Here is a 44,029-nt window from a genome sequence, read left to right as displayed (position 1 = left end):
ACGTAGCAGATAGTAGCAGTGAGCAAGGTAGGAATCATCAAGACGCCGAACCAGCCTACATAGAGGCGGTTGTCGGTGCTGGTGACCCAGTTGCAGAATTGCGACCAGATATTGGCGCTTTCGCGCTGTTGTAAGGTTGCTGTCATGTGTTTATGATTGCTGTATTTGGTTGTCAATGTTCGGATGATGTCTCTATTATTAACGGTACTGTTAAGGTTTGTAAAGGGGTGTAACGACAGTTTACCTGATGACGCTCATCAGGAAAGCTGATGAGGGTGATGCGTGGGCGAAAAAAGCCGTGAAGCGTAGCTATCCCGAGTGTGAACCGCCCGCATGAATTGATGTTTTGAGGATAAACTCACATCTTCCACCCGTCGCCACAGTCCCTCTCTGGCCGGGCTTCTAACCGCGCCACAACATTTGATTTGTTGTGGAACAAGCACGCGAGGACGTTGCGGAAACTAATACAAAATGCGTAATTAACCCAGTAGGGGTAATCCCCGCAGTTGCCCTCCCGGATCGGGATGCGGCGCGGTGTCGCAGCTTTGAAAATTGCCAAAAGAATATAAATGCGGGCAGGGAATGCCTGTCTGAAGGCGATCGAGCGCGTTTTAAACAGCTTGTCACGCAAGTCATATATCATAAAAATACTGTCGCAGTTGGGGGCGTCAGGCCGCTTCAATAAGGGCAGCGTTCGATCGACGACAATTGAGATCGTGCGATCGCAACGCCAGCGCGCACAGAGCCTTAGTTGCTACTTATAAAACCATCGCAGCCAATCCTGTCGAAAGTTTATTGAATAGAAGATAAAATTGAAGACAGAATTATCAGAACAAACAACTATCAATACTTAATAAGCTTACCAAAAGAGAGTCAAACCTATGCCAGAAAATCATGTAGTATTAGATCCCGAAGATTACGAGTCCCTCAAAAGCCAGGTAGAAACCCTCAAAGCGCGCGTTGCCGAACTAGAGTCTGCCGCTAAACCAGAAGCCGCTAGAATTGCGAAACAAAAGGCGCTGTTTGCTGTAGTGACCAAAATTCGGGAGTCCCTAGACTTAGACATTATTTTTAAATCAACCGCCCGGGAAGTGCGCCAACTGCTGAATGCCGATCGAGTGGGAATGTTTCAATTTTACCAGGATTCAGGATTTGACGACGGCGAATTTGTGTCTGAAGACGTGTTGCCTGAGTTTGACTCAGCAAAAGCTGTCAAGGTACACGACCACTGCTTTGGAGAACAACACGCAGTACACTATCAGAAAGGAAGAATTCAGGTTGTTTCTGATATTTACAATGCTGGATTGAGCGATTGTCACATTGCTATTCTTGCCCAGTTTCAGGTGAAAGCAAACCTAGTTGTACCTTTAATTAAAGGACATCAACTTTGGGGATTGCTGTGCATTCACCAATGTCACGCCCCACGCCAGTGGCAAGAAGATGAAATTGAGTTTGTCACTCAAATTGCGGTGCATTTGGGAGTAGCAATACAGCAAGCAAAACTTTTACAAAAAGCCCAGAAGCGGTCAACAGCACTCCAGACTACTCTGGAGGCTCAATTGCGAAAACGCACTGAAGAGCTGGTGAAGGAAGCAGACCGAGAACGAGCAGTAACTCGGATGATTGACAAGATCCGCCAAACCTTAGATATGGAAACAATTTTCCAGACAGCAACGACAGAAGTGCGCAAACTTTTGAATGTCGATCGCATTGCTATTTATCAATTCCGGGAAGACTATTTCGGCGACTTTATCTTTGAATCTGAATCCGGCGAATGGCCGAAATTGGTAGGCAGCGGTTGGGAAGACCCCTACTTAAACGAACACCAAGGAGGTCGATTCCGGTGCGCCGAAACCTTTATAGCTGATGATATCTACAAGGCCGGTCAGAGCGATTGTCACATAGAAGCTTTAGAATATTTTGGCGTCAAATCCTGTGCGGTAGTTTCGATTTTTAAAGGAGAGAAACTCTGGGGATTGCTCAGTGCATTTCAACATACAGGTGCGCGGCACTGGGAAGAAACGGAAGTCAAGTTGCTAAATCAAATTGGTACTCATTTGGGAGTGGCTTTGCAGCAGTCCGAGTACCTAGAACAAATACAGTTTCAAGCTAAACAGCAGGCGAAAGCAGTAGAACAGGAACGCACATTAACCCGAGTAATTGAACGAATTCGCCAGACGCTAAATATTGACAAAATATTTAGCGCGACGACTCAAGAAGTGCGGCAACTCCTCAATTGCGATCGTGTAGGAGTTTACCGTTTTTTTCCTGACTGGAGCGGGGAATTTGTCTCGGAGTCGGTAGCAGAAGGTTGGATACCTTTAGTAACTGAAAAAGTTAAAACAGTCTGGCAAGATGATTATTTGCAAAAAACTCAGGGCGGCAGGTATCGCAATCAAGAAAATTTTGTAGTTAATGACATCTACAAAATTGGTCACTCTCCATGTCACGTAGAAATTTTAGAGCAAATTCAAGCCAAAGCATATTGTGTAGTGCCTGTTTTTGTGGGGGAAAATCTCTGGGGTTTGCTAGCAGCTTACCAGAACTCGGGCCCCCGTGAGTGGGAAGCGGGAGAAGTGAGGTTACTGGCTCAGATTGGCAGTCAATTGGGAGTAGCTATGAACCAAGCAGAATTGCTCGATCGCACTAAAAAGCAGTCCTGGGAATTGCGGACGACTTTGGCCGACTTAAATGCGATCGTTGACAATTTAGCTGACGGGTTATTAGTTACTGACATTGAAGGTAAAATTACCAGGTTTAACCCGGCCCTGGGGGCGATGTTTGAATTGAAAGATGTTGACCTCAAGGGGAAAAAAGTATCTGAAATATTTCCTAAAAAATTAGCAAAATTGGTGGAGGCGACAGAGCATCGAGAGGGAGAAATTGTGACGCTGGAAGTGGAACTGGGAAATTCTAGGATCGGTCAAGCTTTAGCGACAACTATTCTCAAAGAGGCGGTGAAAGACGAAGCCGATCGCTCTCTGGGTTCGGTGATTTTGATTAGAGATGTGACGGTGGAACGAGAAGTTGACCGGATGAAAACAGATTTTCTGGCTACGGTTTCTCACGAACTGCGAACGCCTTTAACTTCGGTTTTGGGTTTTGCTTCGCTGATTAAAGAAAAACTAGAAGAAGTAATTGTTCCAGGAGTGCCAGCGGCAGACCGCAAAATAAAAAAAGCCTTGAATAGAGTGGGAGACAATATCAACATTATTGTGTCAGAAGCTGAGCGGTTGACATCTTTAATTAATGATGTTTTGGATATTGCTAAGATGGAAGCGGGGCGAGTTGAATGGCAGTTGCGGCCCACAAATCCAGTGCAAATCTTAAAACAGGCGATCGCTGCTACGTCATCTTTATTACAAAAGAATAATTTGAATTTGATTAAAGATTTTAGCCCCGGACTGCCGCAGGTATTAGTAGACCGCGATCGCATGGTTCAAGTCGCGATTAATTTAATCTCGAATGCAGTCAAGTTCACAGAATCAGGTTCTGTAACCTGTCGTGCCCGAGTAGAAAATGACGAGTTGGTTATTAGCATTATCGATACTGGCATCGGTATTGCACGAGAAGACCAAAGCAAAGTTTTTGAAAGATTTAAACAAGTCGGAGATATCCTGACAGAAAAGCCGAAAGGAACTGGCTTGGGGCTGCCAATTTCCAAACAAATTATTGAACACCACGGCGGTAGAATTTGGCTAGAAAGTGAGTTGGGCAGGGGCAGCACTTTTTCGTTTAGTATACCGCTCGTAAAAAATATTGAACTGGTGGAAAAATGCGAAAATATTAATGATTTAATCGGTCAAGTGAAACAGCAAGTGCTCAGCAGAACTCCGCTCTCTATTAAAAAGGGCCAGCAGATTTTAGTTGTTGATGATGAGCCTAACATCCGGGAAATGCTGAGACAGTCCCTGGAAGAAGAAGGGTATAAAGTCGCGGAAGCAATTAACGGTATAGATGCTATTTCTCAGGCTAAAGCAGTCAAACCCGATCTGATTATTTTAGATGTAATGATGCCTCACATCGACGGTTTTGATGTGGCGGCGGTTCTCAAAAATGACCCGGAAACTCTGGGGATTCCGATTATCATCGTTTCCCTGATTCAAGACAGAGACAGGGGCTGGCGTTTGGGAGTAGATAGTTATTTTACCAAGCCTATAAATATAGCGGCACTGTTAAAGGAGATCGGCTTACTGCTGCGGCAAGAGATGTCTAATAAGACGGTGTTGGTGGTTGTTAGCAATGCTTCTACTCTCAAAACTTTGTCGGCTACGTTGGTTTTTCAGGGATATAATGTGATCGAGGCCTCTGATGTTACAGAATGCCTGGATCGAGTTAGGGCGATCGAGCTGGATTTAATTATTATTGACGAAGCGTTATCTCAAGACCAAGAATTAGTCAAAAAATTGCGCCTTACTAAGGGCTTGGAAAAAGTCTCCATAATTGTTTTGGGAGATATTGCAGAGGATAACGCGATGAACAAACAAATTAATGAGGAATTTCTATGAAAAAAGTTTTAATTGTGGATGATGAACCGAATATTCTGATTTTGATGGAGCAGGCTCTAGAAAAGTTGGAAGATGAGGATGATGTAGAGTTGCTGACTGCGAGAGATGGACTGGAGGCATTGAACATAATTAAGGAAGAAAAGCCAGATTTAGTCTTTCTCGATGTAATGATGCCAAAAATGAGTGGGCTAGAGGTGTGCAATACGGTGAAAAATGAACTAGGGATGGAGGATGTTTACATTATTATGTTGACAGCTAAGGGACAAGAATATGATAAGCAAAGCGGTATGGCGGTGGGGGCAAATCTTTATATGACTAAACCTTTTCGCCCGAAAGAAGTGCTAGTCAAAGCTAGGGAGATTTTGGGTTTGACGGCACAGATGTAGGGATAGGTACACAATTAATTGACAAGAATATTCTTTAGTTTTTGGTCGTTTGTGACTGGTTAAAAACTAATGACTAACGCTCGCTCACTCATGACTAATAGCAAAGTAAATGGTTCGCATCAATCTCAAAAAATTGATTTCTAAGAAAGATTTGCGGGCGGTAATTGAGGGCGCGCTCGGTGTTTTAGACGCTCCGATCGCAATTCGGAATGTTGAAGGAACTATCTTATTTGGCGAAGACTGTCAGACATCCTTAAATACCTATCCTATCATCCTAGCCGATGAAGTTATCGGTTACGTAACAGGAACTGAAAAAGCAGCATTTATTGCCGATATGCTGGGTTTTGCTGCCAGCGCCGACTTGGATACAAGAACTTTGGCTGTGGATACTTTAGATAAGTACGAAGAAGTTAATTTTTTGTACGATTTCTCTAGCAAAATAGCTACTTGTTTGGGAGTTTCTGAAGTCAGTCAATTGGTGGTAACTGAAGCTAAAAAATTGATTGAAGCTACCAATATTTCGGTCATGCTGATTAATGAAAAAATCGGCAAACTGGAGATTGTTTCGGCGCGGGGTAAGGAGTATAACAGCAAAACAAAAATCGGCCCAAATATAGGGATAGCAGGTCATATTCTTGTTTCGGGAAAAGCTGAAATAGTCAATGATGTCTTGTCCGATCCCAGATATGTTGCGGGAGACAATGAGATGCGTTCTCTGATTTGTGCGCCTCTAACAACGCAGAATGGTACGATCGGCGTAATCAATATTAGTCATAACGAACTTGTTAACTATACGGCACAGGATTTAAAATTATTTACGGCTTTGGCATCGCAAGCGGCGGCGGCGATCGAAAATGCGCTTTTACATGAAAGTAAATTGAAGGAAGAACGGATTAAAAATAATTTGGAAAGATACCTTTCCCCCCAGGTGGTGCAAGCAGTAATTGAAGCTAAAGGAGAGATTTCTCTCAATCCGACTAAGCGAAATATAACGGTTCTTTTTTCTGATATTAGAGATTTTACTACTAAGTGTGAAGAGCTTCCGGCTGAAAGAATAGTGATGTATTTAAACGAGTATTTCACGGAGATGGTAGAGGTGATTTTTAGTCATGAAGGTACTGTGAATAAGTTTGTGGGAGATATGATTGTGGCAATGTTTGGGGCGCCTTCGGAGGTGGCCGATCGCGAAAGGAAGGCGATCGAAACTGCGATCGATATGCAGCGCCGGATTAGAAGAATGTCGATTTCTTGGATTGCGGATAATTTTCTGACTGGTATTGGCATTAGTTCGGGGGAGGTAGTTGTTGGTAATATTGGTTCGCCGCAGCACATGGACTATACTGCAATAGGGGATGAGGTGAATATTGCATCTAGGTTGCAGTCAATGGCCCAGGGAGGGCAAATTTTGGTCAGCGATAGCGTTTACAGCGCTACTAAAGATATGTTTGAATTTAGGAAAATTGGCTCGGTGATAGTTAAAGGTAAGAAGAAAGCTGTCGAAACTTTTGAGGTGATTTATCAAAAGTGAAGGAAGTTCGGCAACGGATTATGTAACGGATGTAACGGATGTAAGAAGCCAGAAGCCAGAAGCCAGAAGCACCTTATTGCTTAGTTAGGAGTTATTAGTTATTGGTTATTGGTTATTGGTTATTGGTTATTAGTTATTAGTTATTGGTTATTGGTCAGATGGCAGAATGAAAAGTAAATAATATGGGGTTTGGCGGTCTTGCTTGTTTATTTGCTACACTAGAGATTGCGCTCTGTCAATAAACATTAGATTTATGCACAGGTTATTAACTGGGAAACTGCGGGTAGAATGTTTAACAATACCGATCGCCAATTTGCCCGCAAATCTATCCGGTACTAAAATTGTACAGCTTACCGACTTTCATTATGACGGAGAGCGGCTGTCGGAATGGTTGCTAGAAGAGGCGATTGTGGCAGCTAATGAAGCTGAACCAGACTTTATTTTTTTAACCGGAGATTTTATTAGCTACGATCCGGCGCCTATTCACGACTTAGTACAACGCTTGAAAAGCTTGCAAAGTCGGGTGGGAATTTACGCCGTTTTGGGCAATCATGACCACTATTTCCCGGGGGCAAAAACTGAGATTGCTAATGCTTTGAATAAGGCAGGTATTCGGGTTTTGTACAACGAAGCAGTCTATCCTTTGGGGTCTGAATTGGCTTTAGTTGGGCTGGCAGATTTTTGGTCGGGCGATTTTGCACCTGCGCCTGTAATGGCATCAATCAATCCGGCAATTCCTCGGATTGTATTGTCTCACAATCCTGATACTGCTGAAAAGCTACAAAAATGGCGGATTGATTTGCAGTTTTCTGGACACACTCACGGCGGTCAAATTGTGATTCCTGGTATCGGGCCTTTGTATGCTTGGGTCAGAAAAATTGGCTATTTGATTCCTCAATCAATCCGAAAGTGGATTCCTTATCTGTCGGCTTGCGATCGCGTGGTGATTCACTGGGAATGGGCTAGCGGTTTGCATCAGGTTGGGAATAATTGGCTGTATGTAAATCGCGGTTTGGGAACTTATGCGCCAGGGAGGCTATTTTGTCCGCCGGAGGTGACAGTAATTACTTTGGTTTGTCAAGAAGATTGGGCGGTTTCAACCGCTTCTACACAGACAAAACCCGGATGGTGCGCGGGTTGAAGACTGGAAGGTTAAAATTATGTTGTTTTGTTCAGTCCGCGTCGGCGGAAGAAAGTTTAGACGCGGTTTCAACCGCCGTCTTTATGGGCAATTCCTATTATTATTAATTGGCTTCTGCAAAGCGATAGCCTCTGCCGTAGACTGTGTGAATTAGGACGGATTCGCGCGGGGCTTCTATTTTGCGCCGCAGCAGGCGAATTTGAGCGGCTAATACGTTGCTGCTGGGTTTTTCGGCTTCAGTCCATAAATATTTGTGGATTTGTTCGTGTGTTAGTATTTGACCGGGATGGCGCATTAAGTATTCTAATAGTTGACATTCTTTTTCGGAGAGGTCAATTGTTCGATCGCCCCGATAAGCTATTTGATTGTCGTAGTCTAGCTGTAAATCTGCGACTTGCAGCCGCCCGACAGCCACATCGGCGTCAAAAGTAGGAGGCCGCCGCAGCAAGGCGCGGACTCTGGCTAGGAGCTCTCGCAGTTCAAATGGCTTGACTAGATAGTCGTCTGCGCCTGCGTCGAGTCCTTGTACGCGATCGTCTAGGGTATCTTTGGCGGTGAGAAATAGGACTGGTGTATTCCGTCCTTGCGATCGCAATTGTTGACAAATTGCCAATCCGGTTTGTCTCGGTAGCATCCAATCCAAAATTAGCAAATCGTAACTTCCCTGCATTGCTAAATTGCTGCCATTTTCTCCGTCAAATGCCACATCAACTGTATAACCTTCGCGGCTTAAAACTCGACTCAAAGGGTCTGTCAACTCAACTTCATCATCAACTAAAAGAATCCGCATCCTGATTTTAAATTTAAGATTTTAGATTTGACATTTTAGGTTAAGTAAACTAATTTTAGCTACACCTTAAAATGTGCAAAACTTTCCGATTCGCTGCAAGCTGCTGCTATCCATTCCTGGATGGCAGGCAGTGCTAAAATCGCATCAGCATAATCTTTTGCTTCGGAATCTAATTTGACTCCGTAGGTGACAAAACGCATGACAACGGGGGCGAACATAGCGTCAACTACTGTGAATTTTCCGAACAGCATATTGCCGCCTGTGCCGAATTTTTGGCGGCATTCGCGCCAGATGGCAAAGATGCGATCGATCTCTGCTTGTACACCGTCCGTCATTCCTTCTCCCGGATAGCGGTTGCGGCAGTCCATCGGCATATTTTCGCGCAAATTTTGGAACCCCGCGTGCATTTCGGCGCAGATGGAACGGGCGTAAGCCCTAGCCGCTACATCGGCCGGCCACAAATCCTTCGCAAAGCGATCGGCAACGTATTCGCAAATTGCTAAAGATTCCCAGACTTTCAAGTCGCCGTCGATTAAAACTGGCACTTTTCCCGAGGGAGAATACCGCCGAATTTCCTCATGAGTTGTCTGCGCGTCTAGGGGGATTCTGACTTCGGCAAATTCCAGTCCAGCTTGTTTCATCGCCAGCCAAGCACGCAGCGACCAAGAGGAATAATTTTTGTTGCCAATAACAAGTGTCAATTCGGTCATAGTTTAGCTGTCAGCTATTTGGCGATCGCCCGTTAAATTTTAAGTTTTAGAGTTGAATACACTGTTAGATGCGTGACACACCAGCCTCTGCAAGCATTTTACATTAACAGCCTCCCAGCGTTCCGCGTTTTTCTGCAAACGGCGATCGGGGGGCTGTATCGACGATCACACCTGATTTGGCATTGAATTTTTTTCCGTGGAGTTTGGCATCGTTAGCGGTAGGTACGACCACTGTATAGTGCATTTCCTCTGCCTCTACACCGCCGCCTGAGAGGATTTCATCTACTGTAATTTTCAGGGAATCCGGGTCTACACTGTGAAATTCTCCGTCAAATTCTTGACTGTCAAACTCTTGATTGTTTTCCATACTGACCGCCCTTGAAAAAAATGACTAAATATAATATATACCCAAACAAAGGATCGAGCAATACCCGAAATTTATTTTCCGCTGTGAACTCTATGTGTTATTCTGGGTTTGGTAAAAGCTGTTTCTGCTTGTGCCGCAATCGCCCCTTCCCAAATTGAGCAATTTACACTCTAAAAATTGACATGATTACTGTTGCACTTCCCAAAGGCGGACTGTTAGGAGATAGCATTCGACTGTTTAAATCGGTTGGATTAGACTTTAGTGCTTTTCTCGATTCCTCTAACCGCCAACTTCAAATTTATGACCCTACCGGAACTGCTAAAGCTTTGCTAGTCAGGACGCATGATGTCCCGGTTTATGTGGAATACGGTCAAGCTGATTTAGGGATTGCGGGTTATGATGTATTGCGGGAAAAAAAGCCGAAAGTTGCTAATTTAATTGATTTAAATTTTGGTAAGTGTCGGCTATCGGTGGCGGTGAAAGAATCTAGTCCTTATCGGCGAAGTGTGGATTTGCCTCCTCACGGTAGAGTTGCTTCTAAGTTCGTAAACTGTGCGAGAGAATATTTTCATAATTTGAATTTGCCTGTGGAAATTGTGCCACTTTACGGTTCTGTGGAGTTGGGGCCGATTACGGGTATGTCGGAGGCTATTGTGGATTTGATTTCGACTGGCAAAACTTTGCGGGAAAATGGTTTGGTGGAAATTGATGTTTTGTTTCAAAGTTCGGCTTATTTGATCGGTCATCCTTTGAGTTACCGTTTGAATGCGGGGGGAGTTAATGAGTTGATCGGGAAGTTGAGAGAACAAGTTTTGACGACTGTTTGATGTGGGTTTAAATTAGAATCTTCTTATAGGTTCGTAGTAAGGACTTTAGTCATTATTGGCGCTGAGAATGAGGACTGAAATCCTCACTACGAACCTCAGAAGGACTGAAATCCTCACTAGGAACCTCAGAAGGACTGAAATCCTCACTACGAACCTCAGAAGGACTGAAATCCTCACTACGAACCTCAGAAGGACTGAAGTCCTCACTACGAACGAATTACGTTTAGCTCCTTTTTGAGCTGATATTTGCAGGTATAAGACCTAGTTTTTCCTGACATCTATCTATATAAAAACTGACGACTGTATCAGCGGGGTTTTGTTGGATTAGTTGCTGAAAATATCCCAAGGCGGCGACAAATTTTTCGGATTGCCATCCTTGAATTCCTTTGTCAAATAAAGATTGGGTAAGCTGTTTTGCTTGAGAGTCGGGACTGGAGGCGGCCCAGATTTCGTAGATTTCAATGGCTTGCTGCTTGCCGCGCGGGGTTACTCGATCGATCCAGCGATAATAATAATTGTTGCTGGGCGAATGGCTGTCGGCTGCTGTCGCGCGAGAAGTAGAAATCATACTTTCCGGTGTTTCGGCTTCCAAGTTGCACTTTAATAATAGACTTTCTTTTGAGTTCAGACTTATGCTATTTAGAAATTCTCTCGCATGAACGATCGCACTTTCGCTAACAATAATTTGGCAGCCGTATATTTTGGTTAAATTTTCTAACCGAGAAGCTGTATTTACCACATCGCCGATGACTGTAGAGTCCATGCGGCGATCGGAACCTAATGTGCCGATCATGCCGATTCCTGTGTTAATTCCCGTACCGATATTGACGGGATATTGTAAATTGTATTTGTGGCGGCTGGTATTAAATTCCTGCAAACTTTCTTGCATTGCTACTGCTGCTTCGATCGCATTTATAGCGTGAGAATGCGGCTGGTCAAATACTGCCATGATAGCATCGCCTAGGTATTTGTCAATAAACCCGCCGTGGGACGTGATACATTCGTTCATTTTAGTAAAAAAAGCATTCAACCATTCAAAAGTCTCGCGGGCTTCTTGAGATTCCGCGATCGCAGTAAACCCGCGAATGTCGCAAAACAGAATAGTCAGCTCTTCTTCTGTGACATTGCCCAACTGAATCGATTCTATTCCTTTAGGCGCAATTCGTTCTAGAAGCTGCTCCGGCACAAAGAGCTGAAATTTTTCGGAAAGATACTCGTTGGCCTCCCAAGCTGCGGCGATTTGGCGCTTGCTTTGCTCTTTTACCTGCTTGTTGAATTGGGAGGATACAACTTGCGATCGCATTTGGCTCAACTGTAAAATATTTTCAACTTTTGCCAGCAACAAGCGACTGTTAAAAGGCTTTGTTAAATAATCATCTGCCATCATTTCTAACCCTTTGAGGCGAGATATGTCGTCATCGAGGGCAGTCAAAAAAATTATCGGTACTGTTTGCAATGTTTTATCGTTCCGCAGGATGTCGCACACATCAAAACCGTCCATCTCTGGCATCATGATATCCAGTAAAATTAAATCGGGTTGAGATGCGCGGGCGAGGGAGAGCGCTTCATCGCCCGATCGCGCTGATACTGTGGCGTATCCTTTGAGTTGCAATAACTCTTCTAATAAAATCAGATTAGCTGGCTCGTCATCAACCAACATGATGCAGGGCGACTTGTTTGACATGGAATATGATAGGTAAAGTTTGGTCACCGATCGGCAAGGACGAAGGATTGAGGGATTTAGCTAGGATTGACGCACGATCGCCTAGAAATCGGATTTTTGCCGAAAATACTGCATCCAGACTTTTAATCGGAGTAAAAAACCCGGTTTCTTTAGTCTAATAGCGTCCAGAACAGATTGTGTTGTATTCTTTAGCCTTTCCCCTCGTTCCTGAAAAGAGATGCCCCCGATCGCCAACATAGCTGAGTTAGCTTAGTAGAAGTTGATTTTACATTCAATTTAAAATTTCTCTAATATTGAGTTTAGCGTTTCGCATCATGAAATGTAATAAATTACACCTCTGTGGCAGTGAACCCAGGATTAGTGGCAGTTGGAAAAGTAGGACGCCCAGCAGTGTCAAATACAATAGTGCGATCGAAGACAGCCTCACGTGGGGCTGTTTTCTTTTTCCCTAATAGTCCTGACGCACGGGTGGCCAGAAACCGGGTTTGATGGACGAAAATCCTCTGCTATAGTCCGCAGTAAGGGTAAAAAACCCGGTTTCTTTGTCGGGAGTGCGTAAGTTCTGCCTAAAAAACCGATTCCTACGATCGGTTATCGGCCTTGAGGTGTCAAATCAGTGCGATCGGGCAAAGCAAACACAACTTTCAATCGGATATCGGGGACTCGCTGGCGACACAACTGAAGATGTCCGTCAGCATCCGATCGATTGCGGTATCGCCCGACAATCGCCCATTGCAAATTGGGCAGCAAACGGGCAACCGCCCAAGGCTTCAAGCACTCTTTATAGGTCATAATGGGTTTTGTCTCCATTGCATAAGGGAGCTAGAGCCAGCGCGGACACTTGGTAGGTAGAGGCGCTGGCTTTTGACTTGATATTCATTTTATAGCGCTAGCGCATATATGTCAACGCATATATATGAATGCGTAGGTGTGAAAGTTCTAGTTCTGACACTCAAATACTCATAAGCTAATGGGTATGTATCGAGTAAAAGTTAGAGTCAAAGAGCTTTGCGAAGAGCGGAACTGGAGCCTTAACGAACTAAGCAGACGTTCTGGTGTCACATACACTACCGTTCGCCGTTATGCTATGCAGCCAATGGCGAAGATAGAAATAGACCCAGTTAGCCGTATTAAGGAAACATTTGGCTGTTCTTGGGATGAGTTGTTGGAATTGCTTGGGGATGGTTCTTTTGAGGAGTGAGTGCGATCGCTTTGCATTTTTATAGGAGGGATGAGGGGTGCGATCGCCACAGATTAGACTATATTATGAATTGCTATTTCTCAACTCTAGTTCCAAAAATCCCACAGTTTAATAGTCTTGCTTGCACCTGTTACCAGTGTTTTTTGATCTAGGCTAAAAGCGAAAGGTCCGGACTTTTCCTCAGAAGGCCAACGTTTCTCTGCAACTAGCTTTCTAGTATTTAGATCCAAAAAATAAATTATAGATTTAGAAATGAAAGCAACAAGAGAGCCATCAGGGCTGAAAACAACAACCGAGCCAGAATAGCGACTAACTCCTTCTTCATAATTCCATTTCAATGGATACCTATTATTTTTTTCCCCTTGCTTGATATCCCACAATTCCCCTAATTCGTTTACAACAAGAGAACCATCATGACTAAATGCAACGAAGCGAATTGAATGCATTGGACCTTGTAGAACCTCTTGCTCTCCCGTCTTCATACTGGAGAGCAGAACTAACCGCTTACAGCTACTTGCAATCGTGTCATTATCAGGGCTAATTGCCACACTAAAGGTGTAATCCCAGTTTCCAGTAAATTTTTGCAGCAATTCTCCTGTTTTGATATCCCAAACCAAAACCTCTTCATCTACTGCTGTGACCAACTTTTTACTATCAGGCGTAATAGCAAAATCATGAATAGATAAAGATATAAATTTTTCTCTTTTAGTTGTTAAGTTCCAAATTGATATACCATTGAGATAACAACTGACTAACATTTCTCCATCTGGACTAAAAGCAAGGCTACTAACAATATGGTTGACTTTCGCCAGATTTTTACAACTCAAACCGTTGTTGATAATAGAGTCTATTTCACTAACTACAATTGTTTCAATATTGCCTTCAATAGAACTTTTACAAGCAAATGCTAGTTTATGACCCTCTGGGCTAATAGCCACACAAGATACTTCAAAATTTATTGGAATAGATTTTATGAGCTTCATTCCATTGTTTGTTTCGACTGTCATACTCTGGCAACAAACTAACACGTCCTCACCTGCAAGTGTCTTCTTAGTTTTATTAACAATAGTTTTTGGGTCGATAAGGATAACCAGAGCTTTTGGGAGGTTTACTCGTTCTAAAGTGACATTGATTGCAGTACCTTTGATAGATTTTCCTAAGCTTCTGAGCAGAGTGATTGACTCTTGAGTCAGGTGTCCCAATATCTTACCGTTAAGCCTCACTACTGCAATCATCAGTTTGTCTTTAGGTTGAGTATTCCTTCTAGGTTTTGGATCTGGAATAAAGTCAACAGTTAAAGTTGCCGTTTCTCCTGTGAAATCGACTTCGGCATAGTCATAGGGTTCCAATACTTCAATCCTGAGTAAATTATGACTACCATCAGGTTTCCTCTTGCCTCTTGCCAGCACTGCTTTTCCCAACTCAGGGAAAATTTGTGCGATCGCTTGAGTTCCGATAGGTAATTGCGATAAGTCTTGAGCATAGGGGCCTAGGATTTTCCCCTCCACAGCAATCCCCTCTTTTTTAATCTGTTTGTTATCACGATCGGGGTAAGTAACCCAAACTACTTCAATCGGAACCCTCTCTCCTTTCCACTGGCGTCCCAAGTGTTGGTTTGTGGGCTTGTCAATTCCAACAACCTTTTGTTTAAAATTTGTCATGGTTACTTGAAAAAATGTTAAAGTTTTCTTAATTTTATTCGGATTTAGATTTTGCAACATTACCAATATATATCGGGGTTGCTGATTATGGGTAGGATTTAAATTTTCTTAACGATCGCAAAATCTACCTCCATCAAACTTTTGATATTGAAGATTGTGGTTTCATCCCACGCAAGCTAACAGTTACTTTTACAACCTCTGTATAAATGCTGTTTAAGTGAGAAAAGAACGGATAGTCGCGATCGTCAAATTCAGATCGAGCGGCTTGCTCAAATAAGCGGAAGCGCCAGCTTCCAAACATCGATCGCGATCGCCAGGCATCGCCATCGCCGTCACCGCAATCATCGGTACCGACTCCCAGACAGGATTTGCTTTAACTCGGCGCATCAACTCAAAACCGTCAACATCGGGCAACTGAATGTCCATCAAAATCAAATCAGGCAGCAACTCCGGCGCAGTAGAGGCGGCAAGAATTCGATCGACCATCGCCTTCCCATCGGCGAGAATTTCTACCCCGTAGCCCTCCAATTCCATCACCTCCGAAATTAACATTTGGTTAAAAGGCTGGTCTTCCACCACCAAAATCCGCTTGCTGCCAATTGGTAATGCGATCGCAGAAGCAGCCACTAACTTGGCATCCAAGGCACAAGCAGCAAAGCTTCCCAACTCTTGACGCATCTCCGTCAAAGGCAGCCAAACGCGGAACAGACTGCCGCGATCGCAAACAGATTGAAAAGAAACAGTTCCCCCGTGCAATTCCGCCAGACGCTTAGTCAAAGCCAAACCCAAACCCGTGCCTTCGTGGCGCCTAGTCAGGGAAGAATCCACCTGTTGAAAAGGTCGAAATAGCAAGTGCCAGCGCTCTTGAGGAATGCCGATCCCAGAGTCTTTCACCTCAAGACAAAAATAAGGAGTGCTGGCATTTACAGGAGAACAATCAGGGCGATAATCGCCGTTCATTTCGCTGCCGTAGGCGAGACGCCCGCTGAGTTTAACTTGTCCTCGTTCCGGGGTAAATTTGATGGCATTGGAAAGTAAATTAATCACAATTTGTCGCACTCGGCGTTCGTCGAGCAAAACTTTAGTAATGCGGTAATCGAGTTCTAGACACAAACCGATCCGCTTTTTGTCCGCCCGCGGCTGAATCATTTTCAGACAGTCTGTCGCCAGTTCGTGAACGCGCACCGGCTGCAAATTTAGTTCTACTTTCCCCGCTTCAATTTTAGAAAGGTCGAGAATATCGTTGATTAGCTGCAACAAGTGCTGACCGCTTTTTTCAATTAGTTCTACATAGTTGATTTGTCGATCGCTCAACTGTCCGGCTGTTTGCCGCAGTAGCAAGTCAGAAAACCCGAGAATGCTGTTGAGAGGCGTTCGCAATTCGTGGGACATCGAGGCTAAAAACTCGGATTTTAACTGAGAAGAATACTCTAATTGTTGGTTAACTTGGCGCAGGTTTTCTTGTGTCTGAGCCCGCTCGATCGCCGCCCCCAGTGTCCGACAAGCAGCCTCCAACACTTCTTGGTGGAGGGATGCTTGCAGTTTTTTGACGTTGCGCGACTCCAGCGTCAGCACTCCGATGATTGTGCCATCGGTAGATGCGATCGGAAAAATGCCCAATTGTCCGATTCCCGGATGTCGAAATTCCGGCACAGCATTGGGATGTTGGGCATAATCATCGACAAACAAAGGTTTACCTGTTTCCACGACTTCCCACAGCAAACCGGTGCCGCAGGGAATGCCTTTATCGAGCAATTCTTGCATTTCTGCGGCGACGGGTTCCCCGTAACTAGCCACAAATTGAGTAGAAACTCGATTGGAAACCGTCGCTGCTTGCCGGTCTTTTCCCTTGCCGCTAATGACTTTCACGTCTCCGAAAGCAGCATTCGTCGCTTCTACCAGATAGCTGAGGGCAAACTGACCTATTTCTTGCAAACTGTGAGAGTTTTGCAGGCGTTCGGTTAAACCTAGAAGAAATGTCAGGCGCCTGACTTCTGCGTTCAAGCTAGCTTGTGATTTTTGGTGTACGGTAACGTCTCGAAAGGTAAACAGCCGCCCGCCGCTGTTGGTAATTGTGGCGCACACCTCCAAACAAACGGCGTTGGATTGCTCGAAATAAAATGATAAACTTTGATCCTGAGATGTTTGCAGTGCTTGCTGAAACTGTTGCCACTGCTGAAGGGATAAATAACCGCGATCGACAATTTCGGCAAACAGCAAGTCGCACTTGGGCTGTGTGTCGAGCCATTCTGGGGACAGTCCCCAAGTTTCCGCCAATTTTTTGTTAAACAAAACTAAGCTGTCAGACGAGTCGAACAGAGCGATCGCATTGTCTATTTGGTTGAGAATCAGTTCTTGATCTGCCCTCAACTGCTGCAAGTCTATCTCCATTTTTTCTGTGTCTGTAGCTCTTAGTTTTGTTGTCATAACTATCTAAGGATATGCCAAGAGTTATCTTATAACCCATTACTTAATTTGACATATTTTTGGGTTTTTTGGCAGTGAGGGCGATCGACCTGCTTTGTGATCTGAGACACTTCCTGCCTGAGGACGCGCTATAGGAGAGGCTTTTCGACTTGTATCGGCTACACTGCTCGATCGTGAGGCCATAAGCAGGGAAAGCATCATCACACAAGCAGATTTTTTTAATCAGAATGCTATCGAGTTTGATGGCATCCGATTTGAAATAATTATGCCATAAATAGTGTTCGTTCTGCCCGTATCAAAAGCTAAACCAGGTATAGCATTTGACAGTGGACAGTTGACAGTTGACAGCTCGCCCGAAGAGCGAAGCCGAAGGGTTGCATAACGGGAATCAAACCATTGATAATTGACGGCTATCGGCTCTATTCATGAAGTTATTTATGTCCTCACCGATGTGGCGGTTGCTATAACAATACATCTGTACACTTAGGTTTTCAGATTGCCAACAATACGTCAAACTATTTTTGATATTATAGCTAATTAACTGTAGGGTGCGTCAGGGTAAATTTTATCGAGTAGGTGGTGAAAACATTCAGTCCTGACGCAGCCTGGAATAACTATTTAGAAATCTCCCGGACGACTGGTTTGCCGTCTTGAATCTCGCCAACCAAAACCAAATCTGTACAGTTTACAAACAAGCCATTTTCTAACACGCCAGGAATGTTATTCAAAGTTTTTTCTAATTCCCCAGGGTTGTCAAGGTTATCAAATTGAACATCAATTACCATATTACCTTGGTCGGTAATTACCGGGCCTGCTTTTCTCACACCCATGCGGAGTTCTGGTTTACCGCCCAATTTTTCGATGGCGCGGGTAACGGGGGTAATCGCCATCGGTATAACTTCGATGGGTACACGAAAAGTCGAACCCAATTTATCTACCATTTTGGAACTGTCAACTACTACAATAAATTGAGTTGCCAGATAATCGACTACTTTTTCGCGCGTGTGGGCGGCGCCGCCACCTTTAATTAAGTTGAGGTGGGGATCTACTTCATCAGCGCCGTCGATAGCCACATCAATTCTGTCAATTTCGTCGAGAGTTGTCAGGGGCACTCCGTACTGTTTGGCTAACACTTCTGATTGAAAGGATGTGGGTACTCCCTTGATATCTTTGAGTTCGCCTGATTTTATGCGATCGCCCAACGCTTGAATAGTATAAGCTGTAGTTGACCCCGTGCCGAGTCCGACAATCATACCAGATTTTACGCGATCGGCGGCAGCAAAGCCAACTTGCTGTTTCATCAATTTTACGGGGTCTTGTTCTGTGGTCATGTTCGGTACTCCTCAATAATTTTAAGATTATACCATTTATGGATTTAATGAACCGCAGAGAACGCAGAGAACGCAGAGAGGAAAAAAACAGGGAAAAGAGCATATTATTTAAACTTGCTCTGCGAAAATTTTGGTTTTCAGTGTCCTCTCGGTACCGCAGCCCGAACTCGTCCGCCAACTGCGCTCAGTCGCGGTTTTAGCTTACCAAATACCTATTTGGAAACGTCATCTATTGCGGTGATGGAGGCGATGGCCAGCGGGTGCCGGATTGTGACGAGTGAATTGGCAGCTTTGCCGGAAACAACTGCGGGATTTTCGCGTCTAGTTTCCATGTCAGGGAGAGAAAATTTGGCATCGCTAACTAATTATAACCGTGCGGGCAAACCGGATTGGGAAGGATATACAAGGCGGTTTTTTGAGGCGACAGTTGCAGTTTTAAAAGAGTGTACGGGTGCGGGCGGCGCAACTGCTGAAAATCATCTGAGACAGCAGGTAGAATATATAAATCGAGGGTGTACTTGGTCTGTGGGTTCCCGAGATTGGGTAGAATGGTTGAATAGTATTAGTGTAAAACCTGTAAGAGTGGCAGAGCAAATGATAACGGAGTTTTTGGTGGATTTAGAATCAGCTCAAGCATATTTTGTCAAGGGAAATCGACTGAAAGATGCAGGCAATCTCGGTGGCGCAATCGAGAATTATCAGCAAGCTTTAAAGTGCAATCCACAAGATGCGGAAGTTCATAAGAAGTTGGCGGAAGTTTATGTTTTGCAAGGAGAATTTGAGCGGGCGATCGCCTGTTGCAATCTCGCTCTTAAATTCCAACCGAATTTTGCTGCTGCTTACTTGACAATGGGCAATGCCTTGCACGCTCAAAACAAGCTGGAAATGGCAGTTAAAGCTTATTTGCAAGCTTTAGAAATTCAGCCGCAATTTGCCGAAGCCAGCGCGAATCTCGGCAGTATGTATTACAAGTTAGGGGAATTGGCACAGGCGGCAAATTTTTACCAAAAATCTCTTGCTATTAATCCCGGTTTGTGTTCGGTGAATTTGATGCTGGGTAGCGTTTTTCAGCAGCAAGGAAAGTTAGATGCAGCAATTGCTTGTTGTAACAAAGTGCTGCAATTGCAACCGAAAGATGCCAGCGCTGCTGAGAAACTATCCAGTTTGATAGAACAAAAACAGCGGCAAACTGAGGCCAGCAAATTTATCGAATTAGAAACAGAATCAGACGCACAACAACCAGTATCTGTCAACAAAGATGAAGGCTACGGCTTGCAGCCTTCGAGTATCAATTTGCCGCCAGCGCCCACCCCTGAAAATTTAAATACTCCGTTTACTAACCCCGCCGAAGTTTCCGAACAAGTTACCTCACTGAATGTTCCCGATAGCACACAGATTGCCAATTTTCAAGCAGTAGAAGAGTACAAAACACTGGCAGAAAACTTTTTAGTTCAAGGTAAGATTAAAGAGGCGATCGCAGCGTGCCACCAAGCACTAAAAATTAGACCTGATTTCACCCACGCTTACGTCACTTTAGGCAATGCTTTGCAAGCGGAAGGCAAAATTGAAGCTGCTATTAGATCCTATTCTCAAGCCCTAGAATTGCAGCCAAATTTTGCGGAAGTACGCGCTAATATCGGCAGTATGTACTTTAAAATGGGGCGTTTGGAAGAGGCGATCGCACATTACCAGCAAGCCATCGCCCTGAGTCCAGATTTGGCAGGCGCTCACTGGAATTTAGGGAAAGTATATCACAAACATGGCAACGTCGAAGCAGCGATCGCCTGTTTTCAGAGAACATCCGAACTCAACCCCCAGCTTGTCGGCGCAGACTTCCACTTTAACTTGGCTAACCGACTTTTCGGGCAAGGCAAGCGCGACGAAGCCATCGAAAGCTACGAAAAAGCGATCGCCATTAAACCGGATTGGGCTGAAGCTTACGGTAACATCGGCAGCGCGCGATCGCAACAAGGCAATCTCGATGCTGCCATCGCTTACTATCAGAAAGCTGTAGCTTTAAAGCCGGAATTAGAAGTGCTGCACTTCAATTTAGGCAATTCTTTTTTACAGCAATCCAAGTACGAAGAAGCGATTACTAATTACCAAAATACTCTGAAAATCAAGCCAGATTGGCCGGAAGTTCATGCTAACCTCGGCAGTTGTTTTTCAATGCAGGGGCGGCTGGAAGAAGCTTTAATCAGCTATCAGCAAGCTTTGGCACTAAAACCGGATTGGGCAGAGGTTTACTGCCGGATGGGACACATTCAAAAGCAAGATAAGCCGTTGGAGGCGATCGCACATTTTGAAAAGGCGATCGAATGCAACCCCCAATACAGCGAAGCCCACCAACAACTGTGCGACTTGCTAAGCCACTCCAGCAACCTCGCCGGAGCCCGCAACGTAGCCGACAAATACTGCGAATTCTGCGGCGACAAGGCCCCAGTCATGTCAGCCACAGCCTACGTTTTTTCCTACCTACAATCAGGTGTCAGCCAACAGGCAATTCAGAAACTCGAAGAAATCGAAAAACTCTGCTACGAAAAAGTCGAAACCTTTAGCGTCATCGAACTCAAACTGCTCTACGAAATATTCCTATTTGCAGTTTCCCACCTGCGAGACAACCGCGAAAAAAATGCCAGTTTCTACCGACTAATTGCCAAAAAATACTACCAAAAAGCCGTCCCGCAGCGGCTGCAACCCAACAGAATAAAATCCGCAAATTACCTAACAAAACAACAGCCCTTAAAAATCGGTTTCCTTTCCAAACACTTCCGCCGCCACTCCGTAGGGTGGTGCAGCGAAGCTCTAATTCGCGAATTAAGCCGCATCACTCCCCACGTTCACCTTTACGTGACAGGTAAACTCAACCGAGATGAAGTTACGCAGCGGTTTGAAGACATGGCGGGCAAGTTTTACTGGCCCAAAAAATATCCCAACGGCTTTGCTGACGGCGGCGAAATCCTCGCCGAAGTAGTGCAAGACGATTTGGATGTTTTAATTGACTTAGACTCGATGACAGTGCCGACAAATGTCGAAGTGCTGTATCAATATCCGGCAGGGATTTGCGTTTCTTGGTTGGGATTCGATGCGCCATACATTTCGGATAATCACTACTTTCTCTGCGACGAACACACTCACCCGCCTGGTGTCGAAAAAAATTACTTAGAACAGTTAGTGAGATTGCCTAGTTGTTCGGTAGCAATTGGCGAACTGCAAAGCATTCCTGTGAATCGAGAAGCAATTAGAAATGCTCTGGGAATTGGCTTGGAGCAAATGACTTATCTGTGCGTTGCTCCCGGCAGAAAAACAAATCCCGAAATGGTGCAAGCTCAAGTTAGGATACTTAAGCAAGTACCAGATAGTTTGTTGATTCGCAAAGGTCAAGGCGATCCCGATGTGATTCACAGCACTTACCGCGAAGAATGCGCCATTCAGGGAGTAGACTTTGAGCGGATAAAGTTTATCGGACAAACTAGAAGCGAAGAAGAACACCGCGCTATTTATTACGTAGCTGACGTGCTTTTAGATTCCTATCCTTACAACGGCGGGACTCACAATTTAGAGGCTTTGTGGGCGAATTTGCCAGTGGTAACTCGCTCCGGCGACCAATATCTGTCGCGCATGGGTTACGCTTTTCTGAAAAGTGCAAATCTTGATGTGGGCGCGGCTTGGAGTTGGGAGGAATACACGCAGTGGGGAGTTAAGTTTGGGCGCGATGCTGGTTTCAGAAATGCGGTGAAACAGCATTTGATTAAGTCAAAGCAGCCAGAACATCTCGCGCCTTTGTGGAATCCTAAAAAGTTGGCTGAGGATATGTATGAGGTGTTTCAGAAACTGTTAGCGAAATAGGTGGGGAATTGGGCATTGGGCATTGGGCATTGGGCATTGTGAATTGGTATAGTTAGTTAGCTACTGTGTCCTCTGTGGGGGGCGAGAAACCCGGTTTCTACGAGATTTTGGGTTGAGTAACGAGAAATGTATAGAGAAACCGGGTTTCTGAGGTTAGCGTGCGTCTAGGACTATGTTTTTATGCTGCTCTCGGTGAAGTTTTGTAACAATATTCGGGAAAATGCGTAAAAACTCCGCGCGGAGTCTGATAGATACATAGCTGATTCATAGTACCGCGATCGCACTGACCTTATGCCGGTTAGGGCGATCGTTTTTTTAGTAAGCTGTTCACAACTGACAACTGCCAACTGTCAACTGACAACGGCCAACCACCAACTGTCAACTGTCAACTGTCAACTGTCAACTCGATCGCGCCCGCCAGACTTAGCCCGATACAGCGCCTTATCAGCAGCTTCAATCAACATCTTCGGCGAATTTTGACCTTCAGAAATCGTCCCCACCCCCATGCTGAGAGTCACGCAATCCGTGACAACAGACTTGAGGTGGGGAATTGCCAGAGCTTTGACACGCCGCCGGATTCCCTCGGCAATAGCCTTTGCAGCCGCGATATCCGTATTTGGCAAAATTACCCCAAATTCCTCGCCGCCGTACCTAGCAGCCAAATAAAGGCGTTCTGGGGGTGCGTTCGTGCAAGCATCTCCGATCGCCCGCGCCACTTGCTGCAAACAAGCATCCCCGGCTTGATGGCCGTAATTATCGTTGTAAAGTTTAAAACAGTCAATGTCACACATAATCAAGGATAGCGGTTGCGAACTGCTCGACTGCTCCCATTCCCGGTTAATCACCTCGTCAAACCGGCGGCGATTAGCTAGCTGAGTCAGACTATCCAAATTCGCCAATCCGTCCAACCGCTGGTTGGCAGCAGCTAGTTGCTGGTAAAGTAAAGATTGTTCGATCGCGATCGCCACTTGAGTAGCCAACTGACTCAGCAAATCCATGTCAAACTGCTGCCACTGGCGGGGTGCCGAACAGTGGTGGGCAATCAGCAAACCCCACAACTTCGGCACTTGACAAGTAGGATTACCGTCACGGTGTTCGATTCCCTGCTGCACGATGGGCACGACCAAATTCGCTTTCACCTGACACCCAGCCAAAAAATTGACGTGACACTCGGCCAAATTAGAAGCGTGAATGTCCTCCACGGATCGAATTCTGCCCTTTAAATACTGTCCGATGTAAGTATTAGCAAAACAGCAATCCTCTACAGCCATCCCCATCAGCGGCATCCATTCTTCCCCAACCGACTCCACCACCACATCTCCGTTCCAGTCTGGCCGGAAGCGGAAAATAATCACGCGATCGGTTGCCAAAAACTCCCGCACTTCAGCTACTGTAGTGTTGAGAATATCTGTAATATCCAGAGAAGAACGGATGCGCGATTGAATCTGGGCAATCAAACGTTCCCGCTCAACTTGCTGCCGCAGGGCGACTTGCACCTGCTTGCTTTCAGTAATATCTCGACCTTCCGGCAGCAGCAAGACAATTTTACCAGTTTCGTCCGCCACCGGTTTGAGCGAAAAATCAATAGTTGCCGTGCGGTTTGCACCTTGAACTTCCACTTCATAGCGGACAAATTCACCTTTTGCCGATCGAGAAATCGCCTCTTGCAACTGTTCCCGAACTTCCTCAGAAACTCCCCACCAAGGCCCCTGCCAAAACGGGCGATTTGCCACATCCCGCAGCTTAATTCCCGCAAAATCCAGAGAAGTTTGGTTAGCTTCCAGCAGAGTGCCGTCAGGTTTCAACAAGCTGACAAATTGGAAAGAAGAATCAAAAATTGCCCGAAAGCGCCGTTGAGAATCGCCCAACATTGCCGTCACCTTTTCCCGAGAAGTAATATCGCGGAAGCGCCACACCCTACCAATAATATTTTGTCCGACTCGAATCGGCTGCGTGTAGCGCTCAAAAGTCCGGCCATCTTTAAATTCTAGAAGATCGCAGCCTTCCGACTCCGCATCGCTATAAATTTCTTTGATTCTCTGCAAAAAAGCCCTCGGATCTTTAACTTGCTTGGTGAGAAATGTCAGCCGCACCGTTCTATCCATTGAGTTTCTAACTTCTTCATAAATTCCCCACATTTGGACTAACTTTTCGTTAAAACTAATCAGTTCTCCGGCGTTAGTAACGGCGAGAATGCCGTCTGCGGTTGCTTCCAGGGTAGCGTGCAGCAGAGAGCGCGATCGTTCTAATTCTGCTGCGATCAATTTGCGTTCCGTGAGGTCTCGCACTGCTTTCACCTGCACTAAACGACCTTCGTAGACTACGAACTTACTACGCACGTCAGCAGGAAAAGCAGTTCCATCTCGCTTGAGAAAAATCGTTTCGCAGACTGTATCGCTGGCTGCCGAAATCATTTGCGGTGCCTGTTTGTAGGATTTCGGCGACAGCAGTTCCAGCAAGCTCATGCCCGCCATTGCCCCAGGTTCGTAACCGAACAGCTCGCCAAAATTGCTGCTGACGCTCAAAATTGTGTCGCGGTCAGCCACCGCAACTGCTTCAAAATAAGCTTCTGATTCGAGCAAGCTCGGTGCTGCTGTGCTGCTGCCATTTTCGCCGGAATAGCTGTTGGTAATTAGCTGTTGCATTTGCATATTTGCCGAGTACAAAGCGGCCATTGCTTGCCTGTACATAGCAGTGCGTTTCTCCACTTTTTCGGTGAGGCGATCCCGATATTCTCGCAGTTCTTTTTCGACTCTAATCAAGTCTGTAATATCTACTGCAAACACGATTACACCGGCGACTTGACCTGTTTCGTCGCGGTAAGGTATTGTATCTTTCCGCACCCAGCATTTTTGACCGGAGACAGTTGGCAGCAGTTCGACTTTTCCCAGTTTGGCAACCCCGGAATTGATTACTTCCAAATCTTCTAAATAATATTGCTCTGCTTCATCTGGATAGATTTCATAAAAAGATTTTCCTTCTAATTGATTTGCGGGCAAACCTCTGGATGCAGCGGCGGCTTGATTAATTCGCAGCAGGCGGCTTTCCGTATCTTTGTACCAAATCATCGCCGGCACGGAATCAAAAATAATTTGTTGTTCTTGATGCTGGCGGCGCATTTCTGCTTCTGCTTGTCTTCTTTTGATTATTTCTTGTTGCAGTTTTTTGTTGGCTTTTTTGAGTTCGGCAGTGCGTCTTTCTACTCTTTCTTCTAGTTGGTCGTAGTATTGGCTCAGTAAGTTTTGCTGCTGTTCGCGCCGCATTGCTTCTAATTTTGATATTTCGCTAGCTGACAAGCTTGACGATACAAAGTCTGCTAATATTTGGGTTAATTCGTGTTCCTCTTCCGTCCAGGCGCTGCCGGAACCCAGGCGTTCGGCGCTGACTATTCCCAACCTTTGACCTGCTAGCAAAATCGGTACATTTAACAGAGAAGTCGTCCCCCGCTCGGCAAAATAAAGACTGGCAAGTTCTCGGGTTCTTGGGTCATTTTCTGCTGCCACCGTTGCGATCGCACTTGCAGATTTTAAGGCTTGAAAATACGCCGGACAGTCGGCGGCGGTGACGATTATTTGTACGGAATGGAGTTTCGTATTTTTTTCGTAAAGGTCGATGCAGTGAAGCTGCGTTTTGTCTTCGCCGTACAGCCAAATGCTGGCTCGATCGCATCTGACAACACTGACAGCAGTTTCTGTGACTTCGCGGATGAATTCTTCTATATTGTGGCGTTCTTTAAGTTGACTTTGGGCTAATTTTGCGATCGCCAAAGTTGGACTGCGCCAATTTTCTCTCTGCTTGGGCGGCGCTGCTACCAAGGAATCGGCCTTAATTTCTTCGCAAACTAAAAGTACAGCCGGCTGTTGGAAATTGGCAATTGACCCATCGCTATTTTCCCCTATTTTCCAGTCTACCATAGCCCAGGCGCGCGCGGTTGCTTTTACCCAGATCGCCCTGCCGTCTTTGCAAGTCAAGTGACCTTCCCAACAAGCAAATTGTGCAGTTGGCGTACCATTTTTGGGGTGTGTCAATTCGGCAAATTCTGCCTGCATTTTCCCTTGATTTTGGCAGTAAAATATGTTAAAAATTGAATGACAGATTAATTCCTGCGACCTGTAAGCGAGGCGGGACTCGCCGAATTTATTTAGCGAAAAAACTCTTCCCAAAGCGTCTACAACGAAGTAAATGCCCGGAAAATTGTCATAAAGAGTTCGATACCAATCCTGTTCGACTTGTGGGCTGCACGAAAGTTTTGAGGCCGCGAGTTCGCCGCCAGTGCCGGTCAAGTGAGAGTTCTTGGTTTCTGGGTGGCTGGAATGACTTTTTTTTGCAAACACTTTTAGCTTAACTCGACTGTAATTAATTTTACTTTCTGGGATTTAACTTTCTTGTGAAACTAAATTTAACCTGTTATTTGCAAAAAGTTACAATTTGTAACAGAATTGCCACTTGTCCAGCGCGCTGGTTTTCGCTGGCAAATGCCACCCCTGTGTTTGTTTGTAGTTAGTAGATTGCGTGCAGACCCATTGCTCACTCGTGGCGGTGCCGACAGGTTTAGCTGCAATTACCGCGTCTGTACTTTGAGGATTCTCGACAATGGAAAAATAGGCAATCAAGGGTTTTAATAATCTATGATAACACTTCAATATCTAGTGTTGGGACTGACCTATGTGAATTTCGGTTTGGGATATTTGCCTGGGCTGCGGATGAACCGGGCGGCCTCGGCAATTGTCGGGTCAGATGAGTGCGGTGACTTTGGGGATATTCGACCTGAAAACCGCTTGGCAGGCGATCGACCCAAGTACGATCGTTTTTTGGCCGAGAATGACGATCGTGAATAGAGTTAATTCGACGGTTTAATAAATATTGGCAATAATTAAATTCAGTAAATCCGATCGCGCACAATATACCACAGGCTTTAGTACCATAGTTTATACTGAATCTTGTGCAGCAAATGCTAAGGAGGTAAAGAAGAGTGACTACCCTAAAACCCGTTGATAAACCCCGACTTAATTCTGCGTTCAAGCAATTGATGTCCTTACACTGGGTGATGTCAGCTTGCTATTTAGTGCTGTTTATTGGCGGTACGTTTATGGCTCAATTGCCGAGAGAATTGTTGATTCGAGGCCCCCTTTACGATTTTCATAAATCTGTAGGAGTGCTGACGATGGCTTTGCTGACTTTGCGGATTTTGACTCTGCTGCGAGTAGGGTGGAAAAAGTATACGAAACGCCTGCCAAAGTTTACGAAGGAGTGGTACAAAAATCTGGCTCTGCACGGGACTCTTTACGTTTTTATGTGGCTAGTTCCGGTTGCTGGTTTCTTTTTTTCTAACTCTTTCAAAAGTAACAATGTGAAATTTTTGGGAATTGTTTTGCCGGATGTGTTTCCGCAGAATTCCGCAATGGTTGAGGTGGGAAGAAGTTTGCATTTTTGGCTGGCGTACAGTTTTTTAGCATTCGCGATTTTGCATATTTTAGCTCAGAAGAAAGTTGTGAGAGCTAATTGGCGCAGGTTAACAAATTTTGTTCGCACTAAGTTGGCGTAGAAGTTCGGCAGCGGATTCGCTTTCAGAGGATTTCATTCAGTTGACAGTTGACAGTTGACAGTTGACAGTTGAATGCGACCTCTACCTAAAAGGAAGAGGATTGGAGTAATGAATAGTTTTCTTTTAATTTCTCGCCTTTAAGGGTTCCGGCTTTAAACCAATTGTTTCTGGTAACGGTCAGGTAGAAGGCAATAATATCGATGGTTTCGGCAATTGAAAACATCTCGCTCGTCGAGAAGGTTGCTATAACTTTACCGCAAAACTGGCTATTTTCCACGCTGATATTCTGAAATCTTTCCCATTGTCTGACTTCTGGGGTAAATTTATGGGTTGTTCTAATAAATTGACAGGCTGACTAATCGCCAAACCCAAATCGCTCTTTAATTCCAACTTAGCCTCTTCACCATGACACTCGTAACACCGCAAAATCCACATATTAGCATCATCTTCCGACTGTTTGAATGCCATCAGCACTAAATTTTTGGCGGACAAATCCAACAATTTGCCAACTGCTGGCAGAGTCTTATGGCAATTTTCCTTTAACTTTGGCAAGACTTGTACCAGCAGTGGCAAATTCAACTCGTATCCGCGCGGAACTGTATCGGCTTCTTGCCAATTTCCAGCGTGGGGATAGACTGCACAAGTAAATTCCGAAACTCCTTTATCTGCTGCTTCATCCGGCCAAGTCGAACCTCGGAGCAAAGTCAGCCGGATTTGATTGGGCTGAATGTCGCAACCGTATTTGCAATCATTGAGCAAACTCACTCCAAAACCGTCATTGCTGATATCTACCCAGCGCAAAATCGGTACTTCCCATTTGGCTTTTTCGGCGGCTGTTTGCGGCTTGGTTGTGCGTGCGATCGCACCGCCGGGAATTTCGCAAGTTGCAAAATCTGCTGCGACATTTAACCCGAAGGCTGTTTTTACTAAAACGTGCTGTTCTTGCCAATCTACGACTGTCTTAATTTTCAGCAGTGGCGAACCTACTTCTACTATATAATCTTGGCAAAACTCCGATTTACCAATTTGCATAACTACGCGCAAACTCTGCCGCACTTCTCCCCGCTCAACCCAAGAAATCTCTTTGAGTATCGGCGCAGGTAAAGGATGTTTTTGATAATTCGGATCGATGTTCCAAGCATCCCAATATTGACCGCTGTCTTGAAATGCTTGCAGTTGATTGCCTCCGGCTGCATTCAGGACTTCTCTGTTGTTTGCTTTATCCCAGATGCTGGATAAATTGCCAGTTTTGGCGTCTATTTTTGCCCGAATAAGTTCATTTTCCAAGACCATTTCTTGGGTGGCAAAATGCGTTTCTTGACAAGGCGTGTTTTTTTGTGTTATACCGTATGTAAGTTTTGGTAAGTCTGTCTTTTTTTCGGTGGCTGGGCTTGCTGGCGGGCGATCGACTGTTTGAGCTTCTTGGCGACAGAGCCAAAATAGGCGGTAGCCGATCGCAGGCACATCATTCGCGCAAAATAATAGTGTAGATTGGGATTGCGCTTGGAGCCGATCGCCCTTGACAATCTGGGAAGTCAACCGCTGTCGGGATAAGTCGTAAATTTGCCAAGCTGAATCAGTGGAATCGGGAAGAGTTACGGCGACAACCTGTGACCGCGACCAATTGAGAGGATTGAAAATCAGAATCGGTTGAGCGTCCGGCTGCGGTGGAGAAGGCAGAGAAATTTGAGCTGCGATGGCATCTAAGGATTTTAGCAGGATTTGGCGGCAAGTGCGATCGACCTCGGCAAAGGCTAGATTAGCATCCGTGTAGACTTGGGCGATCGCCGAACCCGGCAAAATATCGTGAAACTGGTTAAACAACACCTGTTTCCAAGCAGATTCTAACTCAGATTTGGGATAAACCGCATCAGTGCAAATCGTTGCTAGCGAAGACAGCAATTCCGCTTGATAGAGCAAATCTTCGCAGCGGCGGTTTTGGCGTTTTTGGTCAGCGCGAGTCGTGTAACAACCCCGGTGGAATTCCAGGTAAAGTTCGTCTTGCCAAATCGGCAGAGTGCGGGAAATAGTTTTGAGTTGTGAGATAGAAGGATTTGCATCCGAAATTCTCGACAAATTGGAAAATTCTAGCGCCCGCAAATTCCCGACAGTTTCGCCAACTTGCAAATTCTCCTGATTGTCCGATTCTGGAACATCATTTTCGGGCAAAGTTGCCGCAACTTCCGGCAAAAACTGACTCTCAATCAAAGACAAATAATCAACGGCTTTTGCAAACTGCAAATTCGGGAAAAAAGGCGACAATTCCCAGCGTTTAGCAACTTCAATCATATCACGAGTCGGGCCGCCGCCGTGGTCGCCAACTCCCGGCAACCAAAGAGCATCTTGCAAACCAGTTTTAACTTGCCAATCAAAAGCATGACTTGCCATTTTAACAGATTCTATACTTTCGCCGATCGCACCAGACATCATACTAAATATTTTAGTACCATCCAACCCTTCCCAGCAAAACGCACCGTGGGGAAATTCCGTCGCATCATTCCAGCGCAACTTCTGCGTCACAAAATAATCAACTCCACCGTCGCGCAAAATCTGAGGTAATTGCCAGCCAAAACCGAAAGTATCAGGTAGCCAAGCCACCCGCATCAATTCCCCAAACTTTTCTTGCGCGTAACGCTGTCCGTAAAAAACTTGTCGCACCATTGATTCAGCCGAAATCAGGTTTAAATCCGGTTCCACCCACATCCCGCCGACAACTTCCCAACAACCCGCAGCCACCTGTTTTTGAATTGCAGCAAATAAGTCCGGGCGATGCTCTTCCATCCAAGCATAAAGCGCCGGAGTTGAATGACAGAAAATCAAATCAGGAAACTCCGATTGCAATTTCAATACCGACTCAAAAGTTCGTTCTGCCGCTTTCCAAGTTTCCGGTATAGGCCACAGCCAAGCTAAGTCTAAATGAGCGTGACCAACTAAATAGATTTTACCTGTATATATAGATGTCCGCCCGCTATTTTCTCCTATATATATAGATGTACTGCGGCGATGTTCTCCAACCTGAGAAACTTGCTCTTTTATTCCTCCCTCTGTGTTCTCTGCGGCCTCTGCGGTTACATCATCTAAATCCCCAGAAAAAGATGTCCCCTCACCAGTTTCTCCTATATATATAGATGTAGCGTTACGATTTTCTCCCACCTCAAAAACTTGATCTCTTCTTCCTCCCTCTGTGCTCTCTGCGCCCTCTGCGGTTAAATCATCTAAATCCCCAGAAAAAGCCCGCAGATATCCCAGTAAATTGTGCCGCAAAACAGACAGCGAGCGATCGAACTTTTCGCGATCGGGCAAAGCAGACCAATCAATCAAACCAAGCGCCAAATCAATCTCAGATTTCAGCGTTTCCCCCTTGACAAACCAGGGGTGATTTGCTATACTTTTAGAGGGGAGGTATTGGGAATTTTTATTTTCTAAATTTTGAGTCAGTGAATTTTGCAAAATCTCTAATTCGGCAGCCACAAAACCCGGATCGAAACAAGCAGAGTCCGCAGCTTCGTACAAACAAATCGATCGCACTAAAGCACCGCGATCGTGTCCCGGACTTACCAACCGCAAGATAACTAAAAATTGATCTCCGGGATTGACCGACGAACTCAACAAAACTCGATCGGCACAATCAAATAAATCGCCTTCTGAGACCAACTCACCGTTCACAAAAATTTGAGCATCTTCCGCCCACCAAGTCAAGCCCAGCAGCAACCGGAAACCAAGCAGAGGATAGCCGTGCAAATTGTCAGGAATTACAAAATTCTGCCCCAAATAAACAACTTGCTTCCCCGACGGCCAAGCAATATGTCCTTTGGCGTTAATTTCGGCAACTTGTCCGTTAGAAATATCTACAGCCACAACAGCAGAGTCAGCATCGCAGTACCTCCAACCAGACTGAACCTCCACTTGACAGAGGCGGCGCAACTTCTCTACTACTTCAGAAATATTATTGTTAGCAGGTGGCACAGAAGCGTTCATTTTTAGCTAAAATAGGACTTGCGTAGGAATCTGGCTCGAAATCGAACCGCGTTGGCGTAGCCTGCGCGAAGCGCTTAGACGCGAAGGACGCGAAGAAATAAAGGTTTCAGAGGGTTTGAAACTGCGATTGATATCCGTTTTGATTTTACTGCACAATTCAGCAACTCTGGCGCGAATCTAAAATCAGCAATTCAATAATTAAACTTATGTCTAACGGTTACTACGGCCCATACCAAAGCCGACTATTAAATTTTATATCCAAACAGTCCCGCCAAGTTGCCGATAATTGCGATCGCACTTGGCGACAAATCAAACAAACAACCCTCAGCGCTACCCAAATTCTACTTTATCCAGCTTACCTGCTGGTGCAAAGTTCCCGAATGTTGAGCCGACAGTTGCGGGAATCCAGTCAAAAAGTAGATTTACCGGAATTGCAAGAATTTGCAGGCGACGAAAATCCCGATTTGTCGGAAAATTGGTATTTGCCGGAAAATTCCGCAGCAAGTTCGATCGCCCAAATTTTGCACCTGGCAGAAAATTTGCTAAACTCGTCGCAAACCGCCACAACTGTAGCCAGCTTCCCGCAGTTAATCAATCGCCCAAATCCTGCAACAGAGCAAGCCCTCCGCCCGTTGCATCAAGCAATCAATCTTAGCGGAAAAATAGCCAAACATCAAACAACTTCTGCCCAAAAATACCCCCTGGCTAAAACTAAATTAACCAGCCCGCCAAAAGTTCAAGGAATCGCTAGTTTTATCCCCGCCCGCACTTTAGTCTTGGTGGGAGGAGAAAATCGGATCTTAGATATTTTGACGCCCCAACAGCAAGAATTGCTGGAAAATCGCATCACCTGGGAAGTCGCCAACTGCGAACCCCAACGGCGCGAAATTACCCAAAAAGAATTAAAATTTAATCTCGGTTTGGAGTCTGCTGCTAAAAAAGCGCAGCTACCGCCGGTACGCCGTTTTTGGGAATTGATGGCTTGGCTTCAGACGAGTCCGGTTGCTCTGAAAAGAAATCAGTTTGGAGAATCAATCCTGGCGGTGAAATCCGCGATCGACCGCAATGCCATCTTACTCCAAAACGCCAGCGCCAACACCGCACAGCAGTCGATTGCTCCATCAAAGGCGATCGACCGCAATACCCCAAAATTAGAAACTAATTTTAACAGCAAATTCGAGCCAGCCGCCAATCCGCTCTCATTTGTTACCTTAATCGATCGCGCAGCCGTCAACCTCGAAGAATTCACCCTCCCCCCAGCCGCCAACTTCCAAGTAACAATTGATACAGCCACCCCCGCAACCAATACAGGTGTTACCGCCCGCGAAATCCTCGAAAAATACGCTCAAAACATCGAAAAACTGATTTGGTCGTCAGTAGACCAGCTTTTGGGAAAAGAAACAGCAGCCAGTGATAACACGGAGAAAGCCGTGGCAATTCAGTATTATTTGAAACAGCGGGAGCAGCTAGAAAAAACGCCAAAAGTCCCAGAGGTCGATCGACCGTGGCTGAATTGGCAAGACTTATTCGGGGAACCAGCACCGCAGCACTTAATCGAGGGCAGTTCCGAAGCCGACATAGCACAAGCCATCGCCAAAGTCAAGCCAGAAATTGCAGAAATAGCAGAATTGCCAGAAGGTCGATCGGCATCAATCTCAATCTCCCCTTACCCCGAAGCAATTCACCGCTTAGTCGCCCAGCTCAAACAAAGCTTGGTCACAAAAGTGCCAAAAAGTCAACCCCAACCAGCATCAAATTTAGAAATTACTCCAGAAAATAGCACTGCACTCGCAGCAACACCATCAACCCCAGGGCGCGCGCCGGAAACCCAAGTGTCAAAACACACAAACCCGAACACCCCACAAACCAGCCAATCCACAGCAGCAATCACCCAACAAACCAGCGCCCCAGAACCAAAAAAACCGAGCGCAGGCTTCTCGCCCGAGAACGACTACTTAGAAACAAAAGCCGAATCGATGGGATACATTAAGCACCCGCTAGAACAAGTGCTCGAATGGCTCGATCTACTCATGCTCCGCCTAGAACAAATCGCCGAGCAAATCTGGAATTGGGCAAAAAGCAACTTGCCAACAATCCTCAAAAGCAAAGATAAAATTGACTAATCTTTAGCTTATGATAAAGTTGCAGCAACCGCAGCAAATCAGCTCAGTATTATGCCATCTTTGGAGACTCCCTAGCGTGCTAACCCTCAAAATCGTAGTTAATGTAGTTGTTCTATTTTTTGTTTCCCTGTTCATATTTGGGTTTTTGTCCAATGACCCAGCCCGGAACCCCAACCGCAGAGACATGGAATAAACAAGCTATCTCCGTCGCTGGTTTGGGGCGCGACACCGCAGCCCCCAAACCAGCCCCCAAAACCCCAAAAATTAGTCAAACCAAACTTGACCTCGCACCCGCAGCGAGGTTATCTTATGGCGAAAGCAAGTTCACAAAGCAACCAGATTCCAGCGCGCCCAAGCCAAAGCAAATTTCACAGCTCAGATTTAATGTTTAAATAGTCAACTTGAGATGCAAAAATTTTTAATAATTTGTACCCTATAAAATCTAAAATCTCTAGCAACCGCCAAGACAGTTAGACGTTCTTTAATTACTGAAACATCAGCAGTCGATTCCCTCTGCCCTCTGCCCTCTGCTATAAAATCGGATGACTCACCTGTTGTAATTATGCCCTATCCGGTACCGCCACCCGAACCATCTGCCATCATCTACATCGCCAAGCCAAAAAAAGCAGTCCTGACTGCGGCGAAGAGTGATGCAGACACCCGCAGCCCCAGCCCAGAAATACCGGAACCAAGCCCAGAAATCCTTCAGCCGCAACCAACACCAGCCCAACCAGAAACCGGAGCCGCACTCCTCGGTACCACCCCAGCCACCAGCCAACCTCCAAAAATCCCCGACCCCCTAGCCTCCCTCGAAAGTGGCGATGCAGTGGTGGGATTTCAGCATCGGGCTACAGGTGGAGAACCCGCAACTGCGGAAGTTCCCAAAGATGCCTCGTTTACTGCTTACCCGCTGCCGCCGATCGAAAATGCTGTTTCTAGCCCAAATCAAGAACGCACTCCACAAGCGCAGAGAACTATTGAGAAACCACAGCAGAGGAATAAGGTACCGCAGCCGGAAAGCGCGTATCAGGCCAAGGGAAAGCAGCAGTTAGAAGATAACGCTCCCGTAGCTCCTGAGACTCCCGAACCAGAACCCCCGCCAGAACCAGCTCCAGCAGGCCAGCAGCAGTTCGAGATTCCAACTCCCGGAACGGCGCCCCAACCCGGAGCCCCCGCAGCGCCGAAACCGAAGCCCAAACCAGCCCCGCCGCCAGGAGGGCGCACAGCACCATCTCAGCGCACGGTACCTTTTCCGGTGAACCCGGCCGATACTATCGAAATCAAGGCCGACAGCCAAGAATTTGACGACAAGCAGCAAATTGTCACGGCGGTTGGTAGGGTAATTGTGCGGTTCCGGCAAACTGTGATTGATGCCGATCGCGCGATCGTCAACTTAGTCACCCGGCAAGTGGTAGCATCCGGCAATGTCGCCTATACCCGCGGCCAACAAGTAATCCGCGGCCAGCAAATGGAATTCAATCTCGGCCTCAACTCCGGCGCCGTGGAACAAGCAAGCGGCGAGCTTTTCCTGCCCGCCGCAGGTAGCGAATTGACGCCCACACTGCCGACAGATATCAGTGCCGGAACCATTCTCGAACAGCCCCTGAGCGATCGAATTACCAGCCAGCAGCCCGTGCGCGGAGTCAAATCCTCTGGAGCTGCTACAGTCACCATCGGGGGCGGCGGACAGCTAGCAGCCCCCCAAGTTATCGGCGCCGTCAACCGCATCCGCTTTGAAGCAGAACGCCTCGAACTGCTGCCGGATGGCACCCGGGTAGCCACCAACATTCGGATTACTAACGACCCGTTTTCGCCCCCAGAACTCGAATACAGGGCCCGCAGGGCGACGATTAGAAGAATTTCGCCCACGGCTGAGGAATTGGTCACAAATTCGCCCCGCCTCGTGTTCGACAACCGCGTCAAAATACCTGTGTATCCCCGCAGACAAGTGTTTGACAGCCGGCAGCAGAACGGCCCTTGTTTGACCTTTGGCTACGACGGGGGCGACAGGGGCGGTTTGTATGCCGAGTGCGCTTTTGAGGTGTTGCAAAACGGGCCTGTGAGGCTGAGCCTGACGCCCCAAGTTTACCTTCAGCGGGTCGTCGAAAAGCACGGCGGCAATCCGTTTTTCCCCGACAGCTACGGGCTGAAAGCCAGGTTGGGCGCCACTCTGGGCCCGCGCACCAGCCTCGAAGGATCGGCGATATTTCTGAGTTTCGATAATTTCCCGAATTTGCCGGAAAACAGCTTTCGGGGCAATTTGCGCTTGCGCCAGTCGATCGGCACTCACTCTCTGGCGGCAGAATATAGTTATCGCGATCGACTATTTAACGGTTCTCTAGGCTTTCAAACCGTGCAGAGCAGCCTCGGGGCCGTCCTGACTTCCCCCGTCATCCAACTCGGAGGAACTGGCATCAATCTTAGCTACCAAGCCGGGTATCAATTTATCAATGCTGACACCGATCGACCAGACTTGCTCGAACCAGTGCGCGAAAACAACCGCATCGACCTCAGCCGCGCCCAAGTCAGCGTCGCCTTGAGCCGCGGCTTCAACCTGTGGCAAGGTCAACCGCTGCCCCGCACTCCTACCCAAGGTTTGAAGTACACCCGGACGCCGGTGGTTCCTTTCTTGCAACTGGCCTTGGGAGTCCGGGGAGTTGGCTCTTATTACAGCAGCGGCGACAGACAAAATTCGATCGCCAGCAGCATCGGCATTCAAGGGCAGTTCGGTCATTTCTCCCGCCCTTTCCTCGATTACACTGGATTTAATGTGACTTACACTCAGGTAGCGCGGGACGGCGTATCGCCTTATTTGTTCGATCGCTTGGTAGATTTGAAAGTCTTGTCTTTTGGACTTGTACAGCAAGTTTACGGAGGCTTTCGAGTCGGGTTTCAAAGTGCTATTAATTTAGAGAGCAAGGAAGCAATCAGTACCAACTACACTTTAGAATACAGCCGCCGCAGCTACGCATTTATTTTGCGTTTCAATCCTGAGCGTCAAGTCGGCAGCCTGACTTTTAGAATTAGTGACTTTAACTGGAACGGCACTCCCCAACCTTTTTCAGGGGACGTGCGAACTGTAGAAGGAGGCGTGCGTTTGTCCGATTAATTCAATTGGGTAACGGGTAATGGGTCATGGGTAATTAGTAATTGGTAATTGGTAATTGGTAATTGGTAATTGGTAATAACGAAGCAAAAAAAATCACCCATTCTCAATTCTCCAATTCTCAACTCTCCAATTCTCAATTCCCAAGGAAGAATGACTAATGATCGGGTTCGCTCGGGGGGGGAAAGCACTCCTGACTAATAACTAATAACTAATAACTAATAACTAATGACTAATGACTAATGACTAATGACTAATGACTAATGACAACTGACAACTGACAACTGACAACTGACAACTGACTAATTACCAATTCCCATGACAGAAGTGAGGGCAATATCTGCGGAAGCAGCGGCTCTGCTGGTTCACTACGGTTTTGACCTAGGTGGCAAAAAAGCAGAGAAATTGGCGGGTGAATGGCTGACCAAGTATCCCGGTCATTGGCTGCGTTTAGCAGTGGTTGAAGCGCTTTATCAAGGGCGCTACAAGGCTGTTTCTGTCGGACAGCTATTGAGTATGTGGCAGCGGATAGGTGAACCGCTCTATCATTTCAATCGTGAGTTTGAACGCTTGGTCTGCAACAATTTTCCTCAAGATTTAACCGGCGAAAGTGATGCAGGGCGACCTCAGGACGATATAATTTTATCGCAGCCCGAATCGGAAGTCGGTATCGCAGAGTTAGATTTGGCTGGGCCGCCAGATCCCAAAATCGATCGCGCGCCAGATGCAGAAGTCTCAAACGCACAGACTCAGGAAACAGAAAACTTGCCCGCAGCCGATCGCACCAAAGAAAATACCGAAGTTGTAGTATATGAAGATGTAGATGTTACTGCCCTAGCCGATCGAGCTGAGGTCGATCGCTTCCTAGCGCCAAAACCTGTAGCAAAATCATTTTCAGTTGCCAAACACACTGATTTTCACAGCAAGTTAAAAGCCGTTGCCCGAGAAGGTCGCAGAAAGAAAGGAGACAGCAGAAATAAGGTGTAAACTTGGGGAATTAGATAGTTGTTTGTGACTGTTAACTTTTCGCAGTTACTCCCATCCGAATTTCCGAACAAAAAGAAGCTTGTTCCGTACCGTTAGCTTGCTTGACAACGCTAGTCCGCAGCCGCAGGTTGGGCATCAGATACCACAGCCTTTCTTCCGCATGGAGAGTCTCTGATTCTGTAATCAATGTCAGCACGTCGTCGCCGCCCATAACGTAGCGGCTGTTTCCCTTGTCTTGCAACACTTGGCCTTCAGAAGGATTGTCAGGATTGGGTACGATCGCTAATATTGTAGAACCGACTTGTTTAGCTTGAGTGCGATCGGGAACACCGTCCCACGAAATCCGAACGCCCTCGATCCCAGTTGCAGCCGGGTTAATCGAGTGTTGTTGGCAAAGTTTAACAACTGCCGCATCGCTAGCGGTCAGTATTTCTATTTTCAGCTCGGATTTACCTGCCTGCAATTCCCCAGAATTGAGATTGTGTACCGTCCGCTGGGAAAACCATTTGCCTGCGCTTAACGCGAAAAACTCGCTAACATCCATGAAATTTGTCTCTAAACTTAAATACTTCTTTATTTTCAATGGCGACTTGCACGCTCTGGAGTCAGAAACTCGGCTTCTAACTGCGTAACTAGCGGTCAAACCCATAGATTTTAGCTAGAAACCGGGTTTAAGAGTGCAAGTCCTGTTTGTATTTTAAAGGAATGGGGCGCGCCTGTAAATTTTTCCCCGAGCTTTGGGCGAACCAGATTGCAGGTGCGGTTGAGTTGCCGAATCGCCAGCGGCCTGATATCTGCCTCGCTCCGGCGGGCAAAAGCAGAGAAAATTAGAGTATCCGGCCAGAAGTGTGGCGTTCAAAAAACTCTAGTTCGCACATCAAATAGGATTGCCACACCTCAAAAAAATTAGCTTAACAGTGTCAGTCGATCGACAATCATTACCAAAACACCAGCTATTCGTTAAGAAAAGCAAAGATATATGTCAGATGATTGTCGATCGCCCGGTAGATTTGGCACTGTCGATCCCAATCATATTGGCTAGTTTATCGTCATCGGACTGCTTGAAAATGCTCAAAGTAGACTCAGACTAAAAAATCAGCGATTCATCAACCATAGTCCAAGCCAGGGCAGCACCCCGCTCGCACAACAGCATTCAAATATGCCATGCTAAGTAAGGGAGAAAAGATTCTCGATCGGGTTTTGGGTAAGGTGCAGCTAGCGATCGCATACATTTAAAAAAAGACATCCACAAATTTATGAGCGAGTTTACACAAGGGCTGGATAAAATGCAGCCTGCCGAACAGACACACTGTCTGGGAATCCTGCCAAGTCAGCTAGCAGCCACTTCAGACTCAGAGAAATTATACAGCTTACTAACAGATTACAATTTTATTGAAGCCAAGCTCTCAGCATCGGGAGTACAAGCGCTAATAGAAGATTACGATTTAGCAACAAGTCCCGATATTATCACATCCGACCAAAAAGCCGACAAACTCAAATTAATCCAAGAAGCAATACGGCTATCTGCCCACATTCTAGCCAAAGATCCAACGCAACTAGCAGCCCAACTAATTGCGCGCTTGATGTGCTTTGAAATTCCCGAAATTCAAGCACTGCTAGCACAAGCAAAACAGCAGAAAAACCCCTGGCTGCGGCCGCTAACGCCCAGCTTTACCCCTCCAGGCGGCAGATTACTTCGCACCCTCACCGGACATACAGACTGGGTACAAGCTGTAGCAATCACCCCCGACGGCAAGCGAGCAATTTCTGCATCATCCGACCACACTCTCAAAGTTTGGCACTTAGAAACAGGAGAAGAACTTTCCACCCTCAAAGGTCATCTTACCTACGTCAACGCTGTAGCCGTCACCCCAGACGGCAAGCGAGTAATTTCTGGTTCTTGGGACAATACTATTAAAATTTGGGATTTAGCAACGGGAACAGAAATATTGACATTTGCAGGCGATACTTTTGCGGTAGAAGCAGTCGCCGTTACTCCCGACGGCAAGCGAGTAATTTCTGGTTCCTGGGACGGCAGTATCAAAGTTTGGAATTTGTCAACAGGGGCAGTGATTTTCAACCTCAAAGGTCACAGCAGTTTTGTCCAGTCGGTAGCAGTAACTCCCGACAGCAAGCGGTTGATTTCCGGTTCCGGCGACAACAGCATTAAAGTTTGGAACTTAGAAACTGGAAAGGAACTTTTTACCCTCATCGGTCACGCAGATTGGGTAAAAGCTGTAGCAGTAACTCCCGACGGCGAACAAATCATTTCCGGCAGTTACGACGGCACAGTCAAAGTTTGGAGTTTGAGTGCACGAGACAAACTTTTTACTTTAGGAAAACACGACAGTTTCGTGCAAGCAGTAGCAGTCAGTCCCGACGGAAAACGGGTAATTTCCGCTTCTGGCGACAAAACGCTGAAAGTTTGGAATCTGGAAACAAAAGAAGAACTCTTCACTTTTACCAATCACATCGCGCCTGTGAATGCTGTGGCTGTTACCCCCGACGGCAAGCGGATAGTTTCGGGTTCCTCTGACAAAACTATCAAAGTTTGGCACTTAGAAATAGGCAAAGAAAATTTATCATCTGCCGGTCACGATGACTGGGTAAATGCTGTAGCAGTTACTCCCGATGGTACAAAAGCAATTTCCGGTTCTGGAGACAACAGCATTAAAGTCTGGAATCTCCAAAACGGACAGGAACTTTTTACTATTCCCGGTCATAAAGATTGGGTAAAAGCTGTAGCAATAACAGCCGATAGCAAGCGAGTAGTTTCAGGTTCCGGCGACAAAACCGTAAAAGTTTGGCATCTCGAAACAGGCCAGGAAATCTTTACTTTCAGGGGTCATACGGACTGGGTAAATTCTGTAGCAGTGACTCCCGACGGAACGATGGCGATTTCGGGTTCGGGAGACAAAACTATTAAAGTTTGGAGTTTAGAAACTGGAGAGGAAATTTTGACGTTTTCAGGTCATGCTGACGGGATAAAAGCTGTGGCAGTTACTCCTGATGGAAAACGGATTATTTCAGCTTCCGGCGACAAAACTCTGAAAGTTTGGAGTTTGGGGAAAGAAAAAAATATTGTGGCAAATCTATGGAATTTTGCCCTCAAAAATCTACTTTTCACACTCAAAGGCCATGAGAGTTTTGTGAATGCTGTGGCAGTTACGGGGGATGGCAAATGGGCGATTTCGGGCGGGCGAGAAAAAAATCTGAAAGTTTGGGATTTGTCAAGTAGAAAAGAAGTTTTTACTTTGGCAGGTCATGGGGATGCGGTAACATCTGTGGCGACGGTGGGAAATAAGGTGATTTCTGTTTCCGATGATAATACTCTCAAAGTTTGGGATTTATTGAGTCGAAAAGTAGTTGCTACTTTTAGGGGAGATAGTGCTTTGAAAGCTTGCGCTATTGCACCGGATGGGGTGACAATTGTGGCGGCGGAAGCTTCGGGACAAGTGCATTTTTTGAGGTTGGAAGAAGGGAAATAGTCATTGGTCATTGGTCATTGGTTATTGGTCATTGGTTATTGTGGCGATCGCACTTTTGCTAAACTTGAAAAGTGCGATCGCCCGTTAGCGAAGCCCTCGAAGCAGTCTGTCTAACTTAATTCATCTGGGTTAATTCCCATTTCTCGCAGGCGTTCCGCCAAAATTTGTGATCGCCGCCGTTCCTCTCCTAAAGCTGTTTCTGCAAGTTCTGCCCGCTGTTCGGCTTGTTCTAACAGTTGACAAATCTCAACGTAGGAGAAAAATCTAGTGCCATCAGGTCGATAAATTTGCAATTGATCGCCTGACAAATCGAAGCGGATGGCTAACCTTGGACTCGCGTAGTTTTCCATAGATGCGATCGCATCCAAGCCGTCTTCTCCCCGCAACCAACCTCTGAGTTGATTGTTAGTAGGATTGTAAATATAATATTCTTCAACTTGGTGGCGATCGTAAAACAGTAATTTCGTGTCCATTTCATCCTGGCTATTGCTAGGAGAGAGAATCTCAAACACAACTTGTGGTGCAATTCCTGACTCGTTCCACTGCTGATAAGAACTCCGTCTCCTTTTCGGTGTGCCGAAGACAACCATCACATCAGCGGCATTAACAATATTTGGTCTTCCCTGAACCGGATACCAAAACAAATCGCCCGCTACAAATACATTCTCGTCATTAGCATACATCCATTCTATATTTTGCTGAATGACTAGAATCCAGCGAAACTGGTCGGTATTGTTTGCTATTGGTTTACCGTCGCTTTCGGGGTAGATAATCTGTTGCTGAGTTGGGATTGGGATTTGAGTTACCATAACTGTTGTCCGGGGTTGGGGACTGTTTAATTTAATTTTAGCTGGTTGGGGATGGTGAGAAGTGCGATGGACTTTTCAACGAATTTCTGCGGTTCATTAAAAAAATCTCATCCACAAAAGAGCAGATCAAAAGCAGGGCAGACACCGCCCGCCCTACCAAACTAATGCCTCTGCAACCTCACCCCACGAATAGAATAGTCCAAAAGCTCGATCGGGTGCATCAAAGTAACTTCCTTCCCCTGCAACTCCAAATGCTTCTTAATCTGCAAAGAACAACCTGGATTAGAAGAAGCAATCAACTCGGCCCCAGTATTCAGCAAATTCTCCACCTTCTGCACTCCCAATTCATCAGCAATTTCCGGCTGAAGCATATTGTAAACCCCCGCACTCCCGCAGCACAAAGCTGCATCCAGAGGCTCTTTTAACTTCACCCCCGGAATTTGTTTCAACAACTGACGCGGCTGCAAACTAATCTTTTGTCCGTGCAACAAATGACAAGCATCCTGATAAACAATCGTCAAATCTCCGTCTGCCAAAGGATTGAGTTTAGCGGTAATTCCCGCACTTACCAAAAATTCTTGTATATCCTTAACATTAGCAGCAAATGCTTCTGCTTTTTCCCGATATTCCGGGTCATCTGCTAGGATATGACCGTATTCTTTCAAAGTATGACCGCAACCCGCAGCGTTGATAATTACAACATCAACACCAGTATTTTCAAAGCTATCAATCATTTGTCTCGCCAAAGCTTTCGCCTGTTGGGCCTGTCCTTGATGTTCCGGCAAAGCAGCACAGCATCCCTGACTTTTGGGAATCACAACCTCGCAACCATTGGCCGTCAAAACTCGCACCGTAGCTTGATTAACAGGCGAGAATAATAGTCGCTGCACGCAGCCTAAAATCACGCCGACTCGATAGCGTTTCTCTCCTTGTGCGGGAATTACTTCCGGCAAATTATCTCGAAAAGAATCAACAGTTACCTCTGGCAAAATAGATTCCATCGCCGCCAAGCGGGGAAATACTTTTTTCAGCAAACCTGTTTTGCGAATTAGTTTTGGCAGTCCTAATTTTTGATAAATAAACAGAGGAACGAGTAAAGGCCGCAATCTGTGAGGATAAGGGAAGAGATTAAAAATCAGAGTGCGAATTACATTGTCGGAAAAAGTGCGTTTTTGATTGCGGGTAACTTGGTGGCGAGTTGCGGAAATTAACTTGTCATATTGAACTCCCGACGGACAAGTTGTGACGCAGGCCAAACAGCCCAAACAAGTATCGAAATGCTGCGAAGTTGCTTCGTTTAAAGGTGCGTCGCCTTCGTTGATTGCATCCATTAAGTAAATGCGGCCTCTAGGCGAATCCATTTCTTTGCCGAGTACGCGATAACTCGGACAAGTTGACAAACAAAAGCCGCAGTGTACGCAAGTATCGATTAATTTGGGATCGGGCGGGTTGTTAGCGTCGAAACCGGGGATTTCGATGGTTTGTAAGTGGGGATTTTGGGCTAGGAAATTGCTTTCTTTCGCGGGTTTTAAATCGTCACTGGGAATTTGAGATGTTTCTGAAGTTTGCATAGGGCAGAAAGT

Annotated in this window: 28 protein-coding genes and 1 pseudogene; 15 read left to right on the top strand and 14 right to left on the bottom strand. The window is 46.0% G+C overall.

What is annotated here, in order from left to right; all coding sequences use genetic code 11:
- A pseudogene (locus QUB68_RS05630) lies at window positions 1-146 on the bottom strand (photosystem II q(b) protein); the annotation flags it as partial.
- Between the two features lie 735 nt (window positions 147-881).
- Between QUB68_RS05630 and QUB68_RS05625 the strand changes: the two are divergent.
- The 4 genes from QUB68_RS05625 to QUB68_RS05610 all read left to right on the top strand — a co-directional run bounded on the left by QUB68_RS05625 (window position 882) and on the right by QUB68_RS05610 (window position 7,563).
- On the top strand, window positions 882-4,508 hold the full coding sequence (locus QUB68_RS05625; RefSeq protein WP_332990140.1) for a GAF domain-containing protein: 3,627 nt from the start codon (window positions 882-884) through the stop codon (window positions 4,506-4,508).
- Window positions 4,505-4,894, top strand: coding sequence for a response regulator transcription factor (locus tag QUB68_RS05620; RefSeq protein ID WP_106150427.1), 390 nt, complete (start codon window positions 4,505-4,507; stop codon window positions 4,892-4,894). Before QUB68_RS05625 ends, QUB68_RS05620 begins: the two co-directional genes overlap by 4 nt.
- Before the next feature lie 109 nt (window positions 4,895-5,003).
- On the top strand, window positions 5,004-6,422 hold the full coding sequence (locus QUB68_RS05615; RefSeq protein ID WP_332990138.1) for an adenylate/guanylate cyclase domain-containing protein: 1,419 nt from the start codon (window positions 5,004-5,006) through the stop codon (window positions 6,420-6,422).
- 253 nt (window positions 6,423-6,675) lie between these two features.
- Entirely contained in the window at window positions 6,676-7,563 is an 888-nt protein-coding gene (locus QUB68_RS05610) for a metallophosphoesterase (RefSeq protein WP_332990136.1), read from the top strand.
- Window positions 7,564-7,666: 103 nt separating this feature from the next.
- Here QUB68_RS05610 and rppA read toward each other — a convergent pair whose 3' ends face one another.
- The 3 genes from rppA to QUB68_RS05595 all read right to left on the bottom strand — a co-directional run bounded on the left by rppA (window position 7,667) and on the right by QUB68_RS05595 (window position 9,430).
- On the bottom strand, window positions 7,667-8,353 hold the full coding sequence (gene rppA / locus QUB68_RS05605; protein ID WP_332990135.1) for a two-component system response regulator RppA: 687 nt from the start codon (window positions 8,351-8,353) through the stop codon (window positions 7,667-7,669).
- A gap of 59 nt (window positions 8,354-8,412) precedes the next feature.
- Window positions 8,413-9,063, bottom strand: coding sequence for a glutathione S-transferase family protein (locus tag QUB68_RS05600; RefSeq protein WP_332990133.1), 651 nt, complete (start codon window positions 9,061-9,063; stop codon window positions 8,413-8,415).
- 103 nt (window positions 9,064-9,166) lie between these two features.
- Window positions 9,167-9,430 (bottom strand): hypothetical protein, encoded by a 264-nt coding sequence (locus QUB68_RS05595; RefSeq protein WP_332990131.1) that lies wholly within the window; start codon window positions 9,428-9,430, stop codon window positions 9,167-9,169.
- Between the two features lie 182 nt (window positions 9,431-9,612).
- On the opposite strand from QUB68_RS05595, the gene hisG reads away from it, so the two are divergent.
- Entirely contained in the window at window positions 9,613-10,257 is a 645-nt protein-coding gene (hisG, locus tag QUB68_RS05590; protein ID WP_332990129.1) for an ATP phosphoribosyltransferase, read from the top strand.
- Window positions 10,258-10,480: 223 nt separating this feature from the next.
- On the opposite strand, the gene QUB68_RS05585 is transcribed toward hisG, so the two are convergent.
- Window positions 10,481-11,941 carry a response regulator gene (locus QUB68_RS05585; RefSeq protein ID WP_332990127.1) on the bottom strand — a complete coding sequence of 487 codons (1,461 nt, stop codon included), beginning with the start codon at window positions 11,939-11,941 and terminating at the stop codon, window positions 10,481-10,483.
- 591 nt (window positions 11,942-12,532) lie between these two features.
- Window positions 12,533-12,733 (bottom strand): hypothetical protein, encoded by a 201-nt coding sequence (locus tag QUB68_RS05580; protein ID WP_332990125.1) that lies wholly within the window; start codon window positions 12,731-12,733, stop codon window positions 12,533-12,535.
- A gap of 178 nt (window positions 12,734-12,911) precedes the next feature.
- Between QUB68_RS05580 and QUB68_RS05575 the strand changes: the two genes are divergently transcribed.
- Window positions 12,912-13,142, top strand: a complete 231-nt coding sequence (locus tag QUB68_RS05575) for a helix-turn-helix domain-containing protein (protein ID WP_332990123.1) — start codon at window positions 12,912-12,914, stop codon at window positions 13,140-13,142.
- Window positions 13,143-13,228: 86 nt separating this feature from the next.
- Here the strand turns inward: QUB68_RS05575 and QUB68_RS05570 are convergent, their stop codons facing one another.
- The 3 genes from QUB68_RS05570 to rpiA form a co-directional block, all read right to left on the bottom strand.
- A complete protein-coding gene (locus QUB68_RS05570; protein ID WP_332990121.1) occupies window positions 13,229-14,863 on the bottom strand; it encodes a WD40 repeat domain-containing protein in 1,635 nt (544 codons plus the stop codon).
- A gap of 153 nt (window positions 14,864-15,016) precedes the next feature.
- Window positions 15,017-17,230, bottom strand: a complete 2,214-nt coding sequence (locus tag QUB68_RS05565) for a hybrid sensor histidine kinase/response regulator (protein ID WP_332990119.1) — start codon at window positions 17,228-17,230, stop codon at window positions 15,017-15,019.
- Window positions 17,231-17,844: 614 nt separating this feature from the next.
- Window positions 17,845-18,561 (bottom strand): ribose-5-phosphate isomerase RpiA, encoded by a 717-nt coding sequence (gene rpiA / locus QUB68_RS05560; protein WP_332990117.1) that lies wholly within the window; start codon window positions 18,559-18,561, stop codon window positions 17,845-17,847.
- A gap of 216 nt (window positions 18,562-18,777) precedes the next feature.
- Here rpiA and QUB68_RS05555 point away from each other — a divergent pair, with 216 nt between their 5' ends.
- Window positions 18,778-22,410, top strand: a complete 3,633-nt coding sequence (locus QUB68_RS05555; protein WP_332990115.1) for a tetratricopeptide repeat protein — start codon at window positions 18,778-18,780, stop codon at window positions 22,408-22,410.
- 392 nt (window positions 22,411-22,802) lie between these two features.
- On the opposite strand, the gene QUB68_RS05550 is transcribed toward QUB68_RS05555, so the two are convergent.
- Entirely contained in the window at window positions 22,803-26,744 is a 3,942-nt protein-coding gene (locus tag QUB68_RS05550; protein ID WP_332990113.1) for a PAS domain S-box protein, read from the bottom strand.
- A gap of 294 nt (window positions 26,745-27,038) precedes the next feature.
- Here QUB68_RS05550 and QUB68_RS05545 point away from each other — a divergent pair, with 294 nt between their 5' ends.
- Together QUB68_RS05545 and QUB68_RS05540 are read left to right on the top strand one after the other, a co-directional pair.
- Window positions 27,039-27,248, top strand: coding sequence for a hypothetical protein (locus tag QUB68_RS05545; protein ID WP_332990111.1), 210 nt, complete (start codon window positions 27,039-27,041; stop codon window positions 27,246-27,248).
- A 134-nt stretch (window positions 27,249-27,382) separates the two neighbouring features.
- A complete protein-coding gene (locus QUB68_RS05540) occupies window positions 27,383-27,955 on the top strand; it encodes a cytochrome b (protein WP_332990110.1) in 573 nt (190 codons plus the stop codon).
- A 243-nt stretch (window positions 27,956-28,198) separates the two neighbouring features.
- Here the strand turns inward: QUB68_RS05540 and QUB68_RS05535 are convergent, their stop codons facing one another.
- Window positions 28,199-31,933 carry an alpha-mannosidase gene (locus QUB68_RS05535; RefSeq protein ID WP_332990108.1) on the bottom strand — a complete coding sequence of 1,245 codons (3,735 nt, stop codon included), beginning with the start codon at window positions 31,931-31,933 and terminating at the stop codon, window positions 28,199-28,201.
- A 206-nt stretch (window positions 31,934-32,139) separates the two neighbouring features.
- On the opposite strand from QUB68_RS05535, the gene QUB68_RS05530 reads away from it, so the two are divergent.
- From QUB68_RS05530 to QUB68_RS05510, 5 genes are all read left to right on the top strand, one after another.
- Window positions 32,140-34,056, top strand: a complete 1,917-nt coding sequence (locus QUB68_RS05530; protein WP_332990107.1) for a hypothetical protein — start codon at window positions 32,140-32,142, stop codon at window positions 34,054-34,056.
- 76 nt (window positions 34,057-34,132) lie between these two features.
- Complete coding sequence (locus tag QUB68_RS05525) at window positions 34,133-34,249, top strand: photosystem II reaction center protein I (RefSeq protein WP_039887172.1); 117 nt, start codon at window positions 34,133-34,135, stop codon at window positions 34,247-34,249.
- Window positions 34,209-34,448: a hypothetical protein gene (locus QUB68_RS05520; RefSeq protein ID WP_332990181.1), complete on the top strand. Its 240-nt coding sequence runs from the start codon at window positions 34,209-34,211 to the stop codon at window positions 34,446-34,448. Before QUB68_RS05525 ends, QUB68_RS05520 begins: the two co-directional genes overlap by 41 nt.
- 170 nt (window positions 34,449-34,618) lie before the next feature.
- The gene (locus tag QUB68_RS05515; protein ID WP_332990105.1) at window positions 34,619-37,165 is read left to right on the top strand and encodes a DUF3769 domain-containing protein; all 2,547 of its coding nucleotides are present in this window, start codon (window positions 34,619-34,621) and stop codon (window positions 37,163-37,165) included.
- Between the two features lie 315 nt (window positions 37,166-37,480).
- Entirely contained in the window at window positions 37,481-38,149 is a 669-nt protein-coding gene (locus tag QUB68_RS05510) for a hypothetical protein (RefSeq protein WP_332990103.1), read from the top strand.
- A 31-nt stretch (window positions 38,150-38,180) separates the two neighbouring features.
- Here the strand turns inward: QUB68_RS05510 and QUB68_RS05505 are convergent, their stop codons facing one another.
- Entirely contained in the window at window positions 38,181-38,693 is a 513-nt protein-coding gene (locus QUB68_RS05505) for a phycobiliprotein lyase (protein ID WP_332990101.1), read from the bottom strand.
- A 712-nt stretch (window positions 38,694-39,405) separates the two neighbouring features.
- Between QUB68_RS05505 and QUB68_RS05500 the strand changes: the two genes are divergently transcribed.
- Window positions 39,406-41,637: a hypothetical protein gene (locus tag QUB68_RS05500; RefSeq protein WP_332990099.1), complete on the top strand. Its 2,232-nt coding sequence runs from the start codon at window positions 39,406-39,408 to the stop codon at window positions 41,635-41,637.
- 110 nt (window positions 41,638-41,747) lie between these two features.
- Here the strand turns inward: QUB68_RS05500 and QUB68_RS05495 are convergent, their stop codons facing one another.
- Window positions 41,748-42,446: a Uma2 family endonuclease gene (locus tag QUB68_RS05495; protein WP_332990097.1), complete on the bottom strand. Its 699-nt coding sequence runs from the start codon at window positions 42,444-42,446 to the stop codon at window positions 41,748-41,750.
- Window positions 42,447-42,607: 161 nt separating this feature from the next.
- Window positions 42,608-44,017, bottom strand: coding sequence for a (Fe-S)-binding protein (locus QUB68_RS05490; RefSeq protein WP_332990179.1), 1,410 nt, complete (start codon window positions 44,015-44,017; stop codon window positions 42,608-42,610).
- Window positions 44,018-44,029: the final 12 nt, after the last annotated feature.

This window comes from Microcoleus sp. A006_D1, from assembly GCF_036702805.1.
GTDB lineage: Bacteria > Cyanobacteriota > Cyanobacteriia > Cyanobacteriales > Microcoleaceae > Microcoleus.
This window is presented reverse-complemented; position numbering and strand designations above follow the sequence as displayed.

Bases quoted from the DNA above. Each gene is read 5' to 3' on its own strand.
- QUB68_RS05625 (WP_332990140.1), top strand. From the start codon at position 882: ATGCCAGAAAATCATGTAGTATTAGATCCCGAAGATTACGAGTCCCTC.
- QUB68_RS05620 (WP_106150427.1), top strand. From the start codon at position 4,505: ATGAAAAAAGTTTTAATTGTGGATGATGAACCGAATATTCTGATTTTG.
- QUB68_RS05615 (WP_332990138.1), top strand. From the start codon at position 5,004: ATGGTTCGCATCAATCTCAAAAAATTGATTTCTAAGAAAGATTTGCGG.
- QUB68_RS05610 (WP_332990136.1), top strand. From the start codon at position 6,676: ATGCACAGGTTATTAACTGGGAAACTGCGGGTAGAATGTTTAACAATA.
- rppA (WP_332990135.1), bottom strand. From the start codon at position 8,353: ATGCGGATTCTTTTAGTTGATGATGAAGTTGAGTTGACAGACCCTTTG.
- QUB68_RS05600 (WP_332990133.1), bottom strand. From the start codon at position 9,063: ATGACCGAATTGACACTTGTTATTGGCAACAAAAATTATTCCTCTTGG.
- QUB68_RS05595 (WP_332990131.1), bottom strand. From the start codon at position 9,430: ATGGAAAACAATCAAGAGTTTGACAGTCAAGAATTTGACGGAGAATTT.
- hisG (WP_332990129.1), top strand. From the start codon at position 9,613: ATGATTACTGTTGCACTTCCCAAAGGCGGACTGTTAGGAGATAGCATT.
- QUB68_RS05585 (WP_332990127.1), bottom strand. From the start codon at position 11,941: ATGTCAAACAAGTCGCCCTGCATCATGTTGGTTGATGACGAGCCAGCT.
- QUB68_RS05580 (WP_332990125.1), bottom strand. From the start codon at position 12,733: ATGACCTATAAAGAGTGCTTGAAGCCTTGGGCGGTTGCCCGTTTGCTG.
- QUB68_RS05575 (WP_332990123.1), top strand. From the start codon at position 12,912: ATGGGTATGTATCGAGTAAAAGTTAGAGTCAAAGAGCTTTGCGAAGAG.
- QUB68_RS05570 (WP_332990121.1), bottom strand. From the start codon at position 14,863: ATGTTGCAAAATCTAAATCCGAATAAAATTAAGAAAACTTTAACATTT.
- QUB68_RS05565 (WP_332990119.1), bottom strand. From the start codon at position 17,230: ATGACAACAAAACTAAGAGCTACAGACACAGAAAAAATGGAGATAGAC.
- rpiA (WP_332990117.1), bottom strand. From the start codon at position 18,561: ATGACCACAGAACAAGACCCCGTAAAATTGATGAAACAGCAAGTTGGC.
- QUB68_RS05545 (WP_332990111.1), top strand. From the start codon at position 27,039: ATGATAACACTTCAATATCTAGTGTTGGGACTGACCTATGTGAATTTC.
- QUB68_RS05535 (WP_332990108.1), bottom strand. From the start codon at position 31,933: ATGAACGCTTCTGTGCCACCTGCTAACAATAATATTTCTGAAGTAGTA.
- QUB68_RS05530 (WP_332990107.1), top strand. From the start codon at position 32,140: ATGTCTAACGGTTACTACGGCCCATACCAAAGCCGACTATTAAATTTT.
- QUB68_RS05520 (WP_332990181.1), top strand. From the start codon at position 34,209: ATGACCCAGCCCGGAACCCCAACCGCAGAGACATGGAATAAACAAGCT.
- QUB68_RS05515 (WP_332990105.1), top strand. From the start codon at position 34,619: ATGCCCTATCCGGTACCGCCACCCGAACCATCTGCCATCATCTACATC.
- QUB68_RS05510 (WP_332990103.1), top strand. From the start codon at position 37,481: ATGACAGAAGTGAGGGCAATATCTGCGGAAGCAGCGGCTCTGCTGGTT.
- QUB68_RS05505 (WP_332990101.1), bottom strand. From the start codon at position 38,693: ATGGATGTTAGCGAGTTTTTCGCGTTAAGCGCAGGCAAATGGTTTTCC.
- QUB68_RS05500 (WP_332990099.1), top strand. From the start codon at position 39,406: ATGAGCGAGTTTACACAAGGGCTGGATAAAATGCAGCCTGCCGAACAG.
- QUB68_RS05495 (WP_332990097.1), bottom strand. From the start codon at position 42,446: ATGGTAACTCAAATCCCAATCCCAACTCAGCAACAGATTATCTACCCC.
- QUB68_RS05490 (WP_332990179.1), bottom strand. From the start codon at position 44,017: ATGCAAACTTCAGAAACATCTCAAATTCCCAGTGACGATTTAAAACCC.